General features: G+C 67.4%; 49 protein-coding genes and 1 rRNA gene. 31 read left to right on the top strand and 19 right to left on the bottom strand.

All coding sequences use genetic code 11. The features are described 5' to 3' along the window. The first annotated feature begins 3 nt into the window (after positions 1-3). Positions 4-118, top strand: a 5S ribosomal RNA gene (rrf, locus tag AC5P9C_RS18790). A gap of 317 nt (positions 119-435) precedes the next feature. Here rrf and AC5P9C_RS18795 read toward each other — a convergent pair. Further along, positions 436-2,145: a M28 family metallopeptidase gene (locus AC5P9C_RS18795; RefSeq protein ID WP_343543517.1), complete on the bottom strand. Its 1,710-nt coding sequence runs from the start codon at positions 2,143-2,145 to the stop codon at positions 436-438. Between the two features lie 85 nt (positions 2,146-2,230). Next, a complete protein-coding gene (locus AC5P9C_RS18800; RefSeq protein WP_049471493.1) occupies positions 2,231-2,893 on the bottom strand; it encodes a DUF4097 family beta strand repeat-containing protein in 663 nt (220 codons plus the stop codon). Between the two features lie 176 nt (positions 2,894-3,069). On the opposite strand from AC5P9C_RS18800, the gene AC5P9C_RS18805 reads away from it, so the two are divergent. Continuing rightward, entirely contained in the window at positions 3,070-4,290 is a 1,221-nt protein-coding gene (locus AC5P9C_RS18805; RefSeq protein ID WP_254918132.1) for a murein hydrolase activator EnvC family protein, read from the top strand. Between the two features lie 108 nt (positions 4,291-4,398). Beyond that, positions 4,399-5,847 (top strand): S41 family peptidase, encoded by a 1,449-nt coding sequence (locus tag AC5P9C_RS18810; protein ID WP_414615275.1) that lies wholly within the window; start codon positions 4,399-4,401, stop codon positions 5,845-5,847. An 83-nt stretch (positions 5,848-5,930) separates the two neighbouring features. Here AC5P9C_RS18810 and AC5P9C_RS18815 read toward each other — a convergent pair whose 3' ends face one another. Further along, on the bottom strand, positions 5,931-6,623 hold the full coding sequence (locus AC5P9C_RS18815; RefSeq protein ID WP_049471500.1) for a rhomboid family intramembrane serine protease: 693 nt from the start codon (positions 6,621-6,623) through the stop codon (positions 5,931-5,933). A 226-nt stretch (positions 6,624-6,849) separates the two neighbouring features. Between AC5P9C_RS18815 and AC5P9C_RS18820 the strand changes: the two genes are divergently transcribed. From AC5P9C_RS18820 to AC5P9C_RS18830, 3 genes are all read left to right on the top strand, one after another. Further along, positions 6,850-8,277: an outer membrane protein transport protein gene (locus AC5P9C_RS18820; RefSeq protein ID WP_057494742.1), complete on the top strand. Its 1,428-nt coding sequence runs from the start codon at positions 6,850-6,852 to the stop codon at positions 8,275-8,277. A gap of 113 nt (positions 8,278-8,390) precedes the next feature. After that, a complete protein-coding gene (gene pnuC / locus AC5P9C_RS18825; protein ID WP_343542040.1) occupies positions 8,391-8,990 on the top strand; it encodes a nicotinamide riboside transporter PnuC in 600 nt (199 codons plus the stop codon). Further along, the gene (locus AC5P9C_RS18830; protein WP_343542037.1) at positions 8,977-10,050 is read left to right on the top strand and encodes an AAA family ATPase; all 1,074 of its coding nucleotides are present in this window, start codon (positions 8,977-8,979) and stop codon (positions 10,048-10,050) included. Before pnuC ends, AC5P9C_RS18830 begins: the two co-directional genes overlap by 14 nt. 102 nt (positions 10,051-10,152) lie before the next feature. Here AC5P9C_RS18830 and putA read toward each other — a convergent pair whose 3' ends face one another. Beyond that, positions 10,153-13,371 (bottom strand): bifunctional proline dehydrogenase/L-glutamate gamma-semialdehyde dehydrogenase PutA, encoded by a 3,219-nt coding sequence (gene putA, locus AC5P9C_RS18835; RefSeq protein WP_343542035.1) that lies wholly within the window; start codon positions 13,369-13,371, stop codon positions 10,153-10,155. A 274-nt stretch (positions 13,372-13,645) separates the two neighbouring features. On the opposite strand from putA, the gene AC5P9C_RS18840 reads away from it, so the two are divergent. From AC5P9C_RS18840 to AC5P9C_RS18865, 6 genes are read left to right on the top strand one after another with little or no spacing between them, the layout of a single operon-like run. Beyond that, positions 13,646-14,122, top strand: a complete 477-nt coding sequence (locus AC5P9C_RS18840) for a DUF2244 domain-containing protein (protein WP_049471508.1) — start codon at positions 13,646-13,648, stop codon at positions 14,120-14,122. A gap of 11 nt (positions 14,123-14,133) precedes the next feature. Then, positions 14,134-15,096 (top strand): cytochrome c oxidase subunit II, encoded by a 963-nt coding sequence (gene coxB / locus AC5P9C_RS18845; RefSeq protein WP_343542032.1) that lies wholly within the window; start codon positions 14,134-14,136, stop codon positions 15,094-15,096. 59 nt (positions 15,097-15,155) lie between these two features. Continuing rightward, complete coding sequence (gene ctaD, locus AC5P9C_RS18850; protein ID WP_049465376.1) at positions 15,156-16,763, top strand: cytochrome c oxidase subunit I; 1,608 nt, start codon at positions 15,156-15,158, stop codon at positions 16,761-16,763. Between the two features lie 8 nt (positions 16,764-16,771). Continuing rightward, a complete protein-coding gene (locus AC5P9C_RS18855; protein ID WP_064237508.1) occupies positions 16,772-17,008 on the top strand; it encodes a hypothetical protein in 237 nt (78 codons plus the stop codon). Then, positions 17,005-17,595, top strand: a complete 591-nt coding sequence (locus tag AC5P9C_RS18860) for a cytochrome c oxidase assembly protein (protein ID WP_182067845.1) — start codon at positions 17,005-17,007, stop codon at positions 17,593-17,595. Before AC5P9C_RS18855 ends, AC5P9C_RS18860 begins: the two co-directional genes overlap by 4 nt. Before the next feature lie 13 nt (positions 17,596-17,608). Beyond that, complete coding sequence (locus tag AC5P9C_RS18865) at positions 17,609-18,484, top strand: cytochrome c oxidase subunit 3 (protein WP_049465368.1); 876 nt, start codon at positions 17,609-17,611, stop codon at positions 18,482-18,484. Between the two features lie 17 nt (positions 18,485-18,501). Here the strand turns inward: AC5P9C_RS18865 and AC5P9C_RS18870 are convergent, their stop codons facing one another. Beyond that, entirely contained in the window at positions 18,502-18,720 is a 219-nt protein-coding gene (locus AC5P9C_RS18870) for a twin transmembrane helix small protein (protein WP_005412025.1), read from the bottom strand. A 57-nt stretch (positions 18,721-18,777) separates the two neighbouring features. On the opposite strand from AC5P9C_RS18870, the gene AC5P9C_RS18875 reads away from it, so the two are divergent. From AC5P9C_RS18875 to cyoE, 4 genes are all read left to right on the top strand, one after another. Beyond that, the gene (locus AC5P9C_RS18875; protein ID WP_057494751.1) at positions 18,778-19,494 is read left to right on the top strand and encodes an SURF1 family protein; all 717 of its coding nucleotides are present in this window, start codon (positions 18,778-18,780) and stop codon (positions 19,492-19,494) included. A 108-nt stretch (positions 19,495-19,602) separates the two neighbouring features. Continuing rightward, the gene (locus AC5P9C_RS18880) at positions 19,603-20,172 is read left to right on the top strand and encodes a redox-active disulfide-containing membrane protein (protein ID WP_049465364.1); all 570 of its coding nucleotides are present in this window, start codon (positions 19,603-19,605) and stop codon (positions 20,170-20,172) included. A gap of 10 nt (positions 20,173-20,182) precedes the next feature. After that, a complete protein-coding gene (locus AC5P9C_RS18885; RefSeq protein ID WP_049465361.1) occupies positions 20,183-21,346 on the top strand; it encodes a COX15/CtaA family protein in 1,164 nt (387 codons plus the stop codon). Between the two features lie 4 nt (positions 21,347-21,350). After that, positions 21,351-22,244 carry a heme o synthase gene (cyoE, locus tag AC5P9C_RS18890; RefSeq protein ID WP_049465359.1) on the top strand — a complete coding sequence of 298 codons (894 nt, stop codon included), beginning with the start codon at positions 21,351-21,353 and terminating at the stop codon, positions 22,242-22,244. 153 nt (positions 22,245-22,397) lie between these two features. Here the strand turns inward: cyoE and AC5P9C_RS18895 are convergent, their stop codons facing one another. The 6 genes from AC5P9C_RS18895 to rpsU form a co-directional block, all read right to left on the bottom strand. Continuing rightward, positions 22,398-23,369 (bottom strand): bile acid:sodium symporter family protein, encoded by a 972-nt coding sequence (locus AC5P9C_RS18895; RefSeq protein ID WP_005407800.1) that lies wholly within the window; start codon positions 23,367-23,369, stop codon positions 22,398-22,400. A gap of 28 nt (positions 23,370-23,397) precedes the next feature. Next, complete coding sequence (locus tag AC5P9C_RS18900; RefSeq protein WP_343543614.1) at positions 23,398-23,898, bottom strand: protein tyrosine phosphatase family protein; 501 nt, start codon at positions 23,896-23,898, stop codon at positions 23,398-23,400. A gap of 27 nt (positions 23,899-23,925) precedes the next feature. Further along, a complete protein-coding gene (gene dnaG, locus AC5P9C_RS18905; protein WP_049465355.1) occupies positions 23,926-25,665 on the bottom strand; it encodes a DNA primase in 1,740 nt (579 codons plus the stop codon). 61 nt (positions 25,666-25,726) lie between these two features. Then, positions 25,727-26,647, bottom strand: a complete 921-nt coding sequence (locus tag AC5P9C_RS18910; protein WP_049465353.1) for a YihY/virulence factor BrkB family protein — start codon at positions 26,645-26,647, stop codon at positions 25,727-25,729. Positions 26,648-26,752: 105 nt separating this feature from the next. Beyond that, positions 26,753-27,196, bottom strand: a complete 444-nt coding sequence (locus tag AC5P9C_RS18915) for a GatB/YqeY domain-containing protein (protein ID WP_313288236.1) — start codon at positions 27,194-27,196, stop codon at positions 26,753-26,755. Positions 27,197-27,329: 133 nt separating this feature from the next. Continuing rightward, complete coding sequence (gene rpsU, locus AC5P9C_RS18920; RefSeq protein WP_002808376.1) at positions 27,330-27,545, bottom strand: 30S ribosomal protein S21; 216 nt, start codon at positions 27,543-27,545, stop codon at positions 27,330-27,332. Between the two features lie 166 nt (positions 27,546-27,711). Between rpsU and tsaD the strand changes: the two genes are divergently transcribed. The 5 genes from tsaD (at position 27,712) to AC5P9C_RS18945 (ending at position 33,860) form a co-directional block, all read left to right on the top strand. After that, positions 27,712-28,737 carry a tRNA (adenosine(37)-N6)-threonylcarbamoyltransferase complex transferase subunit TsaD gene (tsaD, locus tag AC5P9C_RS18925; RefSeq protein WP_057494754.1) on the top strand — a complete coding sequence of 342 codons (1,026 nt, stop codon included), beginning with the start codon at positions 27,712-27,714 and terminating at the stop codon, positions 28,735-28,737. A 423-nt stretch (positions 28,738-29,160) separates the two neighbouring features. Then, on the top strand, positions 29,161-29,514 hold the full coding sequence (gene folB / locus AC5P9C_RS18930) for a dihydroneopterin aldolase (RefSeq protein ID WP_049465349.1): 354 nt from the start codon (positions 29,161-29,163) through the stop codon (positions 29,512-29,514). A gap of 90 nt (positions 29,515-29,604) precedes the next feature. Then, entirely contained in the window at positions 29,605-30,876 is a 1,272-nt protein-coding gene (locus tag AC5P9C_RS18935) for a mechanosensitive ion channel family protein (protein WP_053461985.1), read from the top strand. A 128-nt stretch (positions 30,877-31,004) separates the two neighbouring features. After that, the gene (locus AC5P9C_RS18940; RefSeq protein ID WP_064237513.1) at positions 31,005-33,179 is read left to right on the top strand and encodes a glycoside hydrolase family 3 N-terminal domain-containing protein; all 2,175 of its coding nucleotides are present in this window, start codon (positions 31,005-31,007) and stop codon (positions 33,177-33,179) included. Between the two features lie 129 nt (positions 33,180-33,308). Continuing rightward, positions 33,309-33,860, top strand: a complete 552-nt coding sequence (locus tag AC5P9C_RS18945; RefSeq protein WP_343541506.1) for a hypothetical protein — start codon at positions 33,309-33,311, stop codon at positions 33,858-33,860. A 449-nt stretch (positions 33,861-34,309) separates the two neighbouring features. Here AC5P9C_RS18945 and AC5P9C_RS18950 read toward each other — a convergent pair whose 3' ends face one another. Further along, positions 34,310-35,479, bottom strand: a complete 1,170-nt coding sequence (locus AC5P9C_RS18950; RefSeq protein WP_313287635.1) for a PQQ-dependent sugar dehydrogenase — start codon at positions 35,477-35,479, stop codon at positions 34,310-34,312. Positions 35,480-35,647: 168 nt separating this feature from the next. On the opposite strand from AC5P9C_RS18950, the gene yiaA reads away from it, so the two are divergent. After that, on the top strand, positions 35,648-36,100 hold the full coding sequence (gene yiaA / locus AC5P9C_RS18955) for an inner membrane protein YiaA (RefSeq protein ID WP_049468576.1): 453 nt from the start codon (positions 35,648-35,650) through the stop codon (positions 36,098-36,100). A 45-nt stretch (positions 36,101-36,145) separates the two neighbouring features. Here the strand turns inward: yiaA and AC5P9C_RS18960 are convergent, their stop codons facing one another. From AC5P9C_RS18960 to AC5P9C_RS18985, 6 genes are all read right to left on the bottom strand, one after another. Further along, on the bottom strand, positions 36,146-36,469 hold the full coding sequence (locus AC5P9C_RS18960) for a hypothetical protein (protein WP_049468574.1): 324 nt from the start codon (positions 36,467-36,469) through the stop codon (positions 36,146-36,148). A 110-nt stretch (positions 36,470-36,579) separates the two neighbouring features. Further along, positions 36,580-37,881: an APC family permease gene (locus tag AC5P9C_RS18965; RefSeq protein WP_049468572.1), complete on the bottom strand. Its 1,302-nt coding sequence runs from the start codon at positions 37,879-37,881 to the stop codon at positions 36,580-36,582. Continuing rightward, positions 37,878-38,639 (bottom strand): L,D-transpeptidase family protein, encoded by a 762-nt coding sequence (locus AC5P9C_RS18970; protein WP_414615322.1) that lies wholly within the window; start codon positions 38,637-38,639, stop codon positions 37,878-37,880. The genes AC5P9C_RS18965 and AC5P9C_RS18970 overlap by 4 nt, the downstream gene beginning before the upstream one ends. Before the next feature lie 15 nt (positions 38,640-38,654). Then, on the bottom strand, positions 38,655-39,503 hold the full coding sequence (locus AC5P9C_RS18975; protein ID WP_053461992.1) for a MurR/RpiR family transcriptional regulator: 849 nt from the start codon (positions 39,501-39,503) through the stop codon (positions 38,655-38,657). A gap of 616 nt (positions 39,504-40,119) precedes the next feature. Further along, a complete protein-coding gene (locus AC5P9C_RS18980; protein WP_014645715.1) occupies positions 40,120-41,214 on the bottom strand; it encodes a dipeptide epimerase in 1,095 nt (364 codons plus the stop codon). Further along, on the bottom strand, positions 41,215-42,651 hold the full coding sequence (locus AC5P9C_RS18985; protein ID WP_164688830.1) for a C40 family peptidase: 1,437 nt from the start codon (positions 42,649-42,651) through the stop codon (positions 41,215-41,217). Between the two features lie 132 nt (positions 42,652-42,783). On the opposite strand from AC5P9C_RS18985, the gene AC5P9C_RS18990 reads away from it, so the two are divergent. From AC5P9C_RS18990 to hglS, 9 genes are all read left to right on the top strand, one after another. Continuing rightward, positions 42,784-44,256, top strand: coding sequence for a transglutaminase-like domain-containing protein (locus AC5P9C_RS18990; RefSeq protein WP_343542516.1), 1,473 nt, complete (start codon positions 42,784-42,786; stop codon positions 44,254-44,256). Between the two features lie 51 nt (positions 44,257-44,307). Next, positions 44,308-47,307: a TonB-dependent receptor gene (locus AC5P9C_RS18995; RefSeq protein WP_049468634.1), complete on the top strand. Its 3,000-nt coding sequence runs from the start codon at positions 44,308-44,310 to the stop codon at positions 47,305-47,307. Between the two features lie 23 nt (positions 47,308-47,330). Continuing rightward, the gene (locus AC5P9C_RS19000) at positions 47,331-48,881 is read left to right on the top strand and encodes a serine hydrolase domain-containing protein (protein ID WP_343543950.1); all 1,551 of its coding nucleotides are present in this window, start codon (positions 47,331-47,333) and stop codon (positions 48,879-48,881) included. Beyond that, positions 48,814-49,527: a M15 family metallopeptidase gene (locus tag AC5P9C_RS19005; RefSeq protein WP_053461994.1), complete on the top strand. Its 714-nt coding sequence runs from the start codon at positions 48,814-48,816 to the stop codon at positions 49,525-49,527. Before AC5P9C_RS19000 ends, AC5P9C_RS19005 begins: the two co-directional genes overlap by 68 nt. Before the next feature lie 226 nt (positions 49,528-49,753). Next, a complete protein-coding gene (locus AC5P9C_RS19010) occupies positions 49,754-50,125 on the top strand; it encodes a hypothetical protein (protein ID WP_049468636.1) in 372 nt (123 codons plus the stop codon). Between the two features lie 232 nt (positions 50,126-50,357). Then, positions 50,358-50,768, top strand: a complete 411-nt coding sequence (locus AC5P9C_RS19015) for an EF-hand domain-containing protein (protein ID WP_057494561.1) — start codon at positions 50,358-50,360, stop codon at positions 50,766-50,768. A gap of 94 nt (positions 50,769-50,862) precedes the next feature. Next, entirely contained in the window at positions 50,863-51,615 is a 753-nt protein-coding gene (locus AC5P9C_RS19020; protein ID WP_057494560.1) for an HAD family hydrolase, read from the top strand. A gap of 31 nt (positions 51,616-51,646) precedes the next feature. Then, positions 51,647-52,135: a hypothetical protein gene (locus AC5P9C_RS19025; RefSeq protein WP_150827434.1), complete on the top strand. Its 489-nt coding sequence runs from the start codon at positions 51,647-51,649 to the stop codon at positions 52,133-52,135. Between the two features lie 160 nt (positions 52,136-52,295). Continuing rightward, a complete protein-coding gene (gene hglS / locus AC5P9C_RS19030; protein WP_343543956.1) occupies positions 52,296-53,660 on the top strand; it encodes a 2-oxoadipate dioxygenase/decarboxylase HglS in 1,365 nt (454 codons plus the stop codon). Between the two features lie 145 nt (positions 53,661-53,805). Here the strand turns inward: hglS and scpC are convergent, their stop codons facing one another. Beyond that, positions 53,806-55,320: a succinyl-CoA:acetate CoA-transferase ScpC gene (gene scpC, locus AC5P9C_RS19035; protein ID WP_049412239.1), complete on the bottom strand. Its 1,515-nt coding sequence runs from the start codon at positions 55,318-55,320 to the stop codon at positions 53,806-53,808. Positions 55,321-55,766 lie beyond the last annotated feature (446 nt).

The raw sequence follows: 55,766 nt of genomic DNA on the forward strand, positions 1-55,766 counted from the left end.
CTCCCTGGTGAAATTAGCGCTGTGGAACCACCCGATCCCATCCCGAACTCGGAAGTGAAACGCAGCTGCGCCGATGGTAGTGTGGCTCAAGCCATGCGAGAGTAGGTCATCGCCAGGGTTTACACCCAAAACCCCGCTGCTTGCGCAGCGGGGTTTTTCTTTGTGCGCAGAACAGCGGGTAGTGCCGGCCGCTGGCCGGCAACCCCATGGCCCAGCATCGTCCCGGGAGGTTCACGCCATGCGTGGATGCCCTCCGCGAGGAGGCATGACGCCAACCAAGGTTGGCCGCTACCAATCGATTGCCGGCCAGCGGCCGGCACTACCGGCAGATCCACACCAACCGTGGATGAGCCGCCGACGGTACGCAAAAGAAAAGCGGCGCCCCGTGGGGCGCCGCTCAGGCTTGAATCATGTTCAGTCGAGCAAGGCCCGCTGTTACTTGGCCGGGGCCTTGTCCTTCATCATCGCGTCGCGGGCGGCCTTGAACGGATTGCCTGCATACCAGTTCGGCCAACGATCGCCTGCGGCCAGTTCCTTGCCCACGCCATACATCAGCTGCAGGTCCTCGACGGTGCCGTCCAGCTTCCAGGTGGCTGCGTCGAACTCGTCCTTCGGGCCGTGGTAGCGGTTGGCGCCGTAGTCCGCCGCGGCCTTGCGGCCGGCCTCCACGCCACCCTCGCGCAGGTCTTCGCCGCCATCGGCGTACAGGGCCGGAACGCCGGCCTTGGCGAAGTTGAAGTGATCCGAGCGGAAGTAGAAGCCGCTCTGCACCGCGGTCTCGCCATGCAGCGTACGGTCCTGGGCAGCAGCCAGCGGCTTGAGGATGTCCTCCAGCTCCGAGCTGCCAAAGCCGGTGACGGTCACGTCCTTGGCACGGCCGGCCACCGACATCGCGTCGATGTTGATCACACCGGCGATCTTGTCCAGCGGGAAGGTCGGGTGGGAGACGTAGTACTTCGAACCCAGCAGGCCGGACTCTTCCAGGGTCACCGCCAGGAACACCACCGAGCGCTCCGGCTTCGGATCCTGGTGGGACATGGCTTCGGCCACTTCGAGGATGCCGGCCACGCCGGTCGCGTTGTCGACGGCGCCGTTGTAGATGTTGTCACCGGTCTCGCCCTCGTGCTTGCCCAGGTGGTCCCAGTGCGCCATGTACAGCACGGCCTCGTCGGCACGCTTGCTGCCCGGCAGCACGCCCACCACGTTGCGCGACTGCTTCTGCGCGATCTGGCTCTTCAGGTCGACCGTAGCGGTGGCCTTCAGCGGCACCGGCTTGAAGCCACGCTTGCTGGCGTCCTTGTAGGCCTGGGCCAGGTCCAGGCCGGCACCGGCGAACAGCGCCTTGGCGGCGTCGGCGCTCAGCCAGCCCTGCACCGGAATGCGGGCGTCCGGGTCATCCTTGGCCGGCAGGTCGTACTGCGGGCCGGCCCAGGAGTTCTTCACCACGTCCCAGCCATAGGAAGCGCCGGCGGTGTCGTGCACGATCAGTGCCGCGGCGGCGCCCTTGCGCGCGGCCTCCTCGAACTTGTAGGTCCAGCGGCCGTAGTAGGTCATGCGCTTGCCGTCGAACAGCTTCGCGTCGTCAACATGGAAGCCCGGATCGTTGACGAACATCACGACCGTCTTGCCCTTCCAGTCCTGGCCGGCGTAGTCGTTCCACTTCTGTTCCGGTGCGTCGACGCCGTAGCCGACGAACACCAGGTCGCTGGCATCGATCTTGACCTCCGCCTGGCCGGTCCGGGTACCCACCACCATGTCGGTGCCGAACTTCAGTTCGGTGGTCTTGCCGCCCTGGGTGATCTTCAGCACGGTCGATTCGTCGGCCGTGGTCTCGGTCATCGGCACGTCCTGGAACCAGCTGTCACCGTTGCCGGGCTGCAGACCGATGCGCTGCATCTGGTCGCGGATGTAGTTGACCGTCAGTTCTTCGCCCTTGCTGCCCGGGGCGCGGCCCTCGAACTCATCCGAGGCCAGGGTCTTGACCATCTCGGCGAAGTCGCCGGCATTTATTTCTGGCGAGAACTGGTGGGCGGCGGGCTTCGCCGCAGCGGTATCGGTGGCCGGCGCGGTGGCCGGCGTGTCTTCGCCTTTGCAGGCGCTGAGCGCGGCCGCAGCGGCCAGGCACAGGAGGAGTTTGCGGGGCATCGTCGATTCCTGGAAAACAAAGGGCGGCCGCACACAGGCGCGGCCGGTACACGCGAGTATCACCGAAGCGGCGGTTCCGGCGGGTTCAGTCGGCCGGGGCGGTTTCGCTGTCGAACGGGATCGGCTCGGCACCGGTGACTGGCCCGATGCGCGCGGTGCGATGCACGTACAGCACAACTTCGCGCTCGAACTGCAGCGGGCCACGGACCACCGCGTTGGGGCCGATGATCACGCGGGGCTTGCGGCTGGCGGTCAGCGAGATGCTGAAGTTCGGCTTGCGCACATGCACGCCGCCGTTGACCTGCGAACCGATACCGACGGTGATGTCACCATTGACGGTCTCCACATCCTTGCCGACGCGGCTCTCGACCAGGCCGATGCCGCCGTTGACGGTCTCGACGCCGCCTTCGATCTGGCTGCCGCGATCGCTGAAGATGCTGCCGTTGACGGTGCTGACACCGCCGCTGGCAATCACTTCGCGCCCCAGGCGCACACCGCCGTTGACCGTTTCGATCTTGCCGGTGCGGGCGCGGTCGGCAACCTTCACCCCACCGTTGACGGTGTCGATGCTGCCGGTCTCGACGCCTTCGCCGATGCGGATGCCGCCGTTGACGGTGTCCAGCTTGCCGTAGCGTTGACCCGGTTCGGCGCTGATGCTGCCGTTGACCTTGCTGATGTTCTCCTGGGCACAGACCGGCCCGGTGGCCAGCAGTACGCCCAACAGCAGCGGAATGGAAAGAGTTTTCATGGAGACCTCGAGAGATGTGCGGCTGGCAGGCCGCGTGCGGAGATGTCACCATTCCCTGGTAGCCCCCGCAACTGCCTGAAGTCACTGGAAAGCCCTTGCGCGACAACGTCTTCCCATCACGCCGACATCACATCGCCGCTGCCCGCGGCGGTCGCTGCCTGCTGCTGGGGCTGGCCATGGCGCTGGCCCTGCCGCTGCCGGGTGCTGCGCAGACCACCCGCGAGACCGAGCGCAAGCTGCAGAAACTGCGCACCGAACTGAAGGGCGTGGCGCAGGAGCGACGGCAGATCGAGGGCCAGCGCGGGCAGGCGTCGCAGCAGCTGCGCGAGGCCGACGAGAAGGTGGCACGCACCGGGCGCGCGCTTGCGCAGACCGAAGCGGCGCTGCGCGAGCAGGCCCAGGCCCTGGCCCAGGCCGAGCAGCGCCGCAGCACCCTGCAGAGTAACCTCGCCCAGCAGCACCGCGAACTGGCCGGGCTGCTGCGCGCGGCCTATCAGCTGGGCAACCACGCACCGCTGAAACTGCTGCTGTCGCAGGACACCGTGGCCGATGCGAATCGTGCCCTGGCCTACCATCGTTACCTGCAACGCGAGCGGGCACAGCGCATCACCGCGTTGACCGCTGACCTGAAGGAGCTGGAAGCGCTGCAGGCGCAGATCGCCGAGCGCAAGCAGAAGCTGCAGGGCGCGCACCAGGACCAGAAGCAGCAGGCTGCGGCGCTGGAAGCCGACCGTCGCGATCGCGCCAGGACCGTGGCCTCGCTGGACGAGCGCTTCAAGGACCAGCGCGAGAAGGAACAGGCGCTGGGCCAGGACGCCAAGGCGCTGGAAACACTGCTGGCCAACCTGCGTGCTGCTGCGGCCCGTGCGGAGGCCGAGCGCCGGGCCGCTGCGCGCCGCGCGGCCGCGGAGAAGGCCGCCGCCGAGCGTGCCGCGCGCCAGGCTGCGGCACAGGGCCGGCCACCACCGCCGCCGACCAAGGTGCCGCCTGCGGTGGCATCGGCACCGGCGCCGAAGGTCGGTGGCCTGGGCTGGCCGTTGTCCGGCAACCTGCTGGCGCGCTACGGCGGCAAGCTGCCCGACGGCCGCACCAGCAGCGGCGTGCTGATCGGCGCGCCAGCCGGCAGCACGGTCACGGCCGTGGCCGATGGCACCGTCGTGTTCTCCGACTGGATGACCGGCTACGGCATGATCCTGATCGTCGACCACGGCAACGGCTACATGAGCCTGTACGCGCACAATGACACCCTGCTGAAGGATGCCGGCGCGCGGGTCAGCCGTGGCGATGCGGTGGCCAAGGTCGGCAATTCCGGCGGCCAGGGCGTGACCGCGCTGTACTTCGAGCTGCGCCGTGGCGGGCAGCCGGTCAATCCGGACAGCTGGCTGCAGCGGCGCTGAACCCGGGCTCGCCGCATGCACGGCGGATTCAACGGGAATTTAGCCGTGCTTCGCGCATAATCGGCCCATGTGCCTTGAGCACGATGCCAACGTCGACAGGAGTGCTCCATGCGCGCAGCCCGTACCGCCACCCTCTTGCTGGCCCTGTTGCCAGCGCTGTCCTGGGCGCAGCAGACCGCGCCCGCTCCGAGCCAGGAAACCGGCGGGCAGGCAGCGAACAGCGAGGAGGCGGTGACCTCGAAGGTGCCGCTGGAGGAAATCCGCCGCTTCGTGGCCGTCTACAACGCGGTGCGTGCGGCCTATGTCGATCCGGTCGATGACAAGAAGCTGATGCAGTCGGCCGTGCGTGGCCTGCTGCTCGACCTCGATCCGCACAGCACCTACTTCAACAAGGAAGATGCGCAGGCCTTCGACGAGCAGGCCAATGGCGCCTACGACGGCATCGGTGTCGAGCTGCAGCAGCAGCCGGACAACGCCAGCATGAAGGTGATCTCGCCGATCGACGACACGCCGGCGGCCAAGGCCGGCATCCTTGCCGGTGACCTGATCATCGCCATCGACGGCAAGCCGATCAGTGCGATCGATGCCAGCGAGCCGTTGCGCGGCCCGGCCGGCAGCAAGGTGGTGCTGACCATCGTGCGCGAAGGCAGGCCCAAGCCGTTCGATGTCAGCCTCACCCGCCAGACCATCCGCGTGACCAGCGTGCGCAGCCGCCTGCTCGAGCCGGGCTATGGCTATATCCGCCTGAGCACGTTCCAGGCCGATACCGGTTCGGACTTCCAGAAGCACGTGCAGCAGCTGCAGAAGCAGTCGGGTGGCCAGCTCAAGGGCCTGGTGCTGGATCTGCGCAGCAACCCGGGTGGCCTGCTGACGGCCGCCGTGCAGGTGGCCGACGATCTGCTCGACAAGGGCAACATCGTCAGCACCCGTGGCCGGATCAGCATCAGCGACGCCCGTTTCGACGCGACCCCGGGCGACCTGCTGAAGGGCGCGCCGGTCGTGGTGCTGGCCGATGCCGGCTCGGCCAGTGCATCGGAAGTGCTGGCCGGTGCGCTGCGCGACAACAAGCGCGCGCGTGTGGTCGGCAGCCGCACCTTCGGCAAGGGCTCGGTGCAGACGGTGCTGCCGCTGGACAATGGCGATTCGGTGAAGCTGACCACCGCGCGCTATTACACGCCCAGCGGCAAATCGATCCAGGCCACCGGCATCGTGCCGGACGTCGAGCTGAAACCCGCCGCCACGCCGGCCGAGGATGCACTGCCGGCCAGCCTGAGCGACTACAGCGAAGCCACCCTGCCGGGCCATCTGCGCGGCGATGACGAAGGCACCGAGGGCTACCACGCCGGTGCGGTGCTGCCGGGCGACGGCCCGATCAACGACGCGCTGGCCGAGCTGAAGAACCCCGGTTCGGTGGCCGCACGGTTGAAGGCCGAAGCCGCGAAGGCGGATGCGGCCAAGGCGGCGAAGGCCGCTGCGGCGAAGCCGGAAGCGAAGGTCGAACCTAAGCCGGAAGCAAAGCCGGAAGCAAAGCCCGCTCCGGTCCCAGCCAAGCCCTGATTCTGTAGAGTCGAGCCATGCTCGACTGATCTACGAACGGGCGAGTGAGCGTGGAGCCGGCCAGCGGCCGGCGCTACCAGGGGTCAGAACCCGTGCCGCTTGCGCAGGCGGCGCGCGATCGCAGCCCGCACGTAGACTCCGTACACGACGCCGAACACGAAACCGCCGATGTGCGCCCACCACGCCACCATGCCGAAGCTGGGACCGATGTGGGCGAACACCACCTGCAGCGCGGCCCAGACACCGATCAACAGGTAGGCCGGGGCCCGCACGAACTCCAGGAACAGCCCGAGCGGAATCACCACGCCCAGCCGCGCACCCGGGAACAGGGCCAGATACGCGCCGATCAGCGCCGACACCGCGCCGCTGGCGCCGATGATGATCTGGTCCGGGCTGCCCATGGTGTAGATCGCCACCAGGTTCGATACCGCGCCGCCGACCAGGAACAGCAGCAGCAGCCGCCACGGCCCCAGCACCCGCTCGGCCGGCAGGCCGAAGATCAGCAGGAACACCAGGTTGCCCAGCAGGTGCGACCAGTCGGCGTGCAGGAACAGGGCGGTGAACAGGCGCAGCACGCTGCCGTCCTGCAGGGTCGCCCACCAGTCCAGCGGGTGGGTCAGGCCGGTGGACAGGGCGCCCCAGTCCAGCCAGAGGCTGTTGCGGGCGTCGTCCGGGCGCGAGATCGACCACAGGAACGCCAGCCACAGTGACGCGAACAGCACGGGCGTGGCCCAGCGCAGGGCCGCCTTCTTGCGGGACGGGAGCGAGACGAACATGCCAATAGCCTAGCGTGCGCCGCTTTCGGCGGGGACTGTCCTGTTCAGCTTTTGAGACGGGAAAACCGGCTGCGCTGTTATTGTTTCATTAACGGCTCTGGGTAATACTCGCATACGGCGTCGTATGTCGGGAGGGGAATCCGGCGCGCTCCGAAGGGCTTCAGGGCCGGTCGGGCGCAGGCGCACTCAGAGCACCATCACCGCTTACCGGAGAGAGAGAACTACGATGCAAACCGCTTCCACCATTGCCCGACTGACCCTGCTGGCCGTCGGCGTTGCCGGTGCGCTGGCCGCCGCCGATGCCAATGCTGCCGCCTTCCAGCTGAAGGAAAACAGCGCCAAGGGCCTGGGCCGCGCGTTCGCCGGCTCCACCTCGACCGAAGGTGACGCCTCGGTCATCGCCACCAACCCGGCGTCCATGCGCCTGCTCGACGGCACCCTGGTCCAGGGCGACGTCAGCGCCATCAGCTTCGGCGCCAAGTTCCGCGGCCAGGGCAAGTACGCCAACGGCGCGCCGATTTCCGGCGGCAACGGCGGCGACGCCGGCATGATCGCCCCGGTTCCGGCCGCGTACTTCCACGTGCCGTTCGGCGAGAACGACAACATGCACTTCGGTGCTTCGCTGACCGTGCCGTTCGGTTTCAAGACCGAATACGACCGCGACTGGGTCGGCCGCTACAACGGCGTCAAGACCGAGCTGCAGGCCATCGACCTGGGCGTGGCGTTCTCCTATGACGTCAACCCGTACCTGTCGTTCGGTGCGTCGGTGTTCGCCGAGCGCCTGAACGTCGACCTGACCAGCGCTGTCGACACCGGCACCGCGATCAACGCCACTGCCCAGCGCACCGCTGCGGCGCGTGTGCTGGCTGCCGGCGGCACCGCGGCCCAGGCTGCGGCGGCGTCGCAGGCGGCTGCACGCCAGGCCGCCCAGCTCGGCTTCTCGCCGGGCACCGCCGATGGCTACCTGCGCATCAAGGGCGATGAAGTGTCGGTCGGCTACACCCTGGGCATGACCGTCACCCCGGTGGAAGGCACCAACATCGCCTTCAGCTACCGCTCGAAGGTCGAGCACAAGATCACCGACGGCAAGGCGGACTTCACCATTCCGCAGAATGCGGCGGCCTTCCTGGCCACGGCTGCCCCGGGTACCTTCATCGACAGCAATGGTCGCGCGACCATCACCCTGCCGGCCAGCGCCACCGTGGGCTTCACCCACCGCGTGAACGACCAGTGGCAGATCATGGCTGAAGTCACGCGCACCGCGTGGAGCAAGTTCGACCAGGTCGTCGTCGATTACGACTCCAACCAGCCGGACAGCGTGCTGCCGTTCCACTACCGTGACACCACCTTCGCGTCGATCGGTACCGATTTCCGCGTGAACGACAAGCTGACCCTGCGCGGCGGCCTGGCCTATGACCAGACCCCGACCACCGATGCCCACCGCGACGTGCGGGTGCCGGACACCACCCGCAAGTGGCTGTCGCTGGGCATGACCTACGCCGCTTCGGACAAGATGGAATACAGCGTGGGCTACACCCACCTGTTCACCAAGGATCCGAACATCACCTCGACCTCGGCCACCGGCAACACCGTGACCGGCAAGTACAAGGTCAGCGGCGACGTGCTGGCGGCTTCGCTGCAGTACAAGTTCTGAATCGGGCGTTGGCCTGACGCAGTACACGGAGGGCCCCGCGCAAGCGGGGCTTTCCTTTTGCGGGGAGCGCCGCAGCATCCACGGCGGGCGTGGATCTACGCGACAATGGCGCGATGAACCTGTCCGATCCGAACTTCCAGCTGGAGCTGGCTGCCAACATCGCCGTTGCCGGCTCGATCCTGCTGGCCGGCCGCAACAACGTGCATACCTGGTGGCTGGGCATCGTTGGCTGCGCACTGTTCGCCGCCGTGTTCGAACGCTCGCACCTGTACGCGGACATGGTGCTGCAGTTCTTCTTCATCGCCATCAGCGTGGTGGGCTGGTGGCAATGGCTGCGTGGTGACCATGGCGCGCCGCTGCCGATCACCGCGCTGCGCCCACGTGCTTGGGCCTGGCTGGCGCCGCTGGCGGTAGTGGCCACCTTAGGCTACGGCTGGATGCTGACCCGACTGACCAACGCCTATGCGCCCTACATCGATTCGGCAGTGCTGGTGTTGAGCGTGATCGCGCAGATCCTGATGATGCGACGCAAGCTGGAATCGTGGTGGGTGTGGCTGCTGGTGAACACCGTGGCGGTGCCGCTGTACTACAGCCGTGGCCTGCACCTGACCTCGATCCTCTACATCGGTTTCTGGATAAACGCGCTGGTCGCCCTGCGCCATTGGCGACATCTGATGCAGACCGAGGCCAAGGCAGCCGATGCCGCCGCCTGAGCGCGTTGCCCGCGGCCTGGTGGTGGGCAAGTTCTGCCCGCTGCACCTTGGCCACGAGCGCCTGATCGAATTCGCTTCCACGCGTTGCCAGCAGCTGCTGGTGATCGGCTGGTCGCAGCCGGGCTTCCCCGGCTACAGCGCTGTGCGCCGAGAGCGTTGGCTGCGCGCCCGGTTTCCGCAGGCCACGGTGGCGGTGCTTGACGATGTTCGGCTGGCGGCATTGTGCGTGCAGCGGGGCGCAGCGGTTCGCACGTTGCCGCAGGACAGCGACGATGAGCACGTGCAGCGCGAGTTCACCGCCTGGCTGTGCCTGAGCCTGTTCGGTGGGCCGGTGCAGGCGGTGTACACCGGTGAGGACTACGGCGACGGCTTCGCGCAGGCGCTGGCCATGCACTTCGATGCGCCGGTACGTCATGAACGGCTGGAGCGCACGCGGGATGTCGGCCAAGCCAGCGGCACCCAGCTGCGCACCGATCCGCATGCGCATCGCCATGGGCTCGCACCGCAGGTGTATGAGGACTACGTGCAGCGCGTGGCCTTCATTGGTGGCGAGTCCAGTGGCAAGACCACGCTGGCGCGGGTGATGGCCGAACGCCTGCAGACCGCGTGGGTGCCGGAGTATGGCCGCACGCTCTGGGAGCAGCAGGGCGGCGACCTGGTGCCGGACGATCTGCTTCGCATCGCCATGACCCAGCCGCAGCATGAAGACAAGGCTGCGCGGCGGGCGCATCGCTGGCTGTTCTGCGATACCACGCCGCTGGTGACGCTGGGCTATAGCGGCTGGATGTTTGGCACGGCGCCGGAGGCACTGCGGCAGGCGGCACGACGACGCTACGACCTGCTGTTCCTGTGCTCGCCTGATATTCCGTTTGACCAGGATGGCACCCGGGTAGGGGCGGCATTCCGGGCGCAGCAGCATGCGTGGTACCTGGAGCAGTTGCAGGCAGAGGGTGTCGAGCATGTGCTGCTGGAGGGCGACCTGGAAACGCGCATCGCACGCGTGCAGCGCGAGCTGGCGACGCGGGCTGACAATCGGTTCAGTGTGGCCCAGCCTCTGTAGAGCCGAGCCCACGCTCGGCCGCGCCAGGAAAGCCGAGCAGGAAGCAAGGCACAAAAAACCCCGCGTTCGCGGGGTTTCTTGTTTGCCGCATCAAGCCGGCGATCAGTCGCCCAGGGTCAGCAGCGAGGCGTTGCCGCCGGCGGCGGTGGTGTTCACCGTCACCGTCTTTTCGGTGGCAAAGCGCAGCAGGTAGTGCGGGCCGCCGGCCTTCGGGCCGGTGCCGGACAGGCCCTGGCCGCCGAACGGCTGCACGCCGACCACCGCACCGATCTGGTTGCGGTTGACGTAGACGTTGCCGACATGGACGCCATTGCTGATGCGGTCCACGGTCTCGTCGATGCGCGAGTGCACGCCCAGGGTCAGGCCGTAGCCGGTGGCGTTGATCTGGTCGATCACCGCATCGAGCTGGTCGCCCTTCCAGCGGATCACGTGCAGGACCGGACCAAACACTTCCTTCTGCAGCTGGCCCAGGTCCTTCAGTTCGTAAGCGCGCGGCGCGAAGAAGGTGCCGTGGGCGGTGTCGGCCGACAGCTCGGCAGCGGCGATCAGGCGTGCTTCGCGGTCCATGCGCTTGGCGTGGTCCTGCAGGATCTTCAGCGCATCGGCGTCGATCACCGGGCCGACGTCGGTGGACAGCAGGCCCGGGTTGCCGACCTTCAGTTCCTTCATCGCGCCGGCCAGCATGGTCATCACCTTGTCGGCGATGTCGTCCTGCACGAACAGCACGCGCGCGGCCGAGCAACGCTGGCCGGCGGAGGTGAAGGCCGAACCGATCGCGTCCTTGACCAGCTGTTCCGGCAGCGCCGAGGAGTCGGCGATGAAGGCGTTCTGGCCACCGGTCTCGGCGATCAGCACGCCGATGGCGGCGTCACGGGCGGCCATCGCGCGGTTGATGGCACGGGCGGTATCGGTGGAGCCGGTGAAGGCCACGCCGGCCACGCGCGGGTCGGCGGTCAGCGCGGCACCGACGGTGGCGCCGTCGCCCGGCAGGAACTGCACCACCTCGGCCGGCACGCCGGCGTCGTGCAGCAGCTTCACCGCGTAGTAGCCGATCAGGTTGGTCTGCTCGGCCGGCTTGGCGATCACACTGTTGCCGGCGGCCAGGGCAGCGGCCACCTGGCCCAGGAAGATCGCCAGCGGGAAGTTCCACGGGCTGATGCAGACGAATACGCCGCGGCCATGCAGCTGCAGTTCGTTGGACTCGCCGGTCGGGCTGGGCAGCTTCTCGGCGTGGCTGAACTGCTCGCGTGCCTGCTTGGCGTAATAGCGCAGGAAATCCACGGCTTCCCGTACTTCGGCGATGCTGTCGGGCAGGCTCTTGCCGGCTTCCTTCACGCACAGCGCCATGAACTCCGGCATGCGCGCTTCCAGCTGGTCGGCGGCGTGCTCGAGGATGGCGGCGCGGCTGGCGGCCGGGGTGCGGTTCCAGGCCGGCTGCGCAGCCACGGCGTTGGCCAGGGCCTTCTGCACGGTGGCGGCATCGGCGGCCAGCCACTGGCCGACCACCTCGCGGGTGTCGGCCGGATTGGTCACCGGCAGCGCGGCGCCGGCCGGGCTGGCGCCCGGCACCAGCGGGGCAGCCTGCCACGGCTTCACCGCGGCGTTGATCTGCTCGGCCAGGGCGCGCAGTTCGTTGTCGTTGGCGAGGTTGACGCCCATGGAATTCTTCCTGTCGTGGTTCTGGCTGCGCAGCAGGTCAACCGGCAGCGGGATCTTGGGATGCGGAATCGAAGCGAACGAGGCGACCATCTCGACCGGATCGCGGATCAGGTCGGCGATCGGCACGCGCTCGTCGGTGATGCGGTTGACGAAGCTGGAGTTGGCGCCGTTTTCCAGCAGGCGGCGCACCAGGTACGGCAGCAGGTCTTCGTGCGAACCGACCGGGGCGTACACGCGGCAGGGCAGGCCCAGGCGGTCGGCCGGCACCACTTCGGCGTACAGGTCGTCGCCCATGCCGTGCAGCTTCTGGTGCTCGTACACGCCGCCGTTGGCAATGCTGCGCACGGCCGCGATGGTGTGCGCGTTGTGCGTGGCGAACATCGGGTAGATCGCGTCGGCATGGGTGAACAGCCGCTTGGCGCAGGCCAGGTAGGACACGTCGGTGTTCTGCTTGCGGGTGAACACCGGGTAGCCCGGATAACCTTCGATCTGCGCGCGCTTGATCTCGGCATCCCAGTAGGCGCCCTTGACCAGGCGCACCTGCAGGCGGCGACCGGCGCGGCGCGCCATGTCGGCCAGGTGGTCGATCGTGTACGGCGTGCGCTTCTGGTAGGCCTGCACGACCACGCCGAAGCCATCCCAGCCGGACAGCGAGGCGTCGGAGAACACCTGCTCGATGATGTCCAGCGACAGTTCCAGGCGGTCGGATTCTTCGGCGTCGACGGTGCAGCCGATACCGTAGCTCTTGGCCAGCTGTGCCAGTTCCAGCACGCCCGGCACCAGGTCCTTCAGCACGCGCTCGCGCTTGGCGTGCTCGTAGCGCGGGTACAGCGCCGACAGCTTGATCGAGATGCCCGGCGCGTTGTTGACGTCGCCGTCCGGGCGGCCGCCGCGGGCCTTGTGATCGCCGCCGATGGCGTGGATCGCGCGACGGTAGTCTTCCAGGTAGCGCAGCGCGTCCTTCATGGTCAGCGCGCCTTCGCCCAGCATGTCGAAGGAATAGCGGTAGCTGGCGTTGTCGCCCTTGTGCGAGCGCGCCAGGGCTTCGCTGATGGTGCGGCCCATGACGAACTGGTGGCCCATGATCTTCATCGCCTGGCGCACGGCCAGGCGCACCACCGGCTCGCCGACGCGACCGACCAGGCGCTTGAACGCGCTGGGCGCGTCGGCGCGGGTGGCGTCGTTCATCTGCACCAGCTTGCCGGTCAGCATCAGGCCCCAGGTGGAGGCGTTGACCAGCACCGAGTCGCTGCCGCCGAGGTGTTTTTCCCAGTCGGCATCGGCCAGCTTGTCGCGGATCAGCTTGTCGGCGGTGTCCTGGTCCGGAATGCGCAGCAGTGCCTCGGCCACGCACATCAGCAGCACGCCTTCCTCGCTGCCCAGGTCGTACTGGCGCATGAAGGCTTCGATGGCGCCCTGGTCCTTGGCGCGCACGCGCACGCGGCCGACCAGGTCGGCGGCCAGCGCCTGCACCCGGGCCTGTTCCTCGGCGGGCAGGCGGGCCTGCGCCAGCAGGTCGCGGACGTGGCTGGCCTCGTCCTTCAACCAGGCGTCGGTGATGGCCTGGCGGAACGGGTTGGGGGACGCCGGCAGTTCCGGCGACAGCAGCGCGCCCGGACGCGGAGCGTCACTGGCGGCAGGGGAAGAGGAAGGTGCGTTCATGCCGGTCCGGCCAATGGAAAACTTGGCGATTTTAATCATTTTTGCGGGTTCCGGAAGTGCCCCGAAGCGCCCTTCGTGAAGGGCTCATAGCCCGTAGCGGTGGTGGATTCAGCGTGTTCAGCATGCCCGTCAACTTTTGTGCTGAATTCGTCATTCGCGCCGCCGACCTCATGCTGTGTTGCAGCATCGGAAAAAGTGTGAATGCACCCTTGCTACCGGCGAGAGGGCGGGGCTACCATCGAGACGTTTCCCGCGGCAGGAACGCGGTTGCGACATGATCGAGGTGCTTCCAGCTCCGGATGGGTCAGGTACGCAGCTGCGGCTGCGTCCCCCACGGGCGCTCGATGCCCGGCAGTTCGTCCTGTTGTTCACCGTGTTGTCGGGTGCGATGTGGCTGGTGTCCGCCCTCGGGTGGTGGGCCGGCAATGCATTCGCCCCCCTGTTCGCGCTGCTGTACAGCCTGGTGCTGGCGGCCGCGCTGCGTGCCTTGTGGCGCAGCGGTGAACGGCAGGAGGAGATCCGGGTAGTGCCGGCGTACGTGGAGGTCATCCCCGTACCCGGTGGATCGCCGGTGTTCCGGGCCCACCCGCACTGGGTGCGCCTGCTCACCGACGATGAGAGGGTCCGGCTGGCATCCAGCGGCCGGCAGGTGGAGGTGGGGAGTTTCCTCGCGCCGGCCGAACGCCAGACGCTCGCAGAGACACTTGAAAGCTTGCTCGCCGCCAGCGATGGCGGCCACCGACGACGCTAAGGGTCTAGGCAATGAAGCAAAGCAGCAGGTGGGGCACGAAGTGCGTTGCAGCGGTCGCCGCCATGGTGGCCGGGGGATGGGTTCCGGCGTTGGCCTGGGCCCAGGCGGCCGATCCCAAGCCGTGGCAGCTGAACATGGGCAAGGGGGTGACCCAGACCTCGCGCCTGGCCTGGGAATCGAACAACCTCTCGTTGATCATCTGCACGGTGATCGGCGTCATCGTGTTCGGGGCGATGGCCTACGCCATCTTCAAGTTCCGCAAATCCAAGGGCGCGGTCGCCGCCACCTTCAGCCACAACACCAAGGCCGAAGTGATCTGGACGGTGATCCCGGTGATCATCCTGATCGTGATGGCATGGCCGGCCACGGCCAACCTGATCAAGATGTACGACACCCGCGATGCCGAGATGACGGTGAAGGTCACCGGCTACCAGTGGATGTGGAAGTACGAATACCTCGGCGAGAACGTCACCTTCACCAGCCGCCTGGACCGCGAGTCCGACCGCGTACGGCAGAGCGGTATCGTGCCGACCCGCGAAAGCCATCCGCATTACCTGCTGGATGTCGACAACCGGCTGGTGCTGCCGGTCGATACCAAGGTCCGCTTCGTCATCACTTCCGACGACGTGATCCACGCCTGGTGGGTGCCGGCGCTGGGCTGGAAGCAGGACGCCATCCCCGGCTTCATCAACGAAGCCTGGACCCGCATCGAGCAGCCCGGCGTCTACCGCGGCCAGTGCGCCGAGCTGTGTGGCAAGGACCACGGCTTCATGCCGATCGTGGTCGAGGCGGTGTCCAAGGAGGACTTCAAGCAGTGGCTGGCGCAGCGCAAGCCGGCGCCGGCTGCCGAGCCGGCCACGCTTGCGACACCGGCCGAACCGGCTGCACCGGCTGCACCGGCGGGCGAGGCACCGGCTGCGCCTGCTGCTGCAGCAGCGGGCAGCGCACCTGCCACCGCAGCCAGCGGCGCGTGATGTAAAGCCCGCGGCCGCCCGCGGCCGTGGTGACAACCGATTCTGAGAGGTGTTTTGCAATGGCGCACTCGGCAGTTGGGCACGACGATCACCATCACCAGCAGAGTTTCTTCGAGCGTTGGTTCTTCTCGACCAACCACAAGGACATCGGCACGCTGTACCTGGGTTTCAGCTTCATCATGTTCATCATCGGCGCGGCGATGAGCGTGGTGATCCGCGCCGAGCTGGCACAGCCGGGCCTGCAGTTCGTCAAGCCCGAGTTCTTCAACCAGATGACCACCGTGCATGCACTGGTGATGATCTTCGGCGGCGTGATGCCGGCTTTCGTCGGCCTCGCCAACTGGATGATCCCGCTGCAGATCGGCGCGCCGGACATGGCGCTGCCGCGCATGAACAACTGGTCGTTCTGGTTGCTGCCGGTGGCCTTCAGCCTGCTGCTGCTGACCCTGTTCCTGCCCGGTGGCGCGCCGGCCGGTGGCTGGACGCTGTACCCGCCGCTGTCGCTGCAGGGTGGCTACAACGTTGCCTTCAGTGTGTTCGCCATCCACGTGGCCGGCATCAGTTCGATCATGGGCGCGATCAACATCATCGCCACCGTGCTCAACATGCGTGCGCCGGGCATCGACCTGCTGAAGATGCCGATCTTCTGCTGGGCCTGGCTGATCACCGCCTTCCTGCTGATCGCGGTGATGCCGGTGCTGGCCGGTGCGGTGACCATGCTGCTGACCGACAAGTTCTTCGGCACCAGCTTCTTCAACGCCGCCGGTGGCGGTGACCCGGTGATGTACCAGCACATCTTCTGGTTCTTCGGGCATCCCGAGGTCTACATCATGATCCTGCCCGCCTTCGGCGTGGTCAGCGAGATCATCCCGACCTTCAGCCGCAAGCCGCTGTTCGGCTACCAGGCGATGGTGTACGCCACCGCCGCGATCGCGTTCCTGTCGTTCATCGTCTGGGCCCACCACATGTTCACCGTGGGCATGCCGCTGGGCGGCGAGATCTATTTCATGTTCGCCACCATGCTGATCTCGATCCCGACCGGGGTGAAGGTGTTCAACTGGGTCAGCACGATGTGGCGCGGCTCGCTGACGTTCGAGGCGCCGATGCTGTGGTCGGTGGCCTTCGTCATCCTGTTCACCATTGGTGGCTTCTCCGGCTTGATGCTGGCGATCGTCGCCGCCGACTTCCAGTACCACGACACCTACTTCGTGGTCGCCCACTTCCACTACGTGCTGGTGACCGGCGCGGTGTTCGCGCTGATCGCTGCGGTGTACTACTGGTGGCCGAAGTGGACCGGGCGCATGTACAGCGAAAAGTGGGCCAAGGTGCACTTCTGGTGGTCGATCGTGTTCGTCAACCTGCTGTTCTTCCCGCAGCATTTCCTCGGCCTGGCCGGCATGCCGCGCCGCATTCCCGATTACAGCGTGGCCTTTGCCGACTGGAACCTGATCAGTTCGATCGGCGCGTTCGGCATGTTCGTCACCCCGTTCATGATGGCCGCGATCCTGCTGTCCTCGCTGCGCAACGGTGAGAAGGCCGAGGCCCGTTCCTGGGAAGGCGCGCGCGGGCTGGAGTGGACGCTGCCGTCGCCGGCACCGGCGCACACCTTCACCACGCCGCCGACCCTCCGCCCGGGGGACCTGGCACATGACGACATCACGCATTGAGGTGGGGCATGCATAACGAGAGCCCGCTCCCGATCGGTAGAGTCGAGCCATGTTCGGCGGATGAGAAGCAGCCGACCAGCGGTCGGCTCTACAACAATGAAGAGCAGCCGACCAGCGGTCGGCTCTACCAGGGCGGAAGCATCGAGCAGCAGCGCCAGCGTGCGAAGCGCACGGCGATGTGGGTCGGCGCCATCGCCGTACTGGTCTATGTCGGCTTCATCCTCAGCGGGGTGATCGGGCGATGAGCGAGGCGCCGGCCAGCACGCCCTCACCCAGTGCCGGGCTGCCGCGCCTGATCGGCGTGGCGGTGGCGGTGTTCCTGCTGACGTTCTCGCTGGTGCCGCTGTACCGCATTGCCTGTGAAAAGGTGTTCGGCGTGCGCCTGGAGCGCGGTCCCGGAGGGGAAGCCAGTGCAGGCGCGGCGGCGGGCAAGCGCACCGTGCGCGTGGAGTTCGACGGCGGCGTCAATTCGCGCCTGCCGTGGTCGTTCCATCCCGAGCAGCTGACCATGGATGTGGTGCCCGGCGAACTCAACGAGGCGTTGTACTTCGCCCGCAACGACAGCGCGCAGGCCGTGGTCGGCAGCGCGGTGCCTTCGGTGGCACCGGCGCGTGCGTCGGGCTTCTTCAGCAAGACCGAGTGTTTCTGTTTCACCGCGCAGACGCTGCAGGCCGGCGAGAAGCGCGACATGCCGGTGCGTTTCATCGTCGATCCGGACCTGCCGCCGGAGATCAAGACGATCACCTTGTCCTACACCTTCTACCGCAACGACGCGTTGTCCGATCGGCTGGCCCCGGCCGCCACCTCGGACGGCGCGCACGCCGCACCCTGACCCGGATACCGACATGGCCCAGACACCGACCGACGCCAACGTGTACTTCGTCCCGGCCCAGAGCAAATGGCCTTTCGTGGGGTCCATCGCGATGATGGTGACCATGGTGGGCGTGGCCAGCTGGCTCAACGATGCCGGCTGGGGGCGCTGGACGTTCTACGTCGGCATCGCGATGCTGGTGCTGACCCTGTTCTGGTGGTTCAGCGACGTGGTGCGCGAGTCACAGGCGGGCAGCTACAACCACCAGGTCGATGGTTCGTTCCGGATGGGGATGATCTGGTTCATCTTCTCCGAAGTGATGTTCTTCGGTGCCTTCTTCGGCGCGCTGTTCTACACCCGCAACCTGGGCCTGTCGTGGCTCAGTGGCGAAGGCCGCGGGGTGATGACCAACGAGCTGCTCTGGCAGGGTTATTCCGCCGGATGGCCGACCAATGGCCCGGCGGCGATCGGTGGTGCGTTCCAGACCATCCCGGCCTGGGGGCTGCCGCTGATCAACACGCTCATCCTGCTGACCTCCGGCGTGACCCTGACCATCGCCCACCACGCACTGAAGGCCGGCAACCGCCGCCAGCTGCTGATCTGGCTGGGCCTGACCGTGGTGCTCGGCCTGGGCTTCCTGACCCTGCAGGCAGAGGAGTACCTCCACGCCTACAAGGAACTGAACCTGACGCTGGGCTCGGGCATCTACGGTTCGACGTTCTTCATGCTGACCGGTTTCCACGGCGCGCACGTGCTGCTGGGCACGATCATGCTGGTGGTGATGTGGCTGCGTTCGGCCAAGGGGCACTTCACCCGCGACAACCATTTCGGTTTCGAAGCCGCCGCGTGGTACTGGCACTTCGTCGACGTGGTGTGGCTGATGCTCTTCATGTTCGTCTACGTGCTTTGATCCCGGCGGCTGCGGCGTCAGCCGCCGATGCCGTGCGGTTTGATCCAGCCCATGTAGATGCTCACGATCACCAGCAGGATCAACGCGACCGACACCGCGATGCGACGTGTCAGCGCGTTGACCGTGCGCTTGGTCTGGCCGCGGTCGACCAGCAGGTAATACAGGCCGGCGCCCAGATTCCAGACGATGACGATCAGAAACGCGATTACCAGCAGGGTCTTCAGCGAATCACTCATGCGCGGCTCGAGGGCAGGGTGGATGCGCCTATCTGACCGCGTTTGCGCGGACTTGTCATGATGCGCCAGCACACGCGCGTGATCGGGTGGCTGCTGGCCGTGTTGGCGATGGCCGGATTCACCGCATTGGGGCTGTGGCAGCTGCAGCGCATGCATGCCAAACAGGCGCTGCTGGTTGCGCAGGGGCCAGCGGTGGCTCAGGCGCTGTCGCTGGCCCAGGCGCTGGCCGCACCGGGCGCGTTGCATGGCGTGGCCGACCATGGCCGCTTCCTGCCCGGCGTGGTGCTGCTGGACAACCAGACCCGGCACGGCCGCGCCGGGGTAAAGATCTACCGCCCGTTCCGCAGTGACGAAGGCCGCGTGCTGCTGGTCGACCTCGGCTGGCGCGCGCTGCCGCCGGACCGCACGCTGCCGGAGGTGCCGTCGCCGCCTTCGCCGGTGGCCGTGCGCGGGCTGTTGGCGCCGCCGCCGTCGGCCGGGCTGGCGCTGGGGCCGGCGTTCTCTGCCACCGGCGAGGCCGGGCGCTGGCTGGCCAGCCGGTTGCCGGCGGAGGGCCTGGCGGCGGCGCTGGGCCTGCCGGCCTTGCCCGAGCGCGTGCTGCGCCTGGATCCGGCGCTGCCCTTCGGCGACGAACGCGACCTGGACCTGCTGCCCAACACGCTGCCGCCGCAGCGCCACCTGGGTTACGCCGTGCAGTGGTTCGGCCTGGCGCTGACCGTGCTGGTGGTGGCGCTGGTGCTGGAGTGGCGCAGGCGACGTGCTGTGGCCCGGTAGTGCCGGGCGCTGGCCGGCATCCCCCGCAATCCTGGATGCCGGCCAGCGGCCGGCACTACCGGGGTACCGCACCCGCATCCCTTGCTCAACCATGAGAAAATACCCCGCATGAACACTGCTACGTCCCCGCAGGCGCGCGGTTCCGGCCGCCGGACCTTGGTGCTGCTGTTTGCCGTGTTCTTCGGGGCGATGGCACTGGCGGCGGTGCTGCGCTTCTCCGGCTGGCAGCCGACCGGGCACCGCAACGCCGGCCAGCTGCTGCAGCCGCCGGTGGACCTGCGCCAGCAGGCACCGACCCTGGCCAATGGCCAGCCGTACCCGTGGAACCCCGAAGCCCGTACCTGGCGCCTGCTGGTGGCCCCGCCCGGTGCCTGCGACGCGCAGTGCGTCACTTTGTCGCAGGGACTGGGCAAGGTGTGGCAGCTGTTCGGCCATAACGCCGATAATGTCGAGATCCTGTGGCTGGGAACGCCACCGGCGTCGATCGCCTCGCTGCCCGCGCTGCGGCCGCTGGCTCCGTCGCCAGCCCTGCGCGCGGCGCTGCCCGGCGTCGATGATCCGGCTGGACTGCCGGTCTACGTGATCGATCCGAACGGCTTCGTGATCATGCGCCATGCCCCCGGCACCGACCTGGGTGGCCTGCGCAAGGACATGGCCACGTTGCTGAAACTGAAGTGAGTCCCGTTTGATGAGCCTTTCCGCGCGTCCGGCGCTGCACCGCAATTTCCACCGCCTGGCGTGGTTCGCCATGATCATGACGGCGAGCACGATCATGTTCGGCGCCTTCGTGCGCCTGTCCGATGCCGGCCTGAGCTGCCCGGACTGGCCGACCTGTTACGGGCAGGCCACCTGGCCGCAGCACGTGGAAGAGACCATCGGCCACCCGGCGGCGGAGATCCGCCCGCTGGAGACCCACAAGGCCTGGCGTGAGCAGGTGCACCGCTTCCTGGCCGGCGCGCTGGGCATCGAGATCCTGACCCTGGCCCTGCTGGCCACGCGCAAGCGCCGCTTTGGAACCACGGCGGTGGTGACCGCCTGCGTGCTGGTGGCCGCCGGCATACCGCTGTACATGATGGGCTGGCATGGAACGGCCAGCGCGCTGGCCCTGATCGGCGAGGCGATCCTGCTGATCGCCGCGCTGCGCTGGAGCAACATCGACCTGGCGCGCGCCGCACTGCTGACCCTGGCGGTGGTGATCTTCCAGGCCCTGCTGGGCATGTGGACGGTGACCCTGCTGCTCAAGCCGATCGTGGTGATGGGCCATCTGCTGGGCGGCATGCTGATGTTCGCGCTGCTGGCCTGGATGGCATGGCGTGCCACGCACATGCCGATCACCCTGGCCGAGGCGCCGAAGCTGAAGTGGCTGCTGCGCATCGGCCTGGCCGTGCTGGTCACCCAGATCGCCCTGGGCGGCTGGGTCAGCGCCAACTACGCGGCGCTGGCCTGCGGCGGTGGCAGCGCCTCGCTGGACAACTTCCCGCGCTGCGCCAACCAGTGGTGGCCGCAGCACAACTTCGTCGAAGGCTTCACGCTGTGGCGTGGCATCGGCGTGGATTACGAAGGCGGCGTGCTCGATGGCGCCTCGCGTATCGCCATCCAGATGGCCCATCGCCTGTTCGCCATGGTGGTGGCCGTCTACCTGCTGTGGCTGGGCGTGCGCCTGTTCCGTTTGCCGAGCATGCGTGGCTGGGCCAGTGCGCTGATCGCGCTGCTGGTGCTGCAGGTCACGCTCGGCATCCTCAATGTGAAGCTGGCACTGCCGCTGGAAGTGGCCGTGGCCCATAACGGCGTGGCCGTTGCCCTGTTGTTCGTGCTGGTCAGCCTGCTGGCCCGCCTGCGTGCCCCGGACTGATTCCATGTTTTCCAATTACCGCCAGTACTGGGACCTGACCAAGCCCAAGGTCGTCGCCCTGATCGTGTTCACCGCGCTGGTCGGCATGGTCCTGGCCATTCCGGGCGTGCCCAGCTGGGAGCAGGTGCGCGCCGGCCTGCTCGGCTTCCTCGGCATCTGGCTGGCGGCCTCGGCCGCGGCCGCGATCAACCAGCTGCTGGACGCGCACATCGATGCGCAGATGGCGCGCACCTCGTGGCGGCCGCTGGTGGTGGGCAAGGTCAAGCCATGGCAGGTGCTGGTGTTCGCCGGCGTGCTCATCGTGCTGTCGATGACCCTCCTGGTGCTGTGGGTGAACCTGATCACCGCGGTGCTGACCTTCGCCTCGCTGATCGGCTACGCGGTGATCTACACCGTGTACCTCAAGCGTGCGACCTCGCAGAACATCGTCATCGGCGGCCTTGCCGGGGCGATGCCGCCGATGCTGGGCTGGGCCGCGGTGACCGGCATGCAGGGTTCGTCGGACTGGGCGTACTCGTCGCTGCTGGTGCTGATCATCTTCATCTGGACGCCGCCGCATTTCTGGGCGCTGGCGATCTTCCGCCGTGAGGATTACGCCAAGGCCGAGATCCCGATGCTGCCGGTGACCCACGGCGTGGTGCACACCCGCAGGCAGATCATGGTGTATTCGGTGGTGCTGGCGCTGGTCTGCCTGCTGCCGTACCTGGTGGGCATGAGCGGTGCGTTCTACCTGGGCGGCGCAATCGTGCTCAATGCCGTGTTCCTCTGGTACGCCTGGCGCATGCTGGACCCGCCGGACGAGCTGTTCTCGATGAAGATGTTCTATTACTCCATCGTCTACCTGATGGCGCTGTTCGCCTTCCTGTTGGTGGACCACTGGATCCTGCCCTGGCTGTGACCTCGGGGTCGGATCCCCGAAGGGGCTCTGACCCCACCTGTTCGCGCGGACATCCACGCATGGCGTGGATCTACACCGGATCACCGGCATCAGCCAAGCATGGGCTCGGCTCCACAGTAGATCCACGCCATGCGTGGATCATTCCCCGGATGGTCAGGGCTTGCGCCGCGCATAACGCTGCGCGATCACGCCGCAGACGATCAGCTGGATCTGGTGGTAGATCATCACCGGCAGCACGATGGCGCCGAGACTGCCGCCGGCGAACAGGACCTTGGCAATCGGCACGCCGGTGGCCAGGCTCTTCTTCGAGCCGCAGAACACGATGGCGATCTCGTCCTCGCGGTTGAAACGCAGGCGGCGGGCGATGAAGGTGATCAGCGGCATGGCGATGCCGAGCAGCACGGCGGCGACCACCGCCACCGCCAGCAGCGACAGCAGCGGCGTCTTGCTCCACAGGCCTTCGGTGACGGCTTCGCCGAACGCCGAATACACCACCAGCAGGATCGTGCCCTGGTCGGTGTAGCGCAGCAGCGCGCGCTGCTTTTCCACCCAGCCGGCGATCCACGGCCGCAGCAGGTGGCCCGCCACGAACGGCACCAGCAGCTGCAGCATGATGCCGCCGATCGCATGCAGCGGGTCATGCACGCCGCCGGAAGTACCGGCCAGCGCGGTCAGCAGCAGCGGGGTCAGGAACACGCCGAGGATGCTCGACAGCGAAGCGCTGCACACCGCCGCTGGCACGTTGCCGCGCGCCATCGAGGTGAACGCGATGGACGACTGCACGGTGGAGGGCAGGGTGCACAGGAACAGCACGCCCAGGTACAGCTCCGGGGTCAGCAACCAGCCTGACAGCGGCTTGAACATCAGCCCCAGCAGCGGGAACAGGAGGAAGGTGCAGGCCAGGATGGTCAGGTGCAGCCGCCAGTGCAGCATGCCGCCGATGATCGACTCGCGCGGCAGGCGCGCGCCGTGCAGGAAGAACAGCGCGGCGATGGCGACGGTGGTGACATCGTCGAGCACGATGGCGGCGGCGCCCTTCATCGGCAGCAGCGAGGCCAGGCCGACGGTGCACAGCAGGGCGAGGGTGAAATTGTCCGGTCGCAGGCGCGACCACCAGCGGGTCATGGTGGGCAGTGTCCTTGGTGCGGAGGGTTCAGGGCGAAGTGACCGGCGTGGCCAGGCGCTGGCGGGTGGCGGTTTCCAGCGACTTCAGGCCGGCGCGCTGGCCAAGCTGCAGGGCCTGTTCGGGGCTGGCGTGTTCGTAGCGTGCGTTGACCAGGCCGAGCACGGCGCCAGCACGGTTGCCGGACGCGCAGTGCAGCAGCACCGGCCCCTGGCTCTGCTGCAGGGCCTGGTGCACGGCGCGCACGTTGGCAGCATCGAGCCCGTCGGCGCCGGCCACCGGGATGCGCACATAACGCAGGCCGAGTGATTCGGCGGCACGGGTTTCGTCGAAACCGCGATCCTCGCCAGGCTGGCGCAGGTCGATCACGGTGCGCACCCCCTGCGCGGCCAGGGCCCGCAGCTGTGCAGCGCTGGGCTGGCCGCCGGCATACAGGCCATGCCGGACCTCGTTGAGGGATGCCTCTTCGGCCAGGGCCGCCAGTGGCAGGCAGAGCGACAACAACAGCAGGCAGGTCAGGCGCAGCAGCATGGTCTTCTCCGTGGGAACGGTCTGCCGCTACAGGCGCAGTCCGGCGCGCGCCTTCAGCAGCTCGCGCAGCTCGTACTTGTCAGTATCGTCCAGACCCTGCTGGCGCTGCTTTGCCAACAACTCCTCCAGACGTTGCACCAGCAGCTGTTTCTCCAGCTGGGCCACCGCGTCGTGCAGCTCCTGGGTCCAGCTGGCTTCGGTGCCGGGCAGCGTCTGTGCGGCCAGCGTATGCAGCGAAGCCTGTTCCTCACGCCCGTCGAAGTGTTCCAGCAGGGCGCCGGTGCTGATGTCCGGGCGCTGTTCGACCAGCCCCAGCAGCTCCAGCAGCAGCTCCACGCCCGGCAGGCGCAGGCCCTGGAAGTGATGCTGGCCACCCAGGGTCAGCGCCAGCGACGGTTGCTGCAGCAGCACGGCGATCGCGCCGCGCACCAGGCTGCGCTTGGCCACCGGCTGGATCGTCCGCTGTGGCTGGCGTTGCGGCATCGGCGCGCGCGCAGACTGCGCGTTGCCGCCGAGCCCGGTCAGCTGCGCCAGCTGCTGCTTCATCAGGTCGCCGAAGGCACCATCGGGAATCTGTGCCAGCATCGGCTTTGCCCGCTCGGCCAGGCGCGCCTTGCCATCGAGCGTGCCCAGATTGATCTCGCGGGTGAGCTCGTCGAAGAAGAACTGCGACAGCGGTGTGGCCTGCTTCAGGCGTTCGTTGAAGGCCTCGGCGCCTTCCTTGCGCACGATGGTGTCCGGATCCTCGCCATCGGGCAGGAACAGGAAGAAGGCCTGGCGGCCGTCCTTCATGCGCGGCAGCACCGACTCCAGCGCCTTCCAGCCGGCGCGGCGGCCGGCGGCGTCGCCGTCGAAGCAGAAAAACACGTCCGGCGCGTTGCGGAACAGCAGCTCGGCATGGTCCGGCGTGGTGGCGGTACCCAGCGTGGCCACCGCCTGGGTGACGCCGAACTGGAACAGCGAGACCACGTCCATGTAGCCCTCGACCACGATCAGCCGCTCGATCTTCTGGTTGGCCTGGCGCACCTGCCACAGGCCGTACAGCTCCCGGCCCTTGTGGAACAGCGCGGTCTCGGGCGAGTTGAGGTACTTGGGGCCGTCGTCCTTCTCGAACACGCGGCCGCCGAAGGCGATCACCCGGCCGCGACGATCGAAGATCGGGAACATCACCCGGTCGCGGAACTTGTCGTAGACATGGCCGCGATCGTTCTTGGAGAACAGGCCGGCACGGTCGAGCAGCTTCATGCGCCGCTCGTCCTTGCCCAGCGCATCGCGCAGGCCGCTGTACCCGTCCGGGGCGTAGCCGATCTGGAAGCGCGCGCGGTTCTCTTCGTCCACGCCACGCCCATCGAGGTAACTGCGTGCCTTGTCGCTGCTTTCCAGGTTCTTCTGGAAGAACCGGGCGGCGGCATCCAGTGCCGAATACAGCTCGCGGCTGTCGTCCTGCTGCTGGGGGCTGCGCGGGTTCTCGTTGCGCGGCACCTCCATGCCGGCACGCTTGGCCAGCTCATCCACCGCATCGAGGAACTCGAGGCGGTCGTAGTTCATCAGGAAGCTGATCGCGGTGCCGTGCGCGCCGCAGCCGAAGCAGTGATAGAACTGCTTGGTGGGCGAGACCGTGAACGAGGCCGAGCGCTCGTCATGGAACGGGCAGCGCGCGGCGTATTCCTTGCCCTGTCGCTTCAACGGCACGCGGCTGCCCACCACCTCGACGATGTCGGTGCGGGCCAGCAGGTCGTCGATGAAAGCGTCGGGGATACGGGCCATGGGCAACAGGGCAGGGCGCGGTGCAGGACCACGCGACGGAACCGGGGGCGGTCGCCCTAGTTTACCCCCTGTCGGGCACCTGGCTGGCGGTTGCCGGATCAATGCCGGCTGCGGCCAGGTGGTGGCGCGCGCGCAGGCGCTCGTCGATCACCGCCGTCATCAGGGCGCCCACGAAGAACACGACGGTGGCGTAGTAGATCCAGACCAGCGAGATCACCAGCGCACCCATCGAGCCGTAGGCGCTGCCCGGTGCCACGGTGGCGATGTAGACGCCGATGCCGTAGCGGCCCAGTGCGAACAACGCCGAGGTGATGGCACCGCCGATGAAGGCCTGGCGCCACGCCACGCGGCGGTCGGGCAGGTAGTGGTACATGAAAGCGAACCCCACCGCGTACAGCAGCAGGCTGGTGGCGTAGCCCAGCGCCGGCAGGATCGAAGGCAGCTGTGCGAAGGCCACCTGCAGCACCGTGGTGGCAGTCATCGACAGGATCAGCAGGAAGCCCAGGGCCAGCACCACGCCGAACGAGAACACGCGCTTGCGCAGCCAGGCCTTGATGCCCTCCAGGCGCTCGCCACTGGTGCGGAAGATCAGGTTGAGCGCGTTCTGCAGCTGCGCGAACACGGCCGTGGCGCCCACGAACAGCAGCAGCGTGCTCCACAGGCCCGCCAACGAGCCGACGTCCGGTTGGTTGTCGGCATTCTTCAGGACGGTTTCGGCCACGGTCGCGGCACTGCTGCCGGCCACCGAGCTGATCTGCTCGATCAGCGCCTGCTGTGCCGGCGGGTACAGCGAGGCGGTCAGCCACAGCAGCAGCACCAGCAGCGGTGCCATCGACAGCAGGGCGTAGAACGAGACGGAGGCTGCCTGGGTCAGCACGTCGACGTCGATGAAGCGCTTGGCCACCGCCATCGGAAAGCTGTCCTGCAGGCGCTTGAGGTACTTGTGCAGGGACACGGGAACGTTGGGCTCGGGTTCAACCATGTGTGCGGTTGTAGCAGGCGACCGACGAAGGTGCGGTGAAGCGGGTGCATCAATGGGGTCAGAGCCCTTCCGCGCTGCGGAAGGGATCCGACCCCGCGTGCCGGGTTACGCCAGCTGCTGCTTGACCAGCCTGGACACCAGGCCCATGTCGGCCTGGCCGGCGAGCTTGGGCTTCAGGGCACCCATCAGCTTGCCCATATCGGCCGGGCCGGTCGCACCGGTCTCGGCGATGGCGGCCTGGATGGCGGCCACGATCTCGGCCTCGCCCATCTTGGCCGGCAGGTAGGCTTCGATGACCACGATCTCGGCGCGTTCGATCTCGGCGAGGTCTTCGCGGTTGGCGGCTTCGTACTGGCTGACCGAGTCCTTACGCTGCTTGACCATCTTGTCGAGCACGGCGATCACGGCGGTGTCGTCCAGCTCGATGCGCTCGTCGACTTCGCGCTGCTTGATGGCAGCGTTGATCAGGCGGATCACGCCCAGCTTGTGCTTCTCGCCCGCCTTCATGGCGGCCTTCATGTCTTCGGTGAGCTGCTGCTTCATGCTCATGAGGAACCTCGTGGTGGTAGGTGGGGCGGGGCGGCTGCCCGAACCCGGAAACGCAAAAAGCCGGCGACGCTCGCGCGTGCCGGCTTCGGCTCCATCGCGACAGGCAGGCCCGCCGCAATGAAGATGCGTCCGATCAGTACAGGCGCTGACGCTTGGTGACGTCGCGCGACGAGCGGCGCAGCTGACGCTTCACAGCAGCGGCGGCCTTGCGCTTGCGCTCCTGGGTCGGCTTTTCGTAGAACTCGCGCTTGCGGGTTTCGGCCAGCACACCGGCCTTTTCGCAAGTGCGCTTGAAGCGGCGAAGAGCAAACTCGAAGGGCTCGTTCTCGCGGACTTTGACGCTGGGCATGGAATCTCCGGGACACAGTAGAACCGGGTCACGCCCGGCGAGCCGCACATTATAGCGGCGAATAGACAAACTGCAAGCGGCCAACCCTGAATACGGGCCGGAGGTTCGAAAGCAGTGAGATCTGCACGTCCCCCGAGGGGGCGGCAGGGGCGTCATAATAGCAGGCATGCGAGTCCTTGGCATCGAATCTTCCTGTGATGAGACCGGCGTGGCGGTGTATGACACCGACCTGTCCGGCAGCGCGGCCCTGCGCGCCCACGCGGTCTACAGCCAGATCGCCCTGCACGCCGAATATGGGGGTGTGGTGCCTGAGCTGGCCAGCCGCGACCACGTCCGCAAACTGCTGCCACTGGTGCGCCAGACCCTGGCCGAGGCCGGCCTCGGCGTGGGCGATATCGATGGCGTGGCCTACACGGCCGGTCCCGGCCTGGTCGGCGCGCTGCTGGTCGGCGCGGGCGTGGCCCGCTCGCTGGCCTGGGCGCTGGAGGTGCCGGCAGTGGGTGTACACCATATGGAAGGCCACCTGCTGGCGCCGCTGATGGAAGACGACCCGCCGGAAGCGCCTTTCGTGGCCCTGCTGGTGTCCGGTGGCCATACCCAGCTGGTGGCGGTGGACGCCATCGGCCAGTACCGGCTGCTGGGCGAGACCCTGGACGATGCGGCCGGCGAGGCCTTCGACAAGACCGCCAAGCTGATGGGCCTGCCGTACCCGGGCGGCCCGCAGCTGGCCAGGCTGGCCGAGCAGGGCACGCCGGGCGCGTACCGCTTCGCGCGGCCGATGACCGACCGCCCGGGGCTGGATTTCAGCTTCTCCGGCCTGAAGACCCAGGTCCTGATGGCCTGGCGCGACAGTGACCAGAGCGAGCAGACCCGCGCCGACATCGCCCGCGGCTTTGAAGACGCCGTGGTCGAGACCCTGTCGATCAAGTGCGAGCGCGCGCTGGAAGCGGCTGGAACCAATGTGATCGTGGTGGCCGGCGGCGTCGGCGCGAACAAGCGCCTGCGTGCGCGCCTGCAGCAGATGGCCGAGCGCCTCGGCGGCCGTGCCTGCTTCCCGCGGCCGGCGCTGTGCACCGACAACGGCGCGATGATCGCCTTCGCCGGTGCGCTGCGGCTGCAGGCCGGCCAGCACAGCCCGCCGAAGGTGGACGTGACCCCGCGCTGGGACATGGCGACGCTGCCGGCGGTATGAGCCGGTCGCGCCGGGCCTCGCCCGGCGGACGCATTACGCACGCCCTGCTCATGGCGATGCCGCCAACACCGTCGTCGCCCGCTCATGGTGCTGCAGCCAGCCCAGGGTGTGCGGGCAGCGCGCGTGGATCAGCTGCGGTAACGCAATCTTCAAGCCCCACGTCCAGATGGCTCCCTCGAAGCGCCGGGTGAAAAGCTGCGGGCAACGCCGCCGCGTCAGGCAGCCACGATCTGCATCGTGTGCTTCGGGACTCGCGGCTGGATTCCAGCTCCCGCCGGGGACGTTGAGAGGTACCAAAGGGCCCCGTCAGCAGGGCCCTTTGTCTTTTCCGGGCCGCCTCACGCCGGCCGCCCACCGCCCGTTCCGGGCAGGCTCACCGCCGTGCCGTTACCATGGCCGCCTGTATTCGTGCCGGTACGCGCAATGGACAAGGTTTTCATCGAAGGGCTGACGATCGACGCCCTGATCGGTATCTACGATTGGGAACGACGGATCCGCCAGGACCTGGTGTTCGATCTGGAAATGGGCTTCGACAACCGACGCCCCGCGGCCACCGATGACATCGCCCACACCCTGAACTACAAGGCAGTGAGCAAGCGCCTGGAACAGTTCGTGCGCGAGTCGGAATTCGGCCTGGTCGAAACCCTGGCCGAGCGCTGCGCGCAGATCGTGCTGGACGAGTTCGAGGTGAAGTGGCTGCGCCTGAAGCTGAGCAAGCCCGGTGCGGTGCGCGGTGCGCGCGCGGTGGGCGTGATCATCGAGCGCACGCGCGACTGACCCGGCAAACCGGCCACCGGCCGGAAACCCCGGTAGTGCCGGCCGCTGGCCGGCAATCTTGGTAACAACGAAACAGACAGGAGACAACGGATGGTGGACGCGGTGGTGGCGGTACAGTGGCTGGAACGGCTGCAGAACACACTGGAACCCTATCCTGGCGCCTACCTGGCGTTGATGATCTCGGCCCTGCTGGTCGCTGCAGGCCTGGCCAACTGGGTGACCAAGCGCATCCTGTTGCGTGGCCTGCGGCGCCTGCTCAGCCGGCTTCCCGGCGCCGATACCGGCCGCGGCAGCCACCTGATGCGGGTGATCTCGCGGCTGTCGAACGTGGTCCCCAGCCAGGTGATCGCCTCGGGTATCCGCATCGTGCCGGACCTGCCGCCGGGCCTGGTCAGCTTCATCATCGGCGCCTGCCAGGCGTGGGCGATCCTGACCGTGGTGCTGGCCCTCTCGCATGCGCTGGATGCGGCCAATGATCTCTACGAGCGCCGCCCCGAGGCACGCAACAAGCCGATCAAGGGCTACCTGCAGGTCGCCAAGATCGTCATCTTCGTGATCGCGGGCCTGTCGATCGTCGCGACCCTGGCGGGGGTCGATCTGCGCTACCTGGTCACCGGCCTGGGCGCGGCCACGGCGGTGCTGATGCTGATCTTCCAGGACACCATCCTGTCGCTGGTGGCCAGCGTGCAGATCAGTGGCGATGGCCGCGTGCGCATCGGCGACTGGATCGAGATGCCCAGCCAGAATGCCGACGGTGACGTCATCGACATCGCGCTGCACACCGTCACCGTGCAGAACTTCGACAAGACCATCACCACCATCCCGACCAAGAAGCTGGTGACCGAGTCGTTCAAGAACTGGCGCGGCATGCAGGAGGCCGGCGGGCGCCGGATCAAGCGCGCGCTGTACCTGGACCAGCACAGCGTCGGCTTCCTGGACGAGGGTGACCTGGCCTTCCTCGGCGAGTTCGCGCTGCTGCGCGACTACCTGCGCGAGAAAGCGCAGGAGCTGGGGCAATGGAACGGACGCCTGCGCGAGCAGGGCGTGGCCGAGGTCAACAGCCGCCGGGTGACCAACCTGGGTACCTTCCGCGCGTATGTAGAGCGCTACCTGCGCAGCCATCCGGGCATCCATACCGACATGACCCTGCTGGTGCGGCAGCTGCAGCCGACCACCGAGGGCCTGCCGCTGGAGCTGTACTGCTTCACCCGCAGCACCGCCTGGGGCGAGTACGAGGCCGTGCAGTCGGACATTTTCGACCACCTGCTGGCGATCCTGCCGGCCTTCGGGCTGCGGGTGTTCCAGGCGTCCAGCGACGCCATGTTGATGGCCGGGCAGCGCCAGCTGGCCGGGTCGGAGTAAGCTGCGGTGCCCCTGGCGGTCGCCTGCGGGTCCCGCCGGGGGAGGAAGCTGAATGACGAAACCTCTCGCAAAATCGCCCGGGATCGCTAGAATGCCGGGCTTGTAAACGTTTTCATCAAGGACTGCCGGTGGCCTCCGATCGCATCGAATCCCTCATTGCCCAGATGACCGTCGAGGAAAAGGTCGGCCAGCTGGGTGTCTTCGCGGACATGGTCCGCCCGTTCGCCCCGGACGTGAACCCGGAAGCCAACGTGCGCAATGCCGACCAGGTGCTGCAGCAGGTGCGCGAGGGCAAGGTCGGCTCGCTGTTCAATGGTGTGGGCGCCGAACTGGGCCGCCGCATCCAGCAGGTCGCGACCGAAGAGAGCCGCCTGGGCATCCCGGTGATCCTCGCCGCCGACGTGATCCACGGCATGCGTACCGTGTTCCCGATTCCGCTGGGCGAGGCCGCCAGCTTCGAGCCGGACCTGGCCGAGCGCACCGCGCGCGCCACTGCGATCGAAGCCACCGCTGCCGGCCTGCACTGGACCTATGCGCCGGCCGTGGACATCGCCCGCGACCAGCGCTGGGGCCGTGGCGCCGAAGGTGCCGGCGAGGACGTGGTGCTGGGCTGTGCGTTCGCCGCCGCCCGCGTGCGTGGCTTCCAGGGCAGCGACCTGCGTGCGGCCGATTCGCTGCTGGCCACGCCGAAGCACTTCGCCGCCTATGGCGCGGTGATGGCCGGCATGGAGTACAACATGGTGGACATCTCGCCGCAGACCCTGCGCGATGTACACCTGCCGCCGTTCAAGGCCGCCTTCGATGCCGGCGCGATCACCGTGATGTCCTCGTTCAACGACATCAACGGCGTGCCGGCCAGTGCCAATGCCGAACTGCTGACCGACATCCTGCGCGGCGAATGGAAGTTCCCGGGCGTGGTGATCTCCGACTACACCGCCGACATGGAACTGGTCGCGCACGGCTATGCCGCCGATGACCGCGATGCCACGGCCAAGGCGTTCACCGCCGGCCTGGACCTGAGCATGCAGAGCGGCTTCTACGCCGAGCACCTGCCGGGCCTGGTCGAGAGCGGCGAGGTGCCGATGGCGGTGCTGGATGAGGGCGTGCGCCGCATCCTGTGGCTGAAGGAGACCATCGGCCTGTTCGACGACCCGTACCGGTCGCTGGACCCGGCGCGCGAAGCGGATACCTCGCACCTTGCCGCGCATGATGAACTGTCGCGCGATGCTGCGCGGCGTTCGATCGTGCTGCTGAACAACCGTGACAACGTGCTGCCGCTGCAGAAGACCGGGCAGAAGATCGCGCTGATCGGCCCGTTCGTGCAGGACCGCGAGAACATCGAAGGCTGCTGGACGCTGTTCGGCGACAAGCAGCGATACGTGGACCTGGAAACCGGCGTGCGTGCCGCCATCGGCGACGAAGCGCTGCTGGAAATCGTGCCGGGTTGCGAACTGGAAGCCGCGATTCCTGGCGGCACAGAAGCCGCTGTGGCTGCCGCACTGCGTGCTGACGTGGTGGTGCTGGCGCTGGGTGAACCGCAGCGCTACAGCGGTGAAGCGCAGTCGCGCGTGGAAATCACCCTGCCGCCGGCACAGCAGGCGCTGGCCGAGGCCGTGGCGATGACCGGCAAGCCGCTGGTGGTGCTGCTGCGCAATGGCCGCGCGCTGGCATTGCAGGGCGCGGTGCGCAATGCGCAGGCCGTGGCGGTGACCTGGTACCTGGGCACGCAGACCGGCCATGCCGTGGCCGATGTGCTGTTCGGCGACTACAGTCCGTCTGGCCGCCTGCCGGTCAGTTTCCCGCAGGTGTCCGGCCAGCAGCCGTACTTCTACAACCACCCGCGCACCGGCCGCCCGGAACTGCCGACCATGTCGGAGTTCAAGGCGCGCTGGCGCGAGATTCCCAACGAACCGCTGTACCCGTTCGGCCATGGCATCGGCTACACCACCTTCGCCTACGGCGTGCCGCAGCTGAGCACGGCACAGCTCGGCTGGGACGACACCCTGACCATCACCACCGTGCTGACCAACACCGGCCGCGTGGCGGGCGAGGAAGTGGTGCAGCTGTACATCCACGATCGCGTGGCCAGCCGCGTGCGTCCAGTGCGTGAACTGAAGGACTTCCGCAAGGTGGCGCTGCAGCCGGGCGAGTCGGCCGAAGTGGTGTTCACTTTGACCCGCGAGCAGCTGGCCTTTACCGGCCGCGATGGCGTGCTGCGTGCCGAGCCGGGCCAGTTCGACCTGTGGGTCTGTGCCTCGTCGGCCGCTGGCGAAGCGGTGCAGTTCGAACTGCTGAAGGCCTGATCAAGAAAAAGGGGACGGAGGGGATTAAGTCGTTTGTGCCACTAACGACTTAATCCCCTCCGTCCCCTTTTTGTTGTCCTCACTGTGGCGGCGCTACCATCGGGCTTCCTGTTTTGACGGAGTGCGCGCATGCGCCGGATGGCCTACCTGATTCCCGCCCTGCTGCTGGCGGCCTGTTCGCAGCCTGAGCCGCCGGCGCAGCCTGCGGTGGATGCGCCGCCGCCGATGGAAGCGAACGCGGCAGCGACGCCTGCCGCTGAACCGCCGGCGCCGGCTGCCGAACCCGCTGCTGCACCTGCTGCACCGGCAGCCGAGGCGCCCGCCGAGGATGCGCGTGCGCGCATCGAGTCGTTGCTTGGCGATGCCGCGCAGTTCGAAAAGGTCTTCAATGCGTTCAAGGCCGCCGTGGTTGGCGGAGATCGCGCTGCGGTGGTCGAGGAAGTGCGATTCCCCTTGAACATCAGCGGCGGAAAGAAGATCTCCGGCCCCGGAGAGTTCCAGCGCAACTACGAGAAGATCATCACGCCGGAGGTGGTCAAGGCGGTGTCCGAGCAGGACTTCGGCAAGGTGTTCGTCAACCAGCAGGGCGTGATGATCGGCAGCGGCCAGGTGTGGTTGAGTGGCCAGTGCCTGGACCAGGCCTGCACGAAGACCGAGGTGAAGGTCATCACCATCCAGTGACTGCAGACGACCCCGCGTGCGGGGCCGTCTGGCAAGGGTAGTGCCGGCCGCTGGCCGGCAACCGCGGGATGCAGGAAGGATCCAGGTTGCCGGCCAGCGGCCGGCACTACCTGCCGTCTTTCAGCAGCCACAGCGCACCGTCGGGTGCGCTCGCCGATCACGAAGACCGAGGTGAAGGTCCCCCGCGTGCGGGGTCGTCTGGCAAGGGTAGTGCCGGCCGCTGGCCGGCAACCGCAGGGTGCCGGAAGGATCCAGGTTGCCGGCCAGCGGCCGGCACTACCTGCCGTCTTCCAGCAGCCACAGCGCACCGTCGGGTGCGCTCGCCCATCGAAGACCGAGGTGAAGGTCCCCCGCGTGCGGGGCCGTCTGGCAAGGGTAGTGCCGGCCGCTGGCCGGCAACCGCAGGATGCTGGAAGGATCCAGGGTGCCGGCCAGCGGCCGGCACTACCTCAGGTCTTCGGCGTGAGCTTCAGCAGGCGTGCCTTGCTGCCGTCTTCCAGCAGCCACAGCGTGCCGTCGGGGCCCTGTTCCACTTCGCGGATGCGCTCGCCCATGTTGAAGCGCTCGGCTTCGCGCGCGCTGTCGCCATCGAAGGCCACGCGCACCAGCGAGGTGGACGACAGGCCGCCGATGAAGCCGCTGCCCTTCCACTGCGGGAACAGGCTGCCGCTGTAGATCACGAAGCCGGCCGGCGAGATCACCGGCGTCCAGGTCACCTTCGGCGCGGCGAATTCGGGGCGCGTGTCGTGGTCGGGAATCGGGCGGCCATCGTAATGGTCACCATTGGAAACGATCGGGTAGCCGTAGTTGGCGCCGCGCACGACTAGGTTCAGTTCGTCACCGCCGGCCGGGCCCATCTCGTGAGCCCACAGCTTGCCGCTGGCATCGAAGGCCATGCCGAGGATGTTGCGGTGGCCCAGCGACCACACCTGTGCGGCCACCCCGCCCTGCGAAGCGAACGGGTTGTCGGCGGGCAGGCTGCCATCGTCGTTCAGGCGGATGATCTTGCCGAGGTTGCTGCCCATGTCCTGGGCCGGATCGAACTTCTGCCGCTCGCTGGAACTGATCCACAGCTTGCCGTCCGGGCCGAAGGTAAGACGATGGCCGTAGTGGCCTTCGCCGCTGACCTTGGGGCTCTGCCGCCAGATCACCTTCAGGTCCTTCAGCTGGCCACCGCCGTTGGCATCCAGCGCCAGGGTGGCCCGGGCCACCGCAGCACCGCGGGTATCCAGCGTGCCTTCCTCGGCATAGCTGAGGTAGATAACGTGGTTGCGGGCGAAATCCGGGTGCAGGATCACGTCGCCGAAACCGCCCTGGCCACCATAGGCGACCTTCGGAACACCGGTGATCTCGTGCTTCTGGCCGCTGGCCAGGTCCAGGTGCTGCAGTTTGCCGCGCTTCTCGGTGACCAGCAGGCTGCCATCAGGCAGGAAGGTCATCGCCCACGGCTGGTCGAAGCGGCTGACTTCGGTGGCGGTGAACGGGCGCTGGTCTGCAGCGGTGGAGGCTGCGGGCGCCGCGGTCTGGGCGCCGTTGGCGGCCGGGTCGGCGGCATTGCAGGCGGAGGTGGCAAGGATCGGCACCAGGCCGAGGGCGAGCAGCAGGGGCGTGCGGGTCATGGGTATCTCCAGGGCGGGGATGCGGATGGCCGGGCGTTCCCTTGTATACCACCGGTGCCGTGAGCGTCGTGGCCCGAAGGTCCTGCGACCCCTGTGCGAGCGCAGCGGGATCGTCTAGGGTGGGCACGCCCGGGCAAAGCGTGCCCGCCTGCCTGCCAAGGACCTGCAATGAACACTGCACTACCCCACAAGCCGTCCACCGCCTTCATCGCCGCCTCGTGGGTGGCACTGCTGCTGGGGGCGGCGGCGTACCTGATCGGCCTGTTCAACGCCACGATGGCGCTCAACGAGAAGGGCTACTACCTGACCCTGCTGCTGTTCGGCCTGTTCGCGGCGGTCTCGCTGCAGAAGAGCGTGCGCGATCGCGTGGAAGGCATTCCGGTGAGCGGCCTGTACTACGCGCTGTGCTGGTTCGCGCTGCTGTCGGCGCTGATGCTGCTGCTGGTCGGCCTGTGGAATGCCACGCTGGCACCCAGTGAAAAAGGCTTCTACGGCATGGCGTATGCGCTGTCGCTGTTCGGTGCGGTGGCGGTGCAGAAGAATACCCGCGACCTGATCGCCGCTGGTGGTGGCGAGAGCAAGCGCAGCGCGATCGTGCCGCCGCTGCCGGAACAGGAGTGAATGTGTAGAGCCGAGCCCAATGCTCGGCTCTACAGCAGCAGGGCGCTATCGCTTCAATTGCGGATCCGCCAGCTGTGCATCCTCCCAGCCACGACGCACCGCATTGCGTGCCTGCGCCCATTCCAGGCGGCTGCGGCCGCGTTCGTTGGCCCAGCGTGATTCGAGCTCGGCCTCGACCTGTTCATAGGCGCGGATGATGTCCTGTGCACGCGCGGCGTGGCCGATGCGGTAGGCCGGCTCGTAGTCCTCGAAGAACAGCTGGTCGTCGTAGTACGGTTCGGCGGTGTAGCGCTCGCGCCAGTAGTTGCTGATCGCATCACGCGGGGTGCTGTCGTCCGGCACGCGGCCGGGAATCTGGTACTCGGTCATGGAGGGCTCCGTGGTGGACGAAACCCGATCATGCCGGCCCGATGGTTAATGGCCCGGTCCAGCGACGTGATTGCCAGATCAATCCGACCGGCACGGCCTGATGCGGCCGGTCACCCGGTGCTGGCATCCTTGCGCGGCAGCGTGTAGATCACTGCGCCGATGGCAAACGCGACCAGTGCGGCGGCAATGTTCTGCCAGCTGGCGCTGGCAAACAGGGCCAGGCACAGCAGCAGTGCCAGCACCGGAATCAGCGGTCCACCGGGCAGCTTCAACGCGCCCGGGCGGTCGGCGTAGCGCTTGGCCAGGACCAGTACCGCCGCGGCGGTGCCGATGTAGGCGAACAGGCGCGTGGTCATCGACAGCAGGGCCAGCTGCACGAACGAACCGGACAGGGCCAGGCCGAGCGCGATCAGGCCCTGGCACAGGATCGACGCGGCCGGGGTATGGAAGCGCGGATGCACCTGGGCCAGGATCTTCGGCCCATAGCCATCGCGTGCCAAGGCGAACAGGAAACGCGGGCCCATCATCATCGTGTTGCTGTTGGTGCCGAGGATGGAGATGGTGGCACCGACGGTCAGGATCAGCGCCAGTGCTTCGCCACCGAATCCAGCGGCGGCATCGGCCAGCGGCGTGGCCGAGCTGGCCAGGCCGGCCAGCGTGCCCTGTGCCACCACCTGCACCGCGCCGTAGATGACGGTGACGGTGATGATCATGGTGATCAGCGCGAACGGAATGTCGCGGCGCGGATTGCGGTACTCGCCGGCGGCGGCGGGAATGTTCTCGAAACCGGCGTAGGCGTACAGCAGCAACAACGCGGCCTCGCCCATGCGTTGCAGGTCGTGCGGGTCCGGGCGCTGGCCGGAGAAGGCCAGCTTCGGGTCGATGTAGAACGCACCGATGGCCACGAACAGCAGCAGCGGCAGCATCTTGCCGATCACCAGCACCACGCCGGTGCGCGCGGCCGACCGCACGCCGATGATGTTGATGCCGGTGAGGAAGCCCAGCGACACCACGATCACCGCGATGCGGCCCAGGCCGGCACCGGCCCATGGCCAGAAGCGCGCGACCGCATCGGCCAGCGCATTGCTGAGTGCGGCCGCCGAACTGATGCGGGTCAGCCAGATCATCCAGCCGATCTCGAAACCGGCGAAGCGGCCGAAGGCCTCGCGTGCATACAGGTAGCTGCCGCCGGGTTCATCGAAGTAGCTGGCGGCCTGCGCATAGCACAGCACCAGCAAGGCCACGACGATGCCGGCGGCGACCACGCCCCACAGGCTGAAGGGGCCGAGCAGGGCGACGGTGGCGGCCGGCAGCAGGTAGATGCCGCTGCCGATCACATCGTTGATCGACAGGCCGACGATCTGCCAACGGCTGACCGCGCGCTGCAGCTGCGGTTCGTCCTGCGCGCTCAACGGCCGTCTCCCTGCAGTGCAGGCAGCTGCCACTGCGCCTGCAGTCGCTTGTACTCCGCGCGCGGCAGCAGCACGAAACGCGGCGCGTCCTGCGGCCGCAGCCAGTCCAGCAGTGCCTGCATGCGTTCCTGCGGCATGGCCGTGCAGCCGGCGGTGGCCTCGCCGGGCTGGCGCCACAGATGGGCAAAGATGCAGCTGCCCTTGCCGGGCTGGTTGTCCGGGTTGTGGGCAATCACGAAGCCTTCCCGGTAGCGCACGTCGCCCTTGTTGTGCAGGTCCAGCCGCATCGGCTCGGTGGAGCCCTTGACCGCTGCGCTGCCGACCTTCTTCTCATCCACGATGCGGTTGTAGAACGGCGAGGCGGGCACGTCCATGCAGTAGCTGCTGTCCAGCATCGGCTGGTAGGGCATGACGGTGCCGGGGCGGGTGACCGCATAGCCGAACGCGCTGCCGAGCGCGAATATGCCGGCCGGGCTGCGGCCATCGCCTTCCTGCTTCTGCGGGCCATCGGCCTGTGCCGGATGCAGGCCCAGGCCCCATGCGCTGCCGGTGCGGCCAAGCGCCACCGGGAACGCCTGGCCATGCGGGTGCCAGCCCTTGCCGTCGCGCACATAGGCCTGTAGTTGCCCCTGGGTGCTGTCCCAGCCATCGCTGGTGACCACGATCAGCTGGCGCGCGCCATCCAGCGGCGCAGCGTGAACGGACACCACTGCGGCAAGCAGCAGTGTAGTGATGACAAGGCGGACCAGCGATCTCATCAACATGCGCTCCGGTCAGGAATCCAGCAGGTGGTCGATCCGCTCCAGGTTCACCGCAAGCTGCTGCTGGCGATCCGGATTGGCATGGCAGAGCAGCACGAACAGGAAATCGAGCAGGGCGTGCATGGCGCTACGGTACAGCAGCTGCGCGACCTGCGGCGTGCGGTCGTGGGCGCAGACCGCCAGGGCCGCATCCGCATGCGCGCGCAGCGGGTTGGCGGTGTGGCGGGTGATGGAAATCACCTTGCCCCCCATGTCCTGGAACTGCCGCGACAGCTGCGAGAGCTGGGGCAGGTTGCCGAACTCGGAGAACACCAGCAGCGCGTCACCGGGCCGTGCGGCCGAGAGGTTGGCCAGCATCAGGATCGGGTCGGTGTGGGGTACCACGAGCAGCCCGAGCAGCGACAGCCGCATGGCAAACTCGCGGGCGAACAGGCCGTCGTCTCCCAGGCCGTACACGAACAGCTTGGGCGCACCGTCGAGCAGCTGCACGATGCGCTCGATCTCCGCGCGTGGATTGGCCTGGCGCGTTTCCTCTTCGGCCTGCGCCTTGCTGCGGCGCAGCGCCTCGCCCAGGCGCAGGTAGTCATCGCCGCTGTCGGGTTCGTCGGGCGCCTGCTGCGGATCGGCACCGGCGCGGGCGACGTCCTGGCCGATGGAGTACTTCAGGTCCGGGTAGCCCTTGAAGCCGAGCTTCTGGCTGAACTTCACCACGCTGGACTGGCTGATGCCCAACGCGCTGGCCAGTTGCTGGGACGAGTAGTCGCGCAGCAGGTGGGCGTTGTCGAGGATGAAGTCGGCGATGCGGCGCTCGATGGCCGACATCTGCCCGCGCTCGGTGCGGATCTTCAGCAGGGGCGGCATGCGGGGTGTCCGAGGGGCGTGCGTTGGAGCATAGGGGAACGCGTTGCGGTTGGCAGCGTAGAGCAGGTCATGGAGTGGGTCGGGGGGGTGGGGTTTGCAGGGGACGCCGTGAATCCGTCCACGGAGGCTTGGCCGCGCTTGCTCGTTTGCGCTGTCCTGCGCAAACGGCAAGACCGGGGTTGGGCGTCCTGCCCAACCCGCCCGAGGCATGCCTCGGGCCCATGGCGCGGACACCCATGCAAGCCCCACCCGACCGACCCCGGACAGATCGCGCGCGTGCCAGCCGCGAAGGGGATACGGGGTAGAGCAGAAGCAAGAGCAAAAGCATCCACGCATGGCGTGGATCCACGGGATGCAGTTGTTGCCTTTGACGTTGAGTCCGCCTTCAAGCGAGCCGAGCACCGCAGGTCCGGCGAGGGCGAAGAGGCGCGGGTGTCTGAGCGCATCGAGTTCCGCGCCGTCCCTCGACCGGCCGAGGAGCGCAGCGCACCGGCGTGCGCAGCACGTCGGCTCGCGGCCGGCGGAGCGTTTCTTTTGGTTACTTTTCTTTTCGCGAAAAGAAAAGCAACGCCCGACCCAACGTCAGTGGCACGCCACGCCAGCCGCAAGGCAGAGATCAACCCAGCATCTCCAGCCCACGCACTTCAGTAATGCCCAGCCCCGGCACGTCGCTGATGCTGATCTCCGATTCGTTGAAATGCACGCCGCCGCTGACCGGGTCGAACTGGCCCAGCGAGGGGCCGTCCAGATCGACCTTGGTGATCACATCGCTCTTGGCCACGGCCAGGTGCACGGCGGCAGCCACGCTGATGCTCGATTCGATCATGCAGCCGATCATGCACGGCACGCCGTAGATGCCGGCAATGTCGGCGATGCGGATCGCGTTGGACAGGCCGCCGGTCTTCATCAGCTTGATGTTGATGATGTCGGCCGCGCGCTGCTGGATCAGGTCCATCACCTGGCTCGGGCTGAACACGCTCTCGTCGGCCATCACCGGCGTGTTGACGCGGTCGGTGACGTACTTCAGCCCGCTGATGTCGGCGGCTTTCACCGGCTGCTCCAGCAGTTCAAGCACTACGCCGGCGTCTTCCAGCGTACGCATCGCATGCACCGCCTGCTTGGCAGTCCAGCCCTGGTTCGCATCCAGGCGCAGCAGGGCACGGCCTTCCACGGCGGCGTGGATGGCCTTGACCCGTTCGATGTCCAGTCCGATGTCCTTGCCGACCTTGATCTTCAGCGACTCGAAGCCGCGCTCGATCGCCGACAGCGAATCGGCCACCATCTTGTCGATGTAGTCCACGCTGATGGTGATGTCGGTGGTGATCACCGGGTCGCCGCCACCAAGCATCTGGTACAGCGGGGCACCGTGCAGCTGCGCCCACAGGTCGTACAGTGCGATCTCCACCGCCGCCTTGGCGCTGGTGTTGCGCTCCATGGCGGTCTGCACCAGCGTGCACAGGTGGTTGAGGTTGACCACGTCCTGGCCGATCAGGCGCGGGGCGATGAAGTGGCGGATCGCTTCGATGATCGAGCCGTGCGTATCGCCGGTGATCACGGCGGTGGCCGGGGCTTCGCCGTAACCGGTGTTGCCGGTATCGGTACGGATCAGGACGACCACGTCCTCGACGGTTTCCACCGTGCGCAGGGCCGTCTTGAACGGTGTCTTCAACGGCACGCGCAGCATGCCCAGTTCGATGGCAGTGATCTTCATTCAGGGGGTCTTGGCCCGCAGGCGCTGGATGTTGGTGATGCGGTCGATGTAGCGGACGGTATCGCTGGCCATCATCGGCTCCAGCGGCGTGACCGAAACACCATTGAGATGGGCCTGCACACGTCTGCCGTCGGCACCGAACCAGCTGCCGCCTGCCGTATCGTGGATCACCCAGGTGCGGCCGTCGACGTGGCCGATGGCCATCATCACGTGGCCGGGAATGTAGACCAGGTCGCCAACACGGAGGTCGGTGACGGCGCGGTCGCGCACCGCCTTGCCGTCCTTGCCGGTGAACGGTAGTCGATCCAGCGCGGGGCTGACCGCCTGCGCGCTGGTATTGCGCGGCAGCAGTACGCCGAAGCTGCGGTAGATCTCGGACACAAAGCCGCTGCAGTCGCGGGTGTCGTAATCGTGGCCCCAGCCGTAGCGTTCGCCAAGGAACTTGAACGCCTGCTGCAGCAGCAGGCGCGGGGTCAGCGGCAGGTAGTCGGCGGCAGTGTCCTGCGAGCGTGGCAGCAGCGCCGGCACCAGCTTCAGGCGGCCATCGGCTTCCCGCACGGGCAACTGCACCACCCACGATGCGTGCGCCTGCTGGCCGTTCACCGGGTCGGCAGCCGGCCAGTCGGCCAACACCGGCAGGCGCACGCCCATGTCCAACTGCAGGCGCGAGACACGCGGCTCTTCCGGGGTGTAGGCGGTCTGCGCGGTGGCACCGGTGACGATCCGGTACGGGCCCTTCGTGCCGTAGCCGAGCACGGTGGCCTTGTCGCCGCTGGCGATGGCCTCGGCCTCGATCCACGCGCTGTAGCGCTCGCTGTGGACGAACAGCCAGCGGCCGTCGGCGCTGCGATGGACCACGGCGACCTTGTCGCCGGGGAACAGTGCCGATTCCTGGAAACGGTCGATATCGGTGTCACCGACGCTGCTGAAGACGCGCTCGCGGGTGGGGAAGGTACGCAGTGCCGCGCGCTTCACCACCAGCCCGTAGGCCGGTGCCACCTCGGCCGGGATCGCATCCAGGCCGAGGTTGGCTTCGATCGCGCTGCGCAGCGCCGGCGCGATCGGCTGGCCCTTGTCGTTGTAGAGGGCGCGTGTGGGCCAGCGCGACAGCGCGGTGATGCTGGCACGCACCGTCGCCGCATCAAGCTGCGCCGGCAACGCCGCGATGTCCTGCAGGTGGCTGTCCTGCGCCCGCATCCGCGCGTTCTGCGCCTCGATCTGCGCGCGGTCCAGGATCGACGCATCGGCGTTGTCCAGACGCGCGGCCCAGTACTGCGGCGTCAGGTAGGCCTCGTGCAGGCCGATCACATACGGCAGCGGCGCACCGGGGTCGGGGGGGGCCGCCGCCGGTGCGAAGGCCGGTGCGGCCAGCAGGCACAGCGCCAGGGACACGCGGCGCGGCCAACGCCGGTGCCGTTCGCGGGAAGCCAGGATCATGCGCTGCACACCCTCCTCGAATGCCTGTTGGAATATTTATTCCTTTCGGCGGCGAAAGCAAGAATAAATTATTGACCGGCATCCCGGCCCGTGTTACACAGCCGTTACCACCCGCGCTGGGGAAGTGTCGCTGTGGATCCTGCCGTTCGCAAACCACGTCTGCCTGCTGCTGCCGGCCTGTGTGCCGCGCTGCTGCTGTGGGCGTCTGCCGCGCAGGCCACGGATGGGGATAGCCACCAGCAGCGGGCGCGCCAGGCGCAGGTGATCGACCTGATCGACAGCGGTCGCTTCAGCGATGCCCAAGCGCTGCTGGCAACGGCAGGCGATACCGCCGACGGGGCCTTCCAGCGCGAGCGCATGCGCCGCATCCGCTTGGATTTCAGCCTCGACCAGGCTGCCGCCAAGGCCGCCGTACGCCGCTGGATTCCCGACCTGACCGACGAGGAATTCGCGCGCTGGGACCAGCTTGGCCTGATCGAGCATCTCGATATCGACGGCGAGCGTTGGTACTTCAAGCGCGCACCGTCCAATCTGTTCCTGCTCAGCGACGAAGCACGCGCGCGCCGCCGCGCCGATGCGCCGATGCCCGCTCCGGGCCCGAACGAAGTGCTCAACGCACACCACGCGCGCGTGGTGGCCGCGTCCGAGCAGCGTGGCCAGGCGTCGGTGCTGCCGCAGCGCATCGAATTCACCCAGTCGCTGACGGTGAAGGCCGATGCGGTACCGGCCGGCGAGACCGTGCGTGCCTGGATTCCGTACCCGCGCGAGATCCCCGGCCAGCAGGAGCAGGTGCAGTGGCTGGGCAGCACCCCGGGCAAGGCGCGCGTGGCTCCGGCCCACACCCAGCAACGCACCGCCTACCTCGAAGCCAACGCGGTGGCCGGGCAGCCGACCCGCTTCGAGATCCGCTACGCGGTCACGATCTTCGCCCGGCATACCGCGATCGACCCGGCCGTGGTGCAACCGACCCCGGCCGATCCGGCCCTGAAGCCCTATCTGGCCGAACAGCTGCCCCATGTGCGCTTCACCCCGGCGCTGAAGCTGTTCTCCGACCAGGTGCTGCAGGGCGAGACGCGCCCGTATGAAGTGGTGCGCAGGCTGTTTGCCGCGGTCGACCGCATTCCGTGGGCCGGTGCGCGCGAATATTCCACGCTCAGCAACATCAGCGATTACGCGCTGCGTGCCGGCCATGCCGACTGCGGGCAGCAGACGTTGCTGCTGATCGCACTGCTGCGCCTGAACGGCATCCCCGCACGCTGGCAGTCTGGCATGGTGTTCTCCGACGATGGCAGTGGTTACAACAACCTGCATGACTGGGGACAGGTCTACCTGGCGCCGTATGGCTGGCTGCCGATGGACGTGACCACTGGCGCGCTGGCCAGCGATGTACCGGCGCTGCGCGACTTCTATCTGGTTGGCCTCGATGGCTACCGCATCGCCTTCAACGATGATTTCGGCCAGCCCTTCGTGCCGGCCAGACAGCATTACCGCTCGGAAACGGTCGACTCGCAGCGTGGCGAGGCCGAGTGGGCAGGCGGCAACCTGTACTTCGACCAATGGAGCTACGACTTCCAGTGGCGGGTACTGCCAGCCAGGCAACGCTAGCGCGACACCTCGCATTCCACACCATTCAATTCTTGCAGGAGAGAGCAGGGGATGAAGGCTTACAGCATCAAGCGGGCGGCGTTGTGCGTCGCTCTCGGGGCGTGTCTGGGCGTGATCGCGCCCAGCGCATTCGCACAGGATGGTTCAGTGGTCGGCCGGCTGGTCAGCGATGCCGGCCAGGTCCCGGCCGGTGCCACGGTGACCGTACGCAACCCGGCAACGGGCTTCGTCCGCTCCGTGCAGGCCGACGCCAACGGCAGCTACCGCATTCCGCTGCTGCCGGTCGGCACCTATGACATGGAGGTGAGCCTGCCCGGCGGAGGGGCCAGCCGCGTCGGCCAGGTGACGGTCAGCCTCGGCAGTGCCACCACGGTCAACGTGCCGCTGGGTGCGGTCAGTACCCTGGGCACGGTCGAAGTGCGGGCGCCGCAGGTGGTGTCGATGGTGGACGTGAAGTCCACCGAGTCGGCCACCAACATCACCCGCGAGGAGCTGTCGCGCCTGCCGGTGGACCGTGACATCACCGCCGTAGCGCTGCTCGCGCCGGGAGCCGTGAAGGGCAAGGGGTCGCTCGGCGGGCAGGGTATTTCCTTCGGCGGATCGTCGGTGGCCGAGAACACCGTCTACATTAATGGCCTGAACGTCACCGACTTCTACAACCGGGTCGGCTTCTCGTCGGTGCCGTTCTCGTTCTACCAGGAATTCCAGGTCAAGACCGGCGGCTACTCGGTCGAGTTCGGGCGCAGCACCGGTGGTGTCATCAACGCGGTAACCCGCTCGGGCAGCAACGATTTCAAGGCCGGCGCCGAGCTGGTGTTCGAGCCGCGGGCATGGCAATCGCAGGCACGTGATCGCTACGACGGCAGCGGCAGCCGCTACATCACCGCCAGCCGCGACGACTACAGCCGCAGCGCGCTGAATGTATTCGCCTCCGGTGCGCTGGTGCAGGATCGCCTGTTCTTCTTCGGCATGTACGAGGCGCGCGACTACCGCCCCACCTCGACCAATGACGCCGGCACGCGCCTGAGCCAGGGCAAGGCCGATGATCCGTTCTGGGGCGGCAAGATCGACTGGCAGATCACCGACAACCAGATGCTGTCGCTGTTCGGCTTCTCGGACAAGAGCAAGACCCTCACCGACGTCTACGCCTACGATTACGCCACGGGGCAGACCGTGGGCGAGCGCAGCAACCAGATCTACAACACGGTGGGCGGCAAGAACTGGTCCGGTACCTACAGCTGGCAGGTCAACAACGACCTGACCATGAAGCTGATGTACGGCGAGAACAAGCGCAACCGTGTGCAGAGCTCGTTGATGGACGAGAACTGCAACCGCGTGTTCGACAATCGCACCGCCAGCCAGGGCGTGCCGCCATCGCTGCAGGGTGACCGCGGCTGCACCAGCAGCTCGCAGCTGGAATCCGCGCTGGACACCCGCAAGGCTGCACGCGCCGATTTCGAATGGACGCTGGGCAACCACCTGCTGCGCTTCGGCCTGGACCGCGAAGAGAACACCTCCGACTACAGCCGTGCCTACCCCGGGCCCGGCGGCCTGCGCTATGACATCTATGCCCGCACACCCGGCAGTCCGCTCAATGGTGGCGTGGTGCCGGCCAGCGGCCTGGTCGCGCGCACCCGTCGCTATGAAGTGGAAGGGGCCTTCGAGACGATCAACTCGGCCTACTACCTGGAAGACAACTGGCAGGTGACGCCGAATCTGCTGCTGAACATGGGCCTGCGCCTGGAAGCCTTCGACAACAAGGGCGGCGACGGCAGCAGCTACATCAAGATCGACGACATGCTGGCCCCGCGCCTGGGCTTCTCCTGGGACGTGCGCGGCGATGGCACGACCAAGGTGTTCGGCAACCTGGGCCGATACTTCCTGCCGGTGGCCAACGTCATCAACATCAAGCAGGCCGGTGGCTTCCTCGACGAGCGGACCTGGTATGAGTTCCTCGGCTACAGCGGCGCGGCCAACAACATCCCCAACCTGGGCGCACAGATCGGGCCGGTGGACAACTCGCAGGGCGACGGCAGCGTGCCGGACCTGCGTGCCGAAGTGAACCGGGACATGGACCCGGTCTACCAGGACGAAGCGATCCTCGGCTTCCAGCAGATGATCAACGAAGCCTGGTCGGTGGGGGCGAGCGTGACCTATCGCCGCCTGCACAATGCCATCGATGACATGAACATCACCGCGACCGGCCAGTGTGGTGCCATCGACGGGGTGTGGATCATGGGCAACCCCGGGCGCACCAATACCGTCTGGGGCGACACCGACTGCGATGGCCGCAACGACGGCTGGATCAGCATCGATACGTCGAAGGAAGGCTGGGCACTGTACGACGACAACGGCAACTACGTCGGCCAGCGCGGCTGGGTGAAGCCCAAGCGTGACTACAAGGCGCTGGAACTGCAGGTCGACCGCGCCTGGGACGGCAAGTGGGGCTTCAACGCCTCCTACACCCTTGCATACGGTCGCGGCAACGCAGAAGGCCCGGTCAACTCCGATACCGACTTCGCCGACGCAGGGCGCACCGAGAACTTCGACAACCCGTGGGTCAACTACCGCGGCTACGGCTATCTGGCCAACGACCGCCGCCACCAGTTCAAGTTCCGTGGCAGCTACGCATTGACCGAGAACCTCAGCGTGGCGGCCACGCTGGGCGTGCAGTCGGGCAGCCCGATTACCCGCTTCGGCGCCGGTAATCCGTTCGACGACACCGACTTCCACAGCTACTACGTGTGCGTGTCCAACTGCCAGTCGACGGTTCCGTCCCAGCGCGTGTTCGTGCATTCGCCACGCGGTGGCGACGGCCGCACGCCCTGGACCTATGACCTGGACGTGAGCGTGTCGTACAAGGTGCCGATTCCCACCGATCTGCGCCTGAAGCTGGCGGTGTACAACGTGCTCAACCAGCAGCGCGTGGTGACCGTGGACCAGGACTACGAGCCGCAGGACAGCATCGGCACGCCGAACCCGCTCTACCGCTACGGCACCGGCTTCCAGTCGCCGCGCTACGCGCAGCTGACCGTCACCTGGGCCTACTGAGGCCCGGTGCCGGGACCATGCGCATGCAGGCACTGGGGATGCTGGCCGCGCTGGTGGCTTTTCCGGCGGCGGCGGTCGATACCGCCTCTGTCGAGGCCGATGTCGCCGCCGTGGTCCGGCACGAGCACCTGCCCGGGCTGGCCATGGCGGTGGTCGACAACGGGCAGGTGGTCTATCGCCACGCCGAGGGCGCGCGTGGCGATGGCGGCCGCATCGACCAGGACACGCTGTTCAAGATCGCCTCCAACAGCAAGGCGATGACTGCCGCGCTGCTGGCGCGGCTGGTGCAGCAGGGCAGGCTGCGCTGGGATGATCCGGTGCAGCGGCATCTGCCGGGCTTCCGCATGCACGATGCCTGGGTGGGCCAGCAGATGCAGGTGCGCGACCTGCTGATCCACAACAGCGGCCTGGGCCTGGGCGCCGGGGACCTGATGCTGTGGCCGGAACCGAACGCATTCACCCGCACCGACATCATCGCCGGATTGGCGCACCTGACGCCGGTCAGCAGCTTCCGCAGCCACTATGCCTACGACAACCTGATGTACGTGGTGGCTGGCGAAGTGGCCGCTGCGGCGGGCGGCAAGCCGTACGACCAGTTGATGCGCGAGCAGGTGTTCGAACCACTGGGCCTGTCGCGCTGCCAGGTGGGGGCGTGGTCGGTGAAGCGCGTGGGCAACGTGGCGCAGCCGCATGCCTGGCGCGGTGATCGCAACGCGGTAGTGAATGAGGATGGAGCGATCAGCCCGGACCTGCCGTCGATGGCCGCTGGCGGCATCCGGTGTTCGCTGCGCGACATGACGCGCTGGATGCAGGTGCTGCTCGATCCCACCGTGGCGCCCGGCTGGCTGGATGCGGAGCAGCGCCGCACGCTGTGGACCCTGCACATGCCGATGCCGCTGGGCGAGCGCCAGCGGCGCTGGGACAACGCGCATTTCTACGGCTACGGCTATGGCTGGCGCGTGTCCGACATGGACGGCCAGTGGAAGGTGGCGCATACCGGCACGCTGTCCGGCATGTATTCGTCGCTGGCGCTGCTGCCCGACCGCAAGGTGGGCGTGGTCATGCTGATCAACGGTGATGGGGAGGACGCGCGTACCGCATTGATGCAGGCCGCGCTGAAGCGCTTTACGGCGCCGGACGATGCGCGTCCGGCGCTGGAGTACCTGGCCGAACTGAAGGCGGACCAGGCGGTGCGCGCGGCAAGCGGCCATCAGCGGCCGGCGACGTCGGAGGCACGGCCGACATCGGACGCCGATCTGCCGCGCTGGCAGGGTCGCTACACCGACCCGTGGCTGGGGCCGGCCTCGCTGTGCCCGGGCAAGGACGGCCTGCGTTTCAGCGTGGACAAGTCGCCCCGGCTGCAGGCGGCTGTGCTGCAGCTGCAGGGGCGCTGGCTGCTGCGCTGGGATACGCTGGGCGACGACGCACAGGCCTGGCTGCAACCCGGGGACGGTGCGTCGCCCACGCTGGACCTGCGCGCCATCGATCCGGACATCGACTTCAGCTATGACTTCCAGGACCTGCATTTCACTCGTACTGGCGACTGCGCTGGCGGCGACCACCGGCGCCGCTGAGCCACCGCGCGTTTCACCGGCCACCGACGCGGCCAGTGCCGGACTGGTGGAGATCCGCACGGTGTCGCCGCGCATCGACCTGGATATCCGCTATGCCGGCGCCAACAACTTCACCGGCGCGCGCGTGCCCGGCTACGAGGCGCCTTCGTGCTACCTGCTGGCGCCGGTGGCGAAGGCACTGGCACAGGTGGAACAGGACCTGCGCGCCGATGGCTTCGGCCTGCGCCTCTACGACTGCTACCGGCCGGTGCGTTCGGTGCAGGCCTTCATGGCCTGGGTGAACGATCCACACGAACGCTCGCGCAAGGCCCTGCAATACCCTGACCTGGACAAACCGCGCCTGCTGGCCGACGGCTACATCGCCGAGCGCTCCGGCCACAGCCGCGGTGCCACGGTGGATCTGGGCCTGCTGGATTGCCGCAGCGGGACGTGCACGCCGTTGGACATGGGCACGGACTTCGATTTCTTTGGCCCGCGTGCGCATACCCAGACCCGCGGGCTGAGCGCTGCACAGCAGGCGAACCGCCGTCAGCTGGTGCAGGCGATGGCGCGCCACGGCTTCGTCAACTATCCGCAGGAGTGGTGGCACTACACCCTGCAGCCCGAACCGGATCCCGGCACCGCATACGACGTGCCGGTGCTTTAGGGTTTGTTGGCAGGGGCGCCCTCGACAATTTCCCGCTGCTCTTGGTAGGTGTCGACCTTGGTCGACACGGTAGATCCACGCCATGCGTGGGTGCTTTCCGTCCAACCCCGGAGATAGTCGATCTCGATGGAGATTCGTCCACGCATGGCGTGGATCTACCGGGGCCAGCGGATTGGGTCCGGGGCAGATCCCTTACACTGGCCGCCATCCCACCGTTGCCCACCCGATGAACCTTCCCCTGCACTTCGGCCTGCTCGGCACCCTGGAAGCGGGCGCCATCGCCCTGCTGGTCGGCCTGCTGGTGTACCTGCTGTGGTCGCGGCTGTGCCGGCTGCTGCACTGGTCGATGGGCCATGCGATCGGCTGGGCCTGCGTCATCTCGGTGGTGATCTCCGCCGGCATCGATGCGTGGAAGCTGTTCTACATGGGCATCGTGCGGCTGGAATCACCGCTGTACGCGCGCCTGTTCCTGGCCACCATCCACGATCCGAACGAACTCGGCAGCCGGGTGGTGCTGGAAATCGCCGGCGCGCTGGCCGGGGTCGCACTGGGCTGGGTGATGTTCAGTTCGCGGTCATCGGAAAAAACCGTCGACTGACGCAGGTTTTTCGTTGCCTCGCGGTTAAACGCGAAGGCGTTGAATGCCGGGCTTATGAGCCACTCACTTCCTGCTAACCACCGCGCTAACGCATGCGCGCTGGCCAGTGGTTAATCATGCGTGTGGGCGCCGGTTGCGGGGCAAAATCGATTCAGAAACGCGGTGGCAGGGTAGGTGCCGTGCGGAAACAACAGGCCGCGCAACACCACCCAACAGGTAGGAGACAGCCCTGATGACTATTCGCAACCGCAAGCCCCTGATCGCCCTGATCGTCGCCGCTGCCAGCGTGCTGGCCCTCCCGGCGATGGCCCAGTCGGCCAAGCAGCAGGCCGCACATGCCCAGAATGAAGCGGCGCAGGCCCAGCAGGCGGCGGCACAGGCGGGCCAGGCGGCCGACCAGGCCTCCAACGCGGCTGCAGCGGCCTCGGCGCAGGCCAACGGCGGTGGCCAGACCTGGGCCAGCATCGATACCGATGGCAACGGCACCATCAGCAAGTCCGAGGCCCAGGTGAACGCGGGCCTGGCCCAGGTATTCGACCAGGCCGACAGCAACAAGGACGGCGAGCTGAGCGCCGACGAGTACAAGGCCTACGTGGCCGCCCAGCAGGCCGGCGCGGGTGCCGGCGCGGCGCAGGGCCGCTGATCCAGGCTAGATTCGGGAAGACCGGTGCATGGAACCCGGGCGGCGGTGGCCGCCCGGGTTTTTCCCGTCATCGCGGCCCCTGTATCCTTGGCCGATGAACACCTCCATGCCTGCGCCGTCGCGCGCCATCGGCCTGGTCGGTTTTGACGGTGACGATACGCTGTGGAAGAGCGAGGACTACTACCGCAAGGCCGAGCAGGATTACCTTGACCTGTTGTCGCGCTACGTCGACGTGCACGACACCCAGACCGCGCGCCACCTGCTGGAAGTGCAGCAGCGCCACCTGGGCACCTTCGGCTACGGCGTGAAGAGCATGACCCTGTCGATGATCGAAGCGGCCATCGACATCACCGGCCAGCGCATCGAGGCCCGGGACATCCAGCGCATCCTCGACATCGGCCACGACACCCTGCGTCACCCGGTGGAGCTGATCGACGGAGTGCGCGACGCGGTGGCGGCCATTGCCGAGCACTACCCGGTGGTGCTGATCACCAAGGGTGACCTGTTCCACCAGGAAGCGAAGATCAAGGTCGCCAACCTGGCCGAGCTGTTCCCGCGCATCGAGATCGTCTCCGAGAAGGACCCGGAAACCTACGCTCGCGTGCTGGCCGAGTTCGACCTGCCGATGGAGCGCTTCGTGATGGTCGGCAACTCGCTGCGTTCGGATATCGAGCCGGTGGTCACCCTCGGTGGCTGGGGCGTGCATACCCCCTACGCGGTGACCTGGGCCCACGAGACCCAGCACGGCGTGGCCGATGACGAGCCGCGCATGGTCACCGCCGATACCGCCCGCGACTGGCCGGCTGCGCTGGCGGCGATCGAGGCCAAGGCCGCCGCGGCGGCCTGACAGGGCGCGGCGGCTGCGGCAGAATCGGGGCATGAACCACCGACTGCGCGCGCTGTTGCTGTCCCTGCTGCTGGTGCCGGCCACCGTGCTGGCCCAGCAGACCGCCGAGCGTTCGGCGGACTACACGGTGGAAACCGGTGACCGCTGGATCGATGCCCAGCTGCAGGACATCAACCACTACGCCGAACGCTACCCCGACGCCTTCCTCGATGAAGTGTCGCGCTACGCCGATGTCCCCCGCGGCTACCTCAATGCGCTGTTCACCACCCATGGCTGGCAGGCCGGGGATATCTATTTCGCCTGTTTCTGGGCCAAGGCCAGCGGACAGACCTGCCGCGACAGCGTGCGCGCCTTCAGCCAGAACCCGGAGGGGGGCTGGGAGGCCGTGGTGAAGCGCATGCCCACCAGGCCGGAGAACCTGCATTACCGTGCCGTGCGCCACGCCATCGTGGCCAGCTACCGGCACTGGGACCGGCCGATTACCCTGGATGCCACGCTGAAGCGCCAGTTGAAGCGGTAGTGCCGGCCGCTGGCCGGCAACTGCACCCTTCCAGGCATCAGGAGGTTGCCGGCCAGCGGCCGGCGCTACCCGGTCATGTTGCTCTGCATATCGCCGCCGCACCGCGCTCCGGCGACAATACGGGTCCGAGCTGTTCCCTGTTCCCGTGATCGAGTGACTGATGAGCGCCTCTTTCGTTTCGCCTGATGTGATCCGCCGCCTGTTCGCGCAGGCCATGTCCCGCATGTACCGCACCGAAGTGCCGCTGTACGGCACGCTGGTGGAACTGGTGGAGCGGATCAACGCGCAGGTGCTTGCCCAGGACCCGGCACTGGCCGCGCAGCTGCAACGCAACGACGAGCGTGCGCGCCTGGACGAGGAGCGCCACGGCGCGATCCGCGTCGGCACCGCCGAAGAGCTGGCCACGTTGCGCCGCCTGTTTACAGTGATGGGCATGTACCCGGTCGGCTACTACGACCTGTCGGTGGCCGGCGTACCGGTGCACTCCACCGCGTTCCGGCCGCTGACCGGCGCGGCGCTGGCGCAGAATCCGTTCCGCGTGTTCACCTCGCTGCTGCGCCTGGAGCTGATCGAAGACCAAGCCCTGCGTGCCGAATCGGCGAAGATCCTGGCACGCCGCCGCATCTTCACCGACGGTGCGCTGGCGCTGATCGACCAGGCCGAGCGTGACGGTGGGCTGTCGCAGGCCGACGCCGAGCGCTTCGTCGATGAAGCCCTGGAGACCTTCCGCTGGCACGGCGATGCCACGGTCGACCTGCCGACCTACCACGCGCTGCACAACGCGCACCGGCTGGTGGCCGACGTGGTCAGTTTCCGCGGCCCGCACATCAACCATCTGACCCCGCGCACGCTGGACATCGACGCCGCGCAGGCGGCGATGATCGAGCACGGCATGGCGGCCAAGGCGGTGATCGAAGGCCCGCCGCGCCGCGCCTGCCCGATCCTGCTGCGCCAGACCAGCTTCAAGGCGCTGGAAGAGGCCGTGCATTTCCCGGATGCGGACGGTGGCGATGCCGGCACCCACACCGCGCGCTTCGGCGAGATCGAACAGCGCGGCCTTGCGCTGACCCCGAAGGGCCGCGCGCTGTACGACCAGCTGCTGTCGCAGGCACGTGATGCCGGCGGCGAAGGCAGTACCGGTGGCGACTACGGCCAGCGCCTGCAGGCGGTGTTCGCCAGCTTCCCGGATGACCATGACACGCTGCGCCAGGAAGGATTGGGCTACTACCGCTACCAGCTGACCGACGCCGGCCGCGCCGCGCCGGAGCGCGTGGCCGATCTGCCTGCCGAAGTGCTGGTGGCCGCCGGCCTGGCCACGGCCGATCCGATCGTCTACGAGGATTTCCTGCCGGTCAGCGCCGCGGGCATCTTCCAGTCGAACCTGGGCGGCGAAGAACAACGCGCGTATGCCGCACATGCCAACCGCGAGGCGTTCGAGCAGGCACTGGGCGTGGCGGTGAATGACGAGTTCGAGATCTACGAGCGTCTGCAGGCCGAATCGCTGGCGGCGTTGCGCACCGCGTAAAGGCAGAGCCGGCCGCTGGCCGGGCAACGCGTGAAAGGTAGAGCCGGCCGCTGGCCGGGCACCGCGTGGAGGTAGAGCCGGCCGCTGGCCGGCTGTAGGGGGAAGCCGGCCAGCGGCCGGCTCTACCCGATGTCCGGACCCGGGGTCAGCCCTTCATCGTGCCGGTATCCAGCCAGCGCTGGTGCCACGACAGCGCTTCCGGCAGCAGGTGCGGGGTGTGCTTGCCGTAGCTTTCGCGGCTGGCACGGTCGAAGTAATCCTGCAGCTGCGGACGGAAATCCGGATGCGCGCAGTTGTCGATCAGCACCTGCGCGCGCTTGCGCGGGGTCAGGCCGCGCAGGTCGGCCAGGCCCTGTTCGGTGACGATCACCGACACGTCGTGCTCGGTGTGGTCGACATGGCTGGCCATCGGCACGATCGCCGAGATGGTGCCGTTCTTGGCAGTGGACGGGCTCAGGAACGCCGACAGGAAACCGTTACGGGCAAAGTCACCCGAACCGCCAATGCCGTTCATGATCCGCGTGCCCATCACGTGCGTCGAATTGACGTTGCCGTAGATGTCCACCTCGATCATGCCGTTCATGCCGATGCAGCCCAGGCGGCGCACCAGTTCGGGATGGTTGGAGATCTCCTGCGTGCGCATGATGATGCGCTCGCGGTAGAAATCGATGTTCTCCTTGAACGTCTCGTTGGCCTGCGGGCTCAGCGCGAAGCCGGTACACGAGGCGTAGCTCAGCACGCCGTCGCGCAGCAGGTCGAGCATGCCGTCCTGGATCACTTCGGTGAACGCAGCCAGGTCGCGGAAACCGCTCTTGGCCAGGCCGGCCAGCACGGCGTTGGGGATGTTGCCCACGCCCGACTGCAGCGGCAGCAGGTTCGGCGGCAGGCGGCCCTTCTTCACTTCGTGCTTGAGGAACTCGATCAGGTGCGAAGCGATCTGCTCGCTGGTCGCATCGATCGGGCTGAACGGGCTGTTGCGGTCCGGGCCGTTGGTGCGCACCACGGCCACGATCTTGTCCGGGTCGCAGCGCAGCGCGGTGTCGCCGATGCGGTCGTTGGCGTTCACCAGCGGAATCGGCTTGCGGTGCGGCGGCAGCGCGGTGCCGTAGTAGATGTCATGCATGCCGTCGACGCCGGCGGGCTGCCATTCGTTGACCTCGACGATCACCTTCTTCGCCAGGTCCAGCCAGGTCTTGTTGTTGCCGACCGAGGTGGAGGGCACCAGCGAGCCATCCTCGCGGATGGCCGAGACTTCGATCACGGCGGTATCGATCTCGCCATAGAAGCCGAACCACACGTGCTGGGCGACGTGGCTGAGGTGGATGTCGATGTAATCCAGCTTGCCCTCGTTGATGCGGTTGCGCGCATCCGGATCGCTCTGGAACGGCATGCGCATGGCGATGCCATCGGCCTTGGCCAGCGCGCCATCCAGTTCCGGCGCAGTGGAGGCGCCGGTCATCAGCTTGATCTGGAAGGGCTGGCCCTGGGCGTGCACCGCTTCGATGCGGCGGGCCAGTTCGACGGGGACGGCCTTGGGATACCCGGAGCCGGTAAAGCCGCTCATGGCCACGGTTTCACCGGGCTGGATCAGCGCGGCTGCGGCCTCGGCGGAGACCACGCGGTCACGAAGACGCGCGTTGGCGATGCGATCAACAGACATGACGACAGTGTTTCTGGGGGGAAACCCGATTATCGGCCATCCTCATCCGTACGGGGGGTTCTACCTTCGTGGAATGGCTTTTCCCCCAGGGGCTCACCCATACCCACCGGTTCTGTTTTGCAGTGCAGCGTGCAAAGTGCTTTCGCAGCCCGCACGATGGCCCTGCATCCCGACGTGGGGGAGGGAGCAGAGCCCGCTGGCAGTTCGCTGCAAGCGGGCTTTTTTATTGCCCGTCGCCCCGTATGAATGCGCGGTGCCCATTATCGGTAGTGCTGGCCGCTGGCCGGCAACCCCATCAACCTTCGGCGGGATCATCGGATCTGCCGGCCAGCGGCCGGCACTACCAGGTCATCGGATCTGCCGGCCAGCGGCCGGCACTACCAGGTCATCGGATCTGCCGGCCAGCGGCCGGCACTACCAGGTCATCGGATCTGCCGGCCAGCGGC

It is taken from the genome of Stenotrophomonas sp. YJH_SMC_10, from assembly GCF_059371555.1.

Coding starts and splice junctions, on each gene's coding strand:
- AC5P9C_RS18795 (WP_343543517.1), bottom strand. CDS start 2,145: ATGCCCCGCAAACTCCTCCTGTGCCTGGCCGCTGCGGCCGCGCTCAGC.
- AC5P9C_RS18800 (WP_049471493.1), bottom strand. CDS start 2,893: ATGAAAACTCTTTCCATTCCGCTGCTGTTGGGCGTACTGCTGGCCACC.
- AC5P9C_RS18805 (WP_254918132.1), top strand. CDS start 3,070: ATGGCGCTGGCCCTGCCGCTGCCGGGTGCTGCGCAGACCACCCGCGAG.
- AC5P9C_RS18810 (WP_414615275.1), top strand. CDS start 4,399: ATGCGCGCAGCCCGTACCGCCACCCTCTTGCTGGCCCTGTTGCCAGCG.
- AC5P9C_RS18815 (WP_049471500.1), bottom strand. CDS start 6,623: ATGTTCGTCTCGCTCCCGTCCCGCAAGAAGGCGGCCCTGCGCTGGGCC.
- AC5P9C_RS18820 (WP_057494742.1), top strand. CDS start 6,850: ATGCAAACCGCTTCCACCATTGCCCGACTGACCCTGCTGGCCGTCGGC.
- pnuC (WP_343542040.1), top strand. CDS start 8,391: ATGAACCTGTCCGATCCGAACTTCCAGCTGGAGCTGGCTGCCAACATC.
- AC5P9C_RS18830 (WP_343542037.1), top strand. CDS start 8,977: ATGCCGCCGCCTGAGCGCGTTGCCCGCGGCCTGGTGGTGGGCAAGTTC.
- putA (WP_343542035.1), bottom strand. CDS start 13,371: ATGAACGCACCTTCCTCTTCCCCTGCCGCCAGTGACGCTCCGCGTCCG.
- AC5P9C_RS18840 (WP_049471508.1), top strand. CDS start 13,646: ATGATCGAGGTGCTTCCAGCTCCGGATGGGTCAGGTACGCAGCTGCGG.
- coxB (WP_343542032.1), top strand. CDS start 14,134: ATGAAGCAAAGCAGCAGGTGGGGCACGAAGTGCGTTGCAGCGGTCGCC.
- ctaD (WP_049465376.1), top strand. CDS start 15,156: ATGGCGCACTCGGCAGTTGGGCACGACGATCACCATCACCAGCAGAGT.
- AC5P9C_RS18855 (WP_064237508.1), top strand. CDS start 16,772: ATGCATAACGAGAGCCCGCTCCCGATCGGTAGAGTCGAGCCATGTTCG.
- AC5P9C_RS18860 (WP_182067845.1), top strand. CDS start 17,005: ATGAGCGAGGCGCCGGCCAGCACGCCCTCACCCAGTGCCGGGCTGCCG.
- AC5P9C_RS18865 (WP_049465368.1), top strand. CDS start 17,609: ATGGCCCAGACACCGACCGACGCCAACGTGTACTTCGTCCCGGCCCAG.
- AC5P9C_RS18870 (WP_005412025.1), bottom strand. CDS start 18,720: ATGAGTGATTCGCTGAAGACCCTGCTGGTAATCGCGTTTCTGATCGTC.
- AC5P9C_RS18875 (WP_057494751.1), top strand. CDS start 18,778: ATGATGCGCCAGCACACGCGCGTGATCGGGTGGCTGCTGGCCGTGTTG.
- AC5P9C_RS18880 (WP_049465364.1), top strand. CDS start 19,603: ATGAACACTGCTACGTCCCCGCAGGCGCGCGGTTCCGGCCGCCGGACC.
- AC5P9C_RS18885 (WP_049465361.1), top strand. CDS start 20,183: ATGAGCCTTTCCGCGCGTCCGGCGCTGCACCGCAATTTCCACCGCCTG.
- cyoE (WP_049465359.1), top strand. CDS start 21,351: ATGTTTTCCAATTACCGCCAGTACTGGGACCTGACCAAGCCCAAGGTC.
- AC5P9C_RS18895 (WP_005407800.1), bottom strand. CDS start 23,369: ATGACCCGCTGGTGGTCGCGCCTGCGACCGGACAATTTCACCCTCGCC.
- AC5P9C_RS18900 (WP_343543614.1), bottom strand. CDS start 23,898: ATGCTGCTGCGCCTGACCTGCCTGCTGTTGTTGTCGCTCTGCCTGCCA.
- dnaG (WP_049465355.1), bottom strand. CDS start 25,665: ATGGCCCGTATCCCCGACGCTTTCATCGACGACCTGCTGGCCCGCACC.
- AC5P9C_RS18910 (WP_049465353.1), bottom strand. CDS start 26,647: ATGGTTGAACCCGAGCCCAACGTTCCCGTGTCCCTGCACAAGTACCTC.
- AC5P9C_RS18915 (WP_313288236.1), bottom strand. CDS start 27,196: ATGAGCATGAAGCAGCAGCTCACCGAAGACATGAAGGCCGCCATGAAG.
- rpsU (WP_002808376.1), bottom strand. CDS start 27,545: ATGCCCAGCGTCAAAGTCCGCGAGAACGAGCCCTTCGAGTTTGCTCTT.
- tsaD (WP_057494754.1), top strand. CDS start 27,712: ATGCGAGTCCTTGGCATCGAATCTTCCTGTGATGAGACCGGCGTGGCG.
- folB (WP_049465349.1), top strand. CDS start 29,161: ATGGACAAGGTTTTCATCGAAGGGCTGACGATCGACGCCCTGATCGGT.
- AC5P9C_RS18935 (WP_053461985.1), top strand. CDS start 29,605: ATGGTGGACGCGGTGGTGGCGGTACAGTGGCTGGAACGGCTGCAGAAC.
- AC5P9C_RS18945 (WP_343541506.1), top strand. CDS start 33,309: ATGCGCCGGATGGCCTACCTGATTCCCGCCCTGCTGCTGGCGGCCTGT.
- AC5P9C_RS18950 (WP_313287635.1), bottom strand. CDS start 35,479: ATGACCCGCACGCCCCTGCTGCTCGCCCTCGGCCTGGTGCCGATCCTT.
- yiaA (WP_049468576.1), top strand. CDS start 35,648: ATGAACACTGCACTACCCCACAAGCCGTCCACCGCCTTCATCGCCGCC.
- AC5P9C_RS18960 (WP_049468574.1), bottom strand. CDS start 36,469: ATGACCGAGTACCAGATTCCCGGCCGCGTGCCGGACGACAGCACCCCG.
- AC5P9C_RS18970 (WP_414615322.1), bottom strand. CDS start 38,639: ATGAGATCGCTGGTCCGCCTTGTCATCACTACACTGCTGCTTGCCGCA.
- AC5P9C_RS18975 (WP_053461992.1), bottom strand. CDS start 39,503: ATGCCGCCCCTGCTGAAGATCCGCACCGAGCGCGGGCAGATGTCGGCC.
- AC5P9C_RS18980 (WP_014645715.1), bottom strand. CDS start 41,214: ATGAAGATCACTGCCATCGAACTGGGCATGCTGCGCGTGCCGTTGAAG.
- AC5P9C_RS18985 (WP_164688830.1), bottom strand. CDS start 42,651: ATGATCCTGGCTTCCCGCGAACGGCACCGGCGTTGGCCGCGCCGCGTG.
- AC5P9C_RS18995 (WP_049468634.1), top strand. CDS start 44,308: ATGAAGGCTTACAGCATCAAGCGGGCGGCGTTGTGCGTCGCTCTCGGG.
- AC5P9C_RS19000 (WP_343543950.1), top strand. CDS start 47,331: ATGCAGGCACTGGGGATGCTGGCCGCGCTGGTGGCTTTTCCGGCGGCG.
- AC5P9C_RS19005 (WP_053461994.1), top strand. CDS start 48,814: ATGACTTCCAGGACCTGCATTTCACTCGTACTGGCGACTGCGCTGGCG.
- AC5P9C_RS19010 (WP_049468636.1), top strand. CDS start 49,754: ATGAACCTTCCCCTGCACTTCGGCCTGCTCGGCACCCTGGAAGCGGGC.
- AC5P9C_RS19015 (WP_057494561.1), top strand. CDS start 50,358: ATGACTATTCGCAACCGCAAGCCCCTGATCGCCCTGATCGTCGCCGCT.
- AC5P9C_RS19020 (WP_057494560.1), top strand. CDS start 50,863: ATGAACACCTCCATGCCTGCGCCGTCGCGCGCCATCGGCCTGGTCGGT.
- AC5P9C_RS19025 (WP_150827434.1), top strand. CDS start 51,647: ATGAACCACCGACTGCGCGCGCTGTTGCTGTCCCTGCTGCTGGTGCCG.
- hglS (WP_343543956.1), top strand. CDS start 52,296: ATGAGCGCCTCTTTCGTTTCGCCTGATGTGATCCGCCGCCTGTTCGCG.
- scpC (WP_049412239.1), bottom strand. CDS start 55,320: ATGTCTGTTGATCGCATCGCCAACGCGCGTCTTCGTGACCGCGTGGTC.